Raw genomic sequence first — 57,671 nt, 5'->3', positions numbered from 1 at the left:
TGTTTAATTTCTTGAATGGTTTTTGGGGTTAATTTTATTTTTGAGAAAGCAAAGAGGACGACATGGTAACCATTCGTTTGGCACGTCACGGCGCTAAAAAGCGTCCATTTTATCAAATCGTAGTAGCGGACAGCCGCAACGCTGCAACTGGCCGTTTCATCGAGAAAGTTGGTTTCTTCAACCCAACTGCTAAAGGTCAAGAAGAAGGTCTACGTCTAGACCTAGACCGCGTTAACCACTGGGTTGGTCAAGGCGCGTCAGTATCTGACCGTGTTGCTAAGCTAGTTAAAGACGCTCAAAAAGCGGCTTAATTTTTTACTTGAAAAGTAGAAACTAGTTTATGTCGATGAAAGGTAAAGAAACAATGAGCAACGAAAAGATTGTTGTAGGCAAGTTTGGTGCTACTTACGGCATTCGTGGTTGGCTTAAAGTTTTTTCCTACACAGACAATGCTGAAAGCATTTTCGATTACAGCCCTTGGTACATTAACCAAAAGGGCAAGTGGGTTGAGTACAAAGTAGAAAGCTGGAAGCGCCATAACAAAGGTATGGTGGCTAAGCTGGAAGGCATGGATGTTCGTGAAGACGCGCATCTAATGACGAACTTTGAAATTGCTATTGACCCTGCGGTACTTCCTGAATTGTCAGAAGATGAGTTCTACTGGCGCGAATTGTTTGGGATGCAAGTTGTAACTACTAAAGGTTACGATCTAGGTGTCGTTACTGACATGCTAGAAACTGGCTCAAACGATGTTCTGGTTGTTAAAGCAAATCTTAAAGATGCTTTCGGGCAGAAGGAACGATTAATCCCGTTCCTTGAAGAGCAAGTGATCATTAATGTTGATCGCGAAGCTCAACGGATCGAAGTTGACTGGGATCCTGGATTCTAATCTCCAAAATTACAGAGCGAGATAAACATGTGGGTTGGCGTTATTAGCCTTTTTCCAGAAATGTTCCGTTCTGTTACTGATTTTGGAGTAACAGGTCAAGCGGTTAAAAAAGGTCTTTTGTCGATTGAGACTTGGAATCCTAGAGATTTCACTCACGACAAACATCGCACAGTCGATGACCGACCTTACGGTGGTGGCCCTGGTATGTTAATGATGGTTCAGCCTTTGCGCGATGCCATTTATACCGCGAAAGCAGCCTCACCGGGCAAGACGAAAGTCATCTACCTTTCTCCTCAAGGTCGCAAGCTCGACCAGAAAGGAGTGGAAGAACTGGCAACGAATGAGAACTTGCTTCTGATTTGTGGTCGTTATGAAGGGGTAGATGAGCGCATCATTCAATCTGAAGTCGACGAAGAATGGTCGATTGGTGATTTTGTGATGACGGGTGGTGAGATACCAGCCATGACGTTAATCGACGCTGTCTCTCGGTTTGTTCCGGGTGTACTAGGGGATTTCGCGTCAGCAGAAGAAGACTCTTTTGCAAATGGCTTGTTAGATTGCCCTCACTATACGCGTCCAGAAGTATTGGATGACAAAGAGGTACCAGCGGTACTGATGTCAGGCAATCACAAGGACATTCGTCAATGGCGACTCAAGCAGTCGTTGGGCCGTACTTGGCTAAGAAGACCAGAGCTCCTGGAAAACCTAGCTCTGACTGACGAACAGGAACAATTACTTGCTGAGTTTGTTAATGAGCATAAAGCCATTAAAGGACATAACGCAAAGTAACCTAATTTATTTAGTATCAGTTTATTCTAGGAATTTAAAAAATGAGTAACATCATCAAAGCTCTTGAAGAAGAGCAAATGAAATCAGACCTACCTAAATTTGCACCAGGTGACACTGTTGTAGTTCAAGTTAAGGTAAAAGAAGGTGACCGTGAGCGTCTACAGGCTTTCGAAGGCGTTGTAATCGCAATCCGTAACCGTGGTCTACACTCTGCTTTCACTGTACGTAAGATCTCTAACGGTGAAGGTGTTGAGCGTACGTTCCAAACACACTCTCCAATCGTTGATAGCATCGAAGTTAAACGCCGTGGTGCAGTACGTCGTGCCAAGTTGTACTACCTACGTGAGCGTTCTGGTAAGTCTGCTCGTATCAAAGAGAAACTTGCTAAGAAGTAATGCTATAACTAGCGTTCTCATCTTAAACGGAGTCCTTTTAGGGCTCCGTTTTTTTATTTGTGTAATTAGCTTGCTCGTTTCTTTTCACCCGACCTGCACTGTCGATGCTCATGCACTGACGTACACTCCACGCCTCTGTCTTGTTGTGAATAGATTCCTGATGTCGCTATGGCTCCTCGGAATGACAGGAAATGATGGTCAAAGATTACAGAGTACCGTGGTTAAAATTCGTCATTCTGGACAGCGACGAAGGAGCGTGATTCAGAATCTACTAGTCGAGCATAAAATTGTTTAAGTTGTTAGCTTCATCCTTGCTATGAGTAGATTCCTGATGCCGTTATGGCTCCTCGGAATGACAGGAAATGATGGTCAAAGATTATAGAGTACCGTGGTTAAAATTCGTCATTCTGGACAGCGACGAAGGAGCGTGATTCAGATTCCCCAAGAAGGAACCTAGGGTATTCCTTTACCCTAGGTCTCAATTTAATACTGGTCTTCAGACCAGCCATCACTATCGGACATATCGGGTGCGCCTGGGATGGTGTTTTCTTCATCTGCCCATTCACCAAAGTCAATCATTTGGCATTGTTTACTGCAGAAAGGGCGATGAGGACTTTGTTCTCCCCATTCTACGTCGGCGCCACATTGTGGGCATTGAACGATGGTAACTTTAGACATAGTTGAGCGTCCCATTACTAATTGGTGTTAAAGGGTAGTATACCTAAACGAATTAAAGATGGCTTATTCAACGCGCTATTGCTGCTACGAAATTTTATCAAATATAAGCGCAATAAAGCGTTGAATTTTAGATTATGGAGGCGAGGCGTAGTGTCGTCTTAGCTGCACACAGCAAGTTCAAATTCAATATCTTGTGTGCACGCTTGACCGTTTTCAAACGACATGAACTTGATCGCAAAGCGATTTTTATGACCTGAAATCATAGGATAAACGCCATATTCCATTGGGATGTGAAGTCTTAGAATGTTGGCTTCATCAGCGTCGCTTTGGAAGAAACCTGCACGACCGATTTGAGCTTTGAAATGTCCGGTCTCTCTAGTGAGCTTTAACCATAACGAAAGCGCATCAGATAAGGGCTTTAAGCTTGCTTGCCACTGTTGTGCATCACGCTTTTTACGTTCAATAGGTAGATGAAGCCAGTAGTGTAATGCTGGCAGATCAAAACAGCATGAACCACCCGGTAGATTAAAGCGTTGGCGGATAGAGCTTAAGAAGCGATCTTCTTTTAATGCTTGGCCAAAACGTTCAGCACCCATTAGTTGGCTATGAACGACATCTATCTCTTGTAGCAAGGTATTTAATGCGTCTTGATCGACACCATCAACATTTAGCCAATGGCGGTACGACAGCCGTTGCTTCTCAAGATCTTTAGCCAGTTCACTTTTCAGTTGGATTTGTTCGAAGATCTCAACCATATCGAATAACGCACGGAAAAACAGTTGATACTGATGATTTTCGCTAAACCCAGAGGCCAAGTGAGCCTGACGCAGCAGAGACTCCACTCTTAGATAAATACGAGTTTTCTCATTTAACGGATGTTCAAATTTGTGCGTGGTCATCGACATAAGCCTTTGTGAGTTTCGTTCCTATTTTCGCAGATTTTTCTTACACATGGCTAGGTACTTTTCGTGCAAATCTGTGATTTGAAGCAAAAGATCAGGGTCACTTGGATTATTCTTAACCACATCGTCTGCAAGCGCGAGCCTTTGCTCTCTTGATGCTTGAGAGGCAAGGATGGCGCGAACTTGATCTTCACTCACATTGTCTCGTTTCATCGTGCGAGATATCTGTGTATTCCGTTCTACATCGACGACAAGAACGCGATCACACAAACTATCTAGCTTGTTTTCTACGAGCAACGGCACCACAAGTAACGCATACTCTGAAGTGACTTGCTGCAAATCTTCGATCATCTTTTCACGAATTATCGGGTGCAACAGTGCGTTAAGCCATGCTTTTTCATCTGAATTCGAAAAGATTTTTTCTCTCAGCTTTGCGCGATCTAAAGTTTGGTCTTCACGAACGATATCGTGACCAAAGTGTTCAATAATCGCGTTTAGGCCGGGAGTACCTGGCTCGACAACTTCTCTTGCTACAATGTCGGCATCGACGATATCGATTTTAAATTGTTGTTTGAACAGATTCGCGACGGTTGTTTTTCCACTAGCGATACCGCCTGTTAAACCAATAACCAAAGCCATTTACACTCCTAGAACTGAAGTAAAGTACCAGTTTAAAATCTGGTCGCCCCAAATTAAGCTTATCCAACCAGCAATTGCTAAGTAAGGACCGAAAGGGAAAGCTTTTTCAATTCCCTGCTTTTGCAAGCGTAGTTGAATGATGCCAAATACGATGCCAACCACAGAAGAAAGTAGAATGATCATCGGCAGTGACTGCCAACCTAGCCAAGCTCCTAGTGCCGCCAGTAGTTTAAAATCACCATACCCCATTCCTTCTTTACCAGTAAGTAGCTTAAAGCCCCAGTAAACGGACCAGAGACATAGGTAACCAGCAATAGCACCAATGACAGAATCTTGTAGAGTAACAGGACTTATTTCGACTAATGCTAAGGCAATGCCAGCCCAAGTTAATGGTAATGTTAATTGGTCAGGTAACAACATAGTATCGAGATCGATAAATGTTGCGGCGATTAAGATAAAAGTAAAAAAGAGTAGGGCAACGGTAAAGTAACTAAAACCAAAGTAATAAGCGATAAAGCCTGAACAGAACGCGGTGAGCAGTTCAATCAGTGGATAGCGTGCACTAATGGTTGCCTGACAGTTGTGACATTTGCCTTTTAAAAGCAGCCAGCTAATCACAGGAATGTTGTCGCGAATACGTATCGGTGTTGCGCATTTCTGGCAGGAGGAGCGTGGAACGCTCAAGGTCAGCACTTCTTTAGGAGGTTCTATTTTGTATTCAGGAAATGACTCGGCACATTCGCGTCGCCATTCTAGTTCCATGATTTTAGGTAGTCGATAAATAACCACATTGAGGAAGCTACCCACGATCAGACCGAAGATGGTGGCAAATACAACGAATAGCCAAGGGTAGTACTGGAATACTTCCATATTTGTCTCTTGAGCGATGAGTGAAATCAGCAAGATGCTGTTTTAAAGGAGTTAACAGCCCATTCTAGCCCAATACACTCATTAAGTTAAATATTGGCAAGTACATTGCTGTCACTAATCCGCCAACAACGATACCTAAAAAAACGATAATTAGTGGCTCTAGAATTTTACTAAGGTTGTCGACGGTGTTATCGACTTCAAACTCGTAGATCGTTGCAACTTTATTGAGCATGTCGTCAAGTCGACCAGACTCTTCACCGATCATAACCATTTGTAACACCAATTCAGGGAACACATTACAGTTGCGCATGGCTACATACATTGGCATACCTGCGGCGGTATCACGGTAAACTTCTTCTATGGCGAGTTGATAGTGTAAGTTTCCTGAGGTTTTTGATGTGGTTTTTAAACTGGTTAGAATTGGAATACCCGCTGTAAAGCTTGTGGCGAATGTTCGACTAAATTTGGCGATAGCGGCTTTTGATAATACAGGGCCCAGAACAGGAAATTTAAGCACAGAGCGGTTGAGCATTAAGCGAAAAGAATCTGAACGCTTAGAGAGGATTCTCGCCGAGGTGAATAAACTAATGGAGCCTAGTGCGATAAACGGACTCCAGTTTTGTGTCCAGGCGGAAAGATCTAACACTTGCCTGGTAAACCAAGGTAAGTCAGCACCAAAACCAACAAACATTTTTTCGAACTCGGGAATGACTTTGGTGAGCATGATAAACGACACGCCTAACGCTACGAGCACTACCATCGCTGGGTAAATCAGTGCTTTGATCAATTTCGCACGGAGTTGTTCATTTTTTTCTCGGTAGGTGGCTAAGCGCTCGAACACTTCTGCTAAGTTACCGGATTGCTCACCTGTGGCGATAAGATCAGTATAGAGTGGGTCAAAGTGTTCACTTGCAGTGCGCATGGCTTTTGACATGGGCGTCCCCGCTTCAACGGCGCGTGTCACGCTCATCAAAATGGATTTCATCTCTGCTTTTTTGTGATTCTCTGATACCAATTTTAAAGCCTGAACCAAGGGCACACCGGTTATCAACATCGTCGAAATTTGGCGGGTAAACACCGTGATGTCTCTGCCTTTCACGCGATGGCTGAGTTTAGTGAGAAACGAAATACTGCTTTTCTTTAACTTCTTGATCTTGATGTGCTGTGCGTCTAGACGCTCGCGTACTTCAATTTCCGTCATCGCGAGGGTTTGTCCAGACGTCTTTTTGCCTGAACTGTTGATGCCTTTCCAGCGGAAGTTTTTAAGTTGTGGTGTAGTGCTTTTCATGGATGTGACTGCTGATTAAAGGATTAAAAATAAAGTACGCGCTGTAGTTCACTAAAACTTGTGATCCCTTGTTTGAGTTTTTCTATGCCCGACATTTGTAACGTGCTCATACCATTTGCGATGGCGAGTTTTTCTAGTTCATGTACCGAGGCACCTTTAATAAGCGCTTCGGAAAGAAATTCATCAAAGCGCATCACTTCATAAATCCCCGTTCGGCCGGAATAACCATGGGTACACTCATTGCATCCATCGGGATTGGCTTTAAAAATGTTGTCGCTTGCTTGAATTCCGAGATGTTGTAGCTGAACGGTAAGCTCTTGTGATTGTTTGCAGTGCGAGCACAGTTTACGGGCTAAGCGCTGGGCAATAATCAAACTAAGAGATGAGGCCAAGTTAAAGCTTTCTACGCCCATGTTTGATAAACGAATAACCGTTTCAGCCGCAGAATTGGTATGTAAGGTTGAAAGTACTAAGTGACCGGTTTGCGATGCTTTTATGGCTATTTCCGCAGTGTCTAAGTCACGAATCTCACCGACCATTACCACATCGGGGTCTTGACGCAAGAAAGAGCGCAGTGCTTCGGCAAAACCAAAACCAATCTTAGGCTGAACTTGAACTTGGTTAATGCCCGATAAGTTAATTTCTACTGGGTCTTCTGCCGTGGAAATGTTGATTTCTGGCTTATTGAGGATACTCAGCCCAGTGTACAGAGATACGGTTTTTCCGCTCCCGGTTGGGCCTGTCATCAGAATCATGCCTTGTGGGCGACGCAGCGCATCCAAGTACAATTGTTTTTGTTGTTCGCTATAACCAAGCTTGTCGATATCCAATGATGCAGAGCTGCTGTCGAGCAGTCGTAGTACAATTTTCTCTCCAAATAGAGTAGGCAGCGTGGATACACGCATATCAATTGCGGTGTCTTGATTCAACTTGAGCTTAATACGCCCATCTTGTGGTAAACGTCGCTCTGCAATATCAAGTTTAGAGAGGATTTTGATACGAGCAGATAAGCGGCGACTTAAGTGGCTTGGTGGCTGCTGTGTTTCAATTAAGATGCCATCACAGCGTAGGCGCACGCGGTACATCTTTTCATAAGGTTCAAAGTGGATATCGGATGCGCCTTTGCGCACAGCGTCCAGCAGAATTTGGTTTATGTAACGGCTGACGGGCGACTCGTCTTGGCTCAAGTCTTCAATGTTGTCGATTTCATCTGCGCCCACGTCAACCAGATTGGCTAACTCTTCTTGGTTGATCTCTTTTAACCCGGACTTCTCATGACTCAATGAACGACCATATAAGCGCCGAATCGCAGCGGTCAGTTCGCGAAAATCAGCCAGAACAAGTTCGACTTGCAAGCCTGTTGCAAAACGAAAGTCGTCTTCGGCTTGAAGATTGGTTGGATCGGCAACCGCGAGAATCAAAGTTGATGAGGTGCGATTAAGCGGCAGAGCGTTGTGCCGAGTGATCAAATCTCGCAAACCTAGTGTTTGGCATAACGAAGCGTATTCGTATTGATTGAGAGAAGCGCAAGAAAGCCCGAAAACAGAGCTTAGGTGCTCCGTTAATTCATGAGATTGAAAAAAGCCAGAATTGAGCAAAGCCTCTGGCATCGAAATGCCAGAAGCTTTGACTTGCTCTATTAACGATTCTTCTTGGGAAAAAGTCAGTAACCCTTTTTGGCGAAGAACCGTGGAGAGGTTAGTTAGCACTGCTTAACTTCTTAGGAGCATGCTTTAGGCTTTACACCTGTAGCAGTAATGCCAGAGGTACAGTTCCATTGACCTGTTCCATCACGCCCTAGAGTAACGTCTTTACTGATAACGTCTGGACTTACACCGGTGCTATTAAATGTGAATTTTATTGCACCTGACGACGTACTTGCTCCTGAAGCTGAAGCTGTATAGCTAATTACACCAAGTGGAGAAGTCGGAACTGGTAGCTGGGCTGCTGTTGGAAATGAGCCATTTTCAACAACATAAGTTTCAACATTTATTCTATGCCCAGTGATGGATGCTAGTGCAGACGCTGCCTCACTTTTAGCTACATATTTTTGGTATTGTGGAACTGCAATTGCAGCTAAAACACCAATTACCGCCACCACAATCATTAACTCAATCAGAGTAAAACCCTGTTGTTTTTTCTGTTTACTGTTTTTCATTTTTAACCCTTTCCTAAAAATTAATAATGCTCTTGCATTGGCGAAAGATTATGGAGAGTTAAGGTGGGTTGAAAATGGGGAAGGGATGGGCTCTCGAGTGAGATAAAACTCTTTGGTGAAAAGTTGCATATCGCATGCAGAGTTTTGCGAGTAGTACTATTTTTTAGTGGATAAAAAGAAAGGGCCAATTGGCCCTTTTAAATGATGAATTACTCACAACTCACTGAGTTGGTTGAAGTAATTTAGATTGTGTTGCTTTTATTATTTGAAGCGCATCGAAAGATCCATCGCTTTTAGATGCTTAGTCAACGCGCCTACCGAAATGTAATCGACACCGGTTTCTGCGTATTCTGCGATGGTCTCTAGCGTAATGTTGCCGGAGTTTTCTAAAGCGGCACGACCTGCGTTAATCGCTACGGCTTCACGCATCATTTCTTTTGTGAAGTTATCGAGCATGATGATGTCGGCACCAGCCTCTATCGCTTGTTTCAACTCTTCTAAGCTTTCCGTTTCTACTTCTACCGGTTTGCCTGGGTTAAGCTCTTTCGCTTTTTGGATGGCTTGAGTGATGCCACCACAAGCAATAATGTGGTTCTCTTTAATGAGGTAAGCATCGAACACGCCGATGCGGTGATTAAAGCCACCACCACACGTCACGGCGTATTTTAGTGCGCTACGCAGACCTGGAATGGTTTTACGTGTATCTAGTAGACGACACTCAGTATGCGCGATTTTTTCAGCGTACTCTGCGGTAACTGTTGCGCAGCCAGACAGCGTTTGGATGAAGTTCATTGCGTTACGCTCACCAGTCAACAAGTCACGAGCAGGGCCTGTCAGCGTGCAAAGGGTTTGGTTAGGCTCGACTTTATCGCCGTCCTTTACGTGCCATTCAATACTGACCTTGCCACCGAGCTGTTTAAAAACTTCATCAGCCCATGCTTGACCACAGAACACACCATACTCACGAGTAATAATCGTTGCGGTATTGACCGCATCGGCAGGGATCAAAGATGCAGTAATGTCATTATCTGCGTCGACACTGCCACCTAGATCTTCTTTTAAGGTATCAGCGACAGAGCGAGTGATCTCTAAAGGGAGTTGTTGTTTAAGGTATTCTAGGCGTTCTTGAATGTTGTGTGTGTTCTTCATCGCAAATCTTGTCTTGAAAGGGAGATGGCAACGAATGATACTCTCCGGTGTCAATAATTTCAGCAGTTAATTTGCAAAGTAGAGAGGTTGATATGCGCCCAATTATCGAGAATGGCTGGCTGACACAAGCAAAGCATGTTCCGTCACCATTTTTTGATGCCCGCTCTGATATAAACGACATCTCTCTGCTGGTGGTACACAATATCAGTTTGCCTCCTGGGCAGTTTGGTGGACCATATATAGAGGACTTCTTCACTGGCAAGCTAGACCCAAATGAACATCCATTTTTTGAAGCTATTCACAAAATGGGCGTTTCTGCACATTGCTTGATTAAAAGAAACGGCGAGGTTGTTCAATTTGTTTCTTTTCTTGATAGAGCATGGCATGCCGGTCAATCCAGTTTCGCAGGCAGGGAGCGTTGTAATGACTATTCCATTGGTATCGAGCTTGAAGGGACAGAATTTACTGCCTACACAGAAGCGCAATATCAATCACTTGCAGAGATCACTGAGGTGATTATGCAGTCTTATCCTCAAATCACCCCGCCACGAATTACCGGTCATCAATATATTGCGCCCTTGAGAAAAAGCGATCCTGGTCTAAGCTTTGATTGGGTGAAATATAGACTGCTTATACAGCGTTGATTTGTAGCGAAAGTGTAAATTCAAAAAAGCGAAATAAATAAGGCATACGATCAGGTATGCCTTTTTTTGATACCAGAAATATTAATGATTGTTAAAAGTTAACTACATTTTTACGCTCGCACATGCCGTTTTGGTGAATAAATAGACTGATAATTTTGTCATTTTCTGTATTTCTTTTCCAAAACTGCTAGCACGTCGACTTCCCATTTGTATGCTTTATGTAATTGGTCATACCAATTCTATTGCTGTTTTAACAGTCGATTGTTATCAGAGTGTTGGAAGTAAGCTCGTTCTATGATTTAGGTCAATTTTCGGCTGGACAGTGGCGTTTTAATTATGTTAATTTCTGCACCAACTTAAAATTGGTATTACCAATTACCTGCAAGAGTAGAAGAACAATAAATTATGGCTTATCAAAGGATTCGTCAGCCAAAACTCTCTGATGTTATAGAACAAGAGTTAGAAAGGTTGATAGTGGAAGGAACATTGTCTCCGGGGCAACAACTGCCTCCAGAGCGTGAACTGGCAAAACAGTTCGATGTGTCTCGTCCTTCAGTCCGAGAAGCCATTCAACGCTTGGAAGCGAAGCGTTTGTTGACTCGTCGCCAAGGTGGCGGAACATTCGTAAGTGAGAATATCTGGAAGAGCTTTTCAGATCCCTTGTTGAATTTGTTGTCTAGTCATTCTGAAACCCAGCTTGATGTGCTTGAGTCTCGTCATGCGATGGAAGGAATTTCAGCCTACTTTGCAGCTTTACGTGGTACCGAAGAAGATTTTGCGCGTATTCAAGGTTGCCTTGAGCGCATTAGCCAAGAGCAAGCAAACAACGATATCGAAGCTGAATCTGCGGAAGTAATGCAATTTTTGATCGCTTTGACAGAGGCCGCGCACAACGTGGTTTTGTTGCACATTGTTCGAAGCTTAGCACCTTTGCTTGAGCAAAATATTCTACAAAATTTTAAATTACTACGTCGCCGCCCAGAAGCGGTCGAGAAAGTCAGTAAACACCGAGCCAATATCGTGGATGCGATTGTTTCTGGTCAGCCTGAAAAGGCGCGAGAAATGTCCCACTCGCACTTGGCTTACATCGAAGAAACATTGTTGGATTTGACTCGAGAAGAGTCTCGACGAGAGCGTTCTCTACGTCGAATTCAGCAGGGTAATGACTCGTAAGAGCGTTACTTAAATAAGTAGATCCAACCAACAGAAGGATAGATCGCCATGTCTGATATGAAGCATGACGTAGATGCACTGGAAACTCAAGAATGGCTACAAGCGCTTGAGTCAGTTGTACGTGAAGAAGGTCTAGAGCGTGCTCAATTCCTATTAGAGCAAGTTCTAGATAAAGCACGTCTAGACGGTGTTGATATGCCAACAGGTATCACAACTAACTACATCAACACGATTCCTGCAGACCAAGAACCAGCATACCCAGGTGACACAACACTTGAGCGTCGTATTCGCTCAATTATTCGTTGGAACGCTATCATGATCGTTCTACGTGCATCTAAGAAAGACCTAGAGCTAGGCGGCCACATGGCGTCTTTCCAGTCTTCTGCTGCGTTCTACGAGACATGTTTCAACCACTTCTTCCGTGCACCAAACGAGAAGGATGGTGGCGACCTAGTTTACTACCAAGGTCACATTTCACCAGGTATCTACTCACGTGCATTCGTTGAAGGTCGTCTAACTGAAGAGCAGCTAGACAACTTCCGTCAAGAAGTAGACGGCAAAGGTATTCCTTCATACCCGCACCCTAAACTGATGCCTGAATTCTGGCAGTTCCCGACAGTATCGATGGGCCTAGGTCCAATCGCTTCTATCTACCAAGCTCGTTTCCTTAAGTACCTAGAAGGCCGTGGTCTTAAAGATACTTCAGAGCAGCGCGTTTACGCGTTCCTAGGTGACGGTGAGATGGATGAGCCAGAATCACGTGGTGCTATCTCTTTCGCTGCGCGTGAGAAACTAGACAACCTATGTTTCCTAATCAACTGTAACCTACAGCGTCTAGATGGCCCTGTAATGGGTAACGGTAAGATCATTCAAGAACTTGAAGGTCTGTTCAAAGGTGCTGGTTGGAACGTAGTGAAGGTAATCTGGGGTAACAACTGGGATTCACTACTAGCTAAAGATACGACTGGTAAGCTTCTACAGCTTATGAATGAAACGATCGACGGCGACTACCAAACATTCAAATCAAAAGATGGCGCGTACGTACGTGAGCACTTCTTTGGTAAGTACCCAGAGACAGCTGCACTTGTTGCTGACATGACTGACGACGAAATCTTCGCACTTAAGCGTGGTGGTCACGAGTCTTCTAAGCTATACGCGGCATACAAAAACGCGGCAGAAACTAAAGGTCGTCCAACAGTAATCCTAGCTAAGACTGTTAAAGGTTACGGCATGGGTGAAGCGGCTGAAGGTAAGAACATCGCGCACCAAGTTAAGAAGATGGACATGACTCACGTACTACACCTACGTGATCGTCTAGGTCTTCAAGACATCCTAACTGACGAAGCAGTGAAAGAACTTCCGTACCTGAAACTTGAAGAAGGTTCAAAAGAGTACGAATACCTACACGCTCGTCGTAAAGCGCTACACGGCTACACGCCACAGCGTCTACCAAAATTCACTCAAGAATTCATCGTTCCTGAGCTAGAAGAATTCAAGCCACTACTAGAAGAACAGAAGCGTGATATCTCTTCTACTATGGCATTCGTACGTGCACTAAACGTTCTACTTAAGAACAAGAACATTGGTAAGAACATCGTTCCTATCATTGCTGACGAAGCACGTACATTCGGTATGGAAGGTCTGTTCCGTCAAATCGGTATCTACAACCCGCACGGCCAAACATACACACCAGAAGACCGTGGCGTTGTTTCTTACTACAAAGAAGCGACTTCAGGTCAGGTTCTACAAGAAGGTATCAACGAGCTAGGTGCTATGTCTTCATGGGTTGCTGCTGCGACTTCATACTCGACAAACGACCTACCAATGATTCCGTTCTACATCTACTACTCAATGTTCGGCTTCCAACGTGTTGGCGACATGGCGTGGATGGCTGGTGACCAACAAGCACGTGGTTTCCTACTAGGTGCAACTGCGGGTCGTACAACGTTGAACGGTGAAGGTCTACAGCACGAAGACGGCCACTCGCACATTTTGGCGGGTACGGTTCCTAACTGTATTTCTTACGACCCAACGTTCGCGTACGAAGTAGCTGTAATCATGCAAGACGGTATCCGTCGCATGTACGGTCCAGAACAAGAAAACGTGTTCTACTACCTAACGCTAATGAATGAAAACTACGCAATGCCAGCAATGCCAGAAGGCGCTGAAGAAGGCATCCGTAAAGGTATCTACAAGCTAGAAACTTACACGGGCGACAAAGCGAAAGTTCAGCTAATGAGCTCTGGTACTATCATGAATGAAGTACGTAAAGCAGCTCAAATCCTAAGCGAAGATTACGGCGTTGCTTCTGATGTTTACTCTGTAACGTCATTCAACGAACTAACTCGCGATGGCCAAGATGCAGAGCGTTTCAACATGCTTCACCCAGAAGCGGAAGCGAAAGTACCTTACATCCAAACAGTAATGGGTACTGAACCTGCTATCGCAGCAACTGACTACATGAAGAACTACGCAGAGCAGGTTCGTGCATACATTCCTGCTGAGTCTTTCAAAGTTCTTGGTACTGATGGCTTCGGTCGTTCAGACAGCCGTGAAAACCTACGTCGTCACTTCGAAGTGAACGCAGGTTACGTAGTAGTAGCAGCGCTAACTGAACTAGCGAAACGTGGCGAAGTTGAGAAATCTGTAGTTGCAGAAGCAATTAAGAAATTCGACATCGACACAGAGAAAACAAACCCGCTATACGCTTAATTAAGAAGGTAGATAAGAAATGGCAATCGAAATTAATGTACCAGACATCGGTGCGGATGAGGTTGAAGTTACTGAGATTCTTGTAAGCGTTGGCGACAAGGTTGAAGAAGAGCAGTCTCTGATCACAGTTGAAGGCGATAAAGCTTCTATGGAAGTTCCTGCTTCTCAAGCGGGTATCGTTAAAGAAATCAAAGTTGCAGAAGGCGACAAGGTTTCTACTGGTTCTCTAATCATGATTTTCGAAGCCGAGGGTGCAGCTGACGCTGCACCTGCTCCTGCGGCAGAAGCAGCTCCAGCAGCAGCTCCAGCTCCAGCAGCAGCGGCAGAACTAAAAGAAGTTCACGTACCAGACATCGGTGGTGATGAAGTAGAAGTTACTGAAATCATGGTTGCCGTTGGCGACAGCATCGAAGAAGAGCAATCTCTTCTAACTGTTGAAGGCGACAAAGCTTCTATGGAAGTTCCAGCGCCATTCGCAGGTACTCTAAAAGAGATCAAAGTTGCAGCAGGCGATAAAGTATCGACTGGCTCACTTATCATGGTATTCGAAACAGCAGGTTCAGGCGCTCCAGCAGCACCAGCGGCAGCTGAAGCTCCTGCGGCAGCAGCTCCAGCAGCGTCTGCGGCAAAAGAAGTGAACGTTCCAGATATCGGCGGCGACGAAGTTGAAGTTACTGAGATCATGGTTGCGGTTGGCGACACAGTGGAAGAAGAGCAATCTCTAATCACTGTTGAAGGTGACAAAGCTTCTATGGAAGTTCCTGCACCATTCGCTGGCACAGTTAAAGAAATCAAGATTGCAGCTGGCGACAAAGTGTCTACTGGCTCACTAATCATGATTTTCTCTACAACGGAAGGCGAAGTGGCGGGCGCAACACCTGCTCCTGCAGCAGCTCCAGCTCAAGCGGCAGCACCTGCAGCTCCTAAAGCAGAAGCTCCAGCGGCAGCAGCTCCAGCAGCGACTGGCGATTTCAAAGAAAACGATGAGTACGCTCACGCGTCTCCAGTTGTTCGTCGTCTAGCGCGTGAATTTGGCGTTAATCTTTCGAAGGTTAAAGGTTCTGGTCGTAAGAGCCGTATCCTAAAAGAAGACGTTCAAGCTTACGTGAAAGATGCACTTAAGCGTCTTGAGTCTGGCGCAGGTGCAGCAGCATCTGGCAAAGGCGACGGCGCGGCTCTTGGTCTACTACCATGGCCAAAAGTGGACTTCAGCAAGTTTGGTGAGACAGAAGTTCAACCGCTATCTCGCATTAAGAAGATCTCTGGCGCAAACCTACACCGTAACTGGGTAATGATCCCGCACGTTACACAGTGGGATAACGCAGACATCACGGCTCTTGAAGCATTCCGTAAAGAGCAAAACGCGATTGAAGCGAAGAAAGACACTGGCATGAAGATCACACCACTTGTGTTCATCATGAAAGCGGTAGCTAAAGCGCTTGAAGCGTTCCCAGCGTTCAACTCTTCTCTATCAGAAGACGGTGAGAGCCTAATTCTGAAGAAATACGTGAATGTTGGTATCGCGGTAGATACACCAAACGGTCTAGTTGTTCCTGTATTTAAAGACGTGAACAAGAAAGGCATCTACGAGCTATCTGAAGAGCTAATGGCGGTTTCTAAGAAAGCACGTGCTGGTAAGCTAACTGCGGCTGACATGCAAGGTGGCTGTTTCACTATCTCTAGCCTAGGCGGTATCGGCGGTACAGCGTTTACTCCAATCGTAAACGCACCCGAAGTTGGTATCCTAGGTGTGTCTAAGTCAGAAATGAAACCGGTATGGAACGGTAAAGAGTTCGAACCGCGTCTACAACTTCCACTGTCTCTATCATACGACCACCGTGTGATCGATGGTGCTGAAGGTGCGCGCTTCATCACTTACCTAAACTCATGTCTATCTGACATTCGTCGTCTAGTTCTGTAATAGAAATTAGATGAATGAGAGGCGGCAACTTAGCCGCCTCTGCTAATCATAATTACCGACAATTTGGTTATCAGCCTTGCTTCGTTCAGGGTTTTCACAATCGAATTGTTGTCTAGCTCACAGGCTAAATTGATTTACTTTTCACACCATTAACATCTCTGTAAACTGTTAGCGGTCTGAAAATAACTGTTTAAAACAAATCTCTCTTAAACATAAAAAATCGATACCCACTCAGCCTGTTAGGGATAATGACTACAAGAGGTCAAAATGAGCAAAGAAATTAAAGCCCAAGTTGTTGTACTTGGTTCTGGTCCTGCTGGTTACTCCGCTGCATTCCGTTGTGCGGACTTAGGTCTTGAAACTGTACTAGTTGAACGTTACAGCACGCTTGGCGGTGTATGTCTGAACGTGGGTTGTATCCCATCTAAAGCACTGCTTCACGTTTCTAAAGTAATTGAAGAAGCGAAAGCGATGGCTGACCACGGCGTTGTGTTCGGTGAGCCTCAAACAGACATCAGCAAAATCCGCATCTGGAAAGAAAAAGTTGTTAACCAACTAACTGGCGGCCTAAGCGGTATGGCTAAGATGCGTAACGTAACAGTAGTTAACGGTTACGGTAAGTTCACTGGCCCTAACTCTATCCTTGTAGAAGGCGAAGGTGAGCCAACAGTTGTTAACTTTGACAACGCAATCGTTGCGGCTGGTTCTCGTCCAATCAAACTGCCATTTATCCCGCATGAAGACCCACGTATTTGGGACTCTACTGACGCTCTTGAACTAAAAGAAGTGCCAGAAAAACTGCTTATCATGGGCGGTGGTATCATCGGTCTAGAAATGGGTACGGTTTACCACTCTCTAGGTTCTAAAGTTGAAGTTGTTGAAATGTTTGACCAGGTAATTCCTGCAGCAGACAAAGATATCGTGAAAGTATTTACTAAGCGTATCAAAGACAAGTTCAAGCTAATGCTAGAAACGAAAGTAACAGCAGTTGAAGCAAAAGAAGACGGTATCTACGTTTCAATGGAAGGCAAGAAAGCGCCAGCTGAAGCTGAGCGTTACGATGCGGTTCTAGTTGCTATCGGTCGTGTACCAAATGGTAAGCTAATCGACGGTGAAAAAGCGGGTCTAGAAATTGACGAGCGCGGCTTCATCAACGTTGATAAGCAAATGCGTACTAACGTTCCTCACATCTTCGCGATCGGTGATATCGTTGGTCAACCAATGCTTGCTCACAAAGGTGTGCATGAAGGTCACGTAGCTGCTGAAGTTATCTCTGGTAAGAAGCACTACTTCGACCCTAAAGTTATCCCTTCAATTGCGTACACTGAGCCAGAAGTAGCTTGGGTTGGTAAGACTGAAAAAGAAGCGAAAGAAGAAGGCATCAAGTACGAAGTAGCAACATTCCCATGGGCAGCATCAGGTCGTGCAATCGCATCTGACTGTGCAGACGGTATGACTAAGCTAATCTTCGACAAAGAAACTCACCGCGTAATCGGTGGTGCTATCGTTGGTACTAACGGTGGTGAACTACTTGGTGAAATCGGCCTTGCAATTGAGATGGGCTGTGATGCAGAAGATATCGCTCTGACTATCCACGCTCACCCAACTCTACACGAGTCTGTAGGTCTAGCTGCTGAAGTATTTGAAGGTTCAATCACTGACCTGCCAAACAAAAAAGCAGTTAAGAAGAAGTAAGCTTTTTCTGACTGAATGATAGAAGCCGCTGCATTGCAGCGGTTTTTTTATGCTTGTTATATAGGAATATAAATGTGTGCTTAGCAGACAATAAAAAGCCCACCAAACGGTGGGCTGACATATATTACGAGCTAAGCTTTAGTGTTCACGGTTGTAAATGCAAAGCATATCTAAGTATGAATTCACTAGATGTTTCAGCTCCGCTTCACCTTTAGCGCGGTTCGCTTGGACAAACAGTGAGTAACAAATACCGTGGAACAGGTTTGCCAAGTGTTCTGAATCGTGCTGGTCACACACTTCGCCACGTTCAATTGCTTTAATGAACATGTTTTGTACCAGCAACTGGTTAGTACGGTTAGTTGAAACAAACAATGGCCATACTTCGTCACGTGTTGAAGCACTCCACTCGAACCATACTTTTAGCCAGTGACAATCTTGGCTGACAAGCTCGATCATCGCATTAGTAATATTGGCGATGTTTTCACGTGCATGTAAGTCTAGGTCTATGTTATCCGATAGGAAGTTTGAGAACTGACGTACGACGTGATTGAGAACTTCATCCACCAAGTCTTCGCGTGTAGGGAAGTAGTTAAAAACAGTCGCTACAGAAACTTGAGCAATTTCTGCGATATCTGCGTGACCACCACGACCGATGCCGCGGCGTGCAAATACTTCCAATGCGATTTCCATTAACTGTTGCTTACGCTTAATTGGAGAAAGCCTAGTTCTAGGTCTCTTTGCAATTGAGTCCATATCCATTTTCCTTGCCATTTGAGTTGATATTGGGGGTAACCCCCTAATTGATTATTTTAATAGTTGCTTAAAGCAGTGATGAGTGTAATGGTGCATATGCACAAGGTCAACATCTGTAGAACAATTTATATACAGTAATGTCATTATTATTGATAAATTTAGCTATGAACTTTATAAAACTAAGACCTTCTTCCAAGATTTTTTGGCAACAGGATGCGACTTTCAACCCAATGAACGTGGTGATACACTACACGCCGTAAGATTAGGTGATCGTTTGCGTGCGACTTACCTCAACCCACAAATTTAGATTGAGCACAGTATGAAACATACAATAGAAGTCATGATTTCTGAGCAAGAAGTTCAGGAGCGAGTTCGTGAATTAGGCAAACAAATTACAGAGCGTTATCAAGGTAGTGAAGATCTTGTGTTGGTAGGCTTATTGCGAGGCTCATTTGTATTTATGGCAGACTTGGCACGTGCTATCGAACTGACTCAGCAAGTTGATTTTATGACTGCGTCAAGCTACGGCAATACGATGGAAAGCTCACGTGACGTTCGTATCTTGAAAGATTTGGATGATGACATCAAAGGTAAAGACATTCTGCTTGTTGAAGACATCATTGACACTGGTAACACACTAAATAAAATCCGTGAGATTCTTTCGCTACGTGAGCCGAAGTCTATCGCGATTTGTACGCTCCTAGATAAGCCATCTCGTCGTGAAGTGAATGTTCCTGTGGATTGGATTGGTTTCGAAATTCCAGATGAATTTGTCGTTGGGGTGGGTATTGATTACGCGCAGAAATACCGCCACTTACCATACATCGGTAAAGTTGTACCTCAAGAATAATCATTGAGAGCAGCATTAAAAATATAAAAAAAACGCCCATCTAAGATGGGCGTTTTTTGTTCAACTTTTAGATATGACTTAGCGACAAAGCAGCTTGTTATCTGTATTTAGAATCGTCGAAAGAGCTTTCTGGTAAGACGCTTCTACGGTTTCCTTAGAGTTAGAACGAATGCCTAAGTACTCTAAGCGACCATCTTCAATTCCGTATACCACACCATGAATTTCAACATCTTGTCCACGCTCCCAAGCGTTTTGCAGGATGGTTGAGTTACCCAAGTTGTACACTTGCTCTGCAACATTAAGCTCGCCTAGTTTATCCGCTCGATCTTGTTGCGGCATTTGATCTAGGTAAGTGCGGTGTTTGAAATAGATATCTCTGATATGTAACAGCCAATTATTAATAAGACCTAGCTTAGGGTTATCAATGGCTGCATTTACGCCACCACATCCATAGTGTCCACAGACAATGATGTGTTTAACCTTAAGAACGTCTACGGCGTACTGGACGACGGATAGACAGTTGAGATCAGTATGGATAACTTGGTTTGCAACATTCCGATGAACAAAGAGTTCACCTGAGTATAGTCCGGTTAGTCGCTCGGCAGGGACGCGGCTATCAGAGCAGCCAATCCAAAGAAAATCAGGCTTTTGCCCCTCAGCGAGTTTTGCGAAGTATTCAGGTCGATCAGATTTGATCTCTTGAGACCATTTCGAATTGTTTTCAAATAACTGTTTTATTTCCGGCATTTTGCAAACTACTTCCCTTAAAAGACAAAATCGCTGCCGCTGTTTGTGTGCACATGCAAGCGATCAGTGTTGTAACTATACACAATGTTACAATTTCGATCTCGTTAAATATTCGTCAGATAGGACTCATCTGACTAGTTTTCATTAAGAAAAAAGTAAAATCTGGTGAAACTATTTGTGGTGTGAATTTAGCCTTAATCTATTTATGGTTTAAATTTTCGCCTAGCTCGTTAAAGTAGTGATATTTTACTTTTTAAAATTGAATGCAGGGAAAATCAGCAGTGTTCGGTAGTCGTTTTGAAGATATCAATTTCAAAGGGGATGTATTTGGCGGGGTAACCACGGCGATTATCTCTCTCCCTCTGGCGTTAGCGTTTGGTGTTGCATCCGGAGCCGGTGCTGAGGCCGGCCTTTGGGGAGCAATAATGGTCGGTTTGTTTGCCTCGTTATTTGGTGGTTCTAATACGTTAATATCAGAACCGACAGGGCCAATGACGGTAATCATGACCGCAGTATTAACCAGTATGATGGCGAAATACCCAGAAACGGGCATGGCTATGACTTTCACGGTTGTCATGATGGCTGGCGCGTTCCAAATCCTATTGGGGACGTTAAAACTGGGTAAATACGTTACCTTGATGCCTTACAGCGTTATTTCCGGGTTTATGTCTGGCATTGGTGTGATTCTTATCATTCTGCAGTTATCGCCTTTGATGGGGCATGCCGCGCCTTCAGGGGGAGTACTCGGAACGTTATCTGCTTTGCCGGAGACCATTTCTAACCTTAAGTTCAGTGAGTTGTTTTTGGGACTACTGACTTTGGGGATTCTTTTTTTCTTCCCTAAGCAATATCGTAAATACGTTCCTGCACAGCTCGTGGCATTGGTCGCGGTGACTTTATTGTCTGTGATTCTCTTTGATACAGAAGATATTCGTCGTATCGGTGAAATTCCTGCTGGGTTACCTTCTCTCGTCGCCCCTTATATTGACACAGATATGTTTGTCGAGATGGTCATTGATGCATTAGTGCTCGGCACATTAGGTTGTATTGATACTTTGTTAACGGCGGTTATCGGTGACTCATTAACTCGTAAAGAACACGACTCAGATAAAGAGCTGCGAGGTCAAGGGTTAGCTAACATGATCTCAGGCTTGTTTGGTGCGCTGCCAGGGGCGGGGGCTACCATGGGGACGGTAACGAATATCCAAGTTGGGGCTCGTTCGCCATTATCTGGTGTGATTCGTGCACTAATGTTGGCGTTGGTTGTACTGGTTGCTGGCGGATTAACAGAGCCAATCCCGATGGCTGTGTTAGCAGGCATTGCGGTGTATGTTGGCTTTAACATCCTAGACTGGAGCTTTATTCAGAGGGCACATAAGGTAAGCTTTTCCGGAATGGCGGTGATGTATGGCGTTATGTTGCTTACAGTATTCGTTGATCTTATCGTTGCGGTGGGTTTAGGCGTCTTTATCTCGAACATTATCATCATCGAGCGTTTGAGCCGAGAGCAGGCGCGACAAGTAAAAGCGATCAGCGACGCGGATGAAGATGATGTGCCGCTGACTGACAGCGAGCGTGGTTTGTTGGATCGTGCTAATGGTAAAGTGCTGTTCTTTTATCTTTCCGGTCCGATGATCTTTAGTGTTTCTAAAGCCATTTCACGTCAGCACTCTAGTATTTCTGACTATGACGTGATGATTCTCGATCTTACGGATGTACCAATGATTGATGTGACCGTCGGTTTGGCGTTAGAGAATGCGATTAAGGATGCTCTCGATGCCAATTGTGCCGTGTATTTATTATGCCCGAATGAGCGAACACGAGAACAGCTAGAGAAATTCCATGTGATTGACCTTGTGCCTGATGAAAATATGTACCAATTCCGTTACGAAGCATTGAATGCGGCGGTGGCACATGTTGAGGCAGACCAGTATCAGCGCATAACGGCGTAATCATTCTGACAGTTAAAAACGCAACAGTGTCCTGTTGCGTTTTTTTATGCTCTATTTTGTCTTACTCAGAGATAACCTTTACGAGGCAAGGGTTATATTTCCAATATTATCGAAAGGTTTATTTGTAATCATCGTTATTCAACGATAAACTGATGGACCTCCAATACGATACCCAAGGCGATTTTGTAGTAAACCGCTGATAAATATGAGTCGGTATTAGTAATCACAAACAAACGGCAATCAAGACCTTATGTACGCATTAGAAATTGAACAACTGCGCAAGACGTATGCAGGTGGCTTTGAGGCGTTAAAAGGTATAAGTCTCCAAGTGAAAAAGGGTGACTTCTACGCGCTTCTGGGTCCCAATGGTGCAGGAAAATCGACCACGATTGGCATCATTTCCTCCTTAGTGAATAAAACCTCCGGAACGACGAAAGTTTTCGGTTATGACATTGATACCGACCTCGAATTGGCCAAGCAGAATTTAGGCTTGGTGCCACAGGAGTTCAACTTCAACCAGTTTGAAACCGTTGAGCAAATTGTGATGCAGCAAGCTGGCTATTACGGTGTGTCTAAAGTATTAGCCAAAGAAAGAGCAGAAAAATACCTGAAAAAATTGGATTTATGGGAAAAACGCCAAGAGCGTGCTCGTAACCTATCCGGTGGGATGAAGCGTCGTTTAATGATCGCAAGAGCTTTGATGCACGAGCCGCAATTACTCATTTTAGATGAACCAACGGCTGGAGTGGATATTGAACTACGCCGCTCAATGTGGGGGTTTCTGAAAGAGATCAACCAAGAGCAAGGAATTACGATTATTTTAACGACACACTACCTAGAAGAAGCGGAGATGCTGTGTCGAAATATCGGCATTATTAATCGTGGTGAGCTGATTGAAAATACCACCATGAAGGCGTTACTAGGTAAGCTAAGCGTCGAGACATTTATCTTGGATATTGAGTCAGAAGTCGAGGTGCCTGAGCTTGAAGGTGTTAATCGACAAAGTATTGTTGATGGCTCTTTAGAGATAGAACTAGATAAGAGCCAAGGATTGAATTCGGTATTCAGTCAGTTAACAGAGCATGGCATTAAAGTTCTCTCAATGCGTAACAAAGCCAACCGACTTGAAGAGTTGTTTGTCAGCATTGTAAGAGAGGGGAGTAATTAAATGTACGGTTTATATTGGACGGCATTTCGCAGCTTGCTGAGCAAAGAAGTCACTCGTTTTACACGTATTTGGGTGCAAACCTTAGTGCCGCCAGCCATTACGATGACGTTGTACTTCATCATTTTCGGCAATCTTATTGGCTCTCGAATTGGTGAGATGAGCGGCTTTAGTTACATGGAGTACATTGTTCCAGGTTTGATCATGATGTCGGTGATCACTAACTCATACTCGAACGTGGCGTCGTCATTCTTTAGTGCAAAGCTACAGAAGAATATTGAAGAACTGCTGGTGGCACCGGTACCAAACTATGTGATTATTGCTGGCTATGTGATGGGCGGCGTGACTCGAGGTTTGTTGGTCGGTGCAATTGTTACTTGTGTGTCACTTTTGTTCGTTGATTTGCAAGTGGAGCACTGGGGCATTATTGTCGCGACTGTCTTCATGACGTCGGTTGTATTTGCTCTCGGTGGCTTGATCAATGCGGTTTACGCAAAAACGTTTGATGATATTTCGATCATCCCTACGTTTGTATTGACTCCTTTAACTTACTTGGGAGGAGTCTTTTATTCGATTAGTCTGCTGCCTGAATTTTGGCAAGGCGTTTCTAAGATCAACCCAATCGTCTACATGGTGAATGCGTTCCGCTACGGCTTTTTAGGTGTCTCGGATGTGGGCATTGTCACTTCATTTAGTGTACTTGTAGTGTTTATTGTTGCACTGTATGCCATTGCGCATTATCTAGTAACCAAAGGGATTGGGCTAAGAAGCTAAGCCATTCTCATAAAGCAAAGAGCGGCGATTCACGCTGCTCTTTCGCGTGCATAACAATACATACCCATACAATTTTTCGGTTTTTATCATGGTAGGTTTCAATCATTTGTAATAAATGAGTGATCCTATGAATATTGTCCCGCCGCCGCCTTTCTCCTATCAGTTACTTAAGCCCAAATATTGGTCTGTATGGCTGGCATTTGGATCTTTAGCGATTCTTGTTAATGTACTGCCATACGTAGTATTGCGAATCTTAGGTAGAAGCATCGGCTGTATTGCGATGCATGTAATGAAGCGCCGACACAAGATCGCTCTGCGTAATCTCCAGCTGTGTTTCCCTGATTTTACGGATTGGCAATGTAAGGACGTAGTACGAAAAAACTTTCAATATACTGGAATGGCGATCATCGAAACCGGTATCGCTTGGTTTTGGCCAGATTGGCGGATACGTCGGATAACCTCTATTGTTGGAAAAGATCGTTTACTCGCTGAGGAAAAGAATGGACGTGGTGTGTTGGTGGTGTGCAGTCACCATTTAAACTTGGAGATAACCGCTCGTATTTTTAGCCAGTTTGCCCAAGGTTATGGCGTTTATCGCCCAAATTCGAATCCTGCTTATGAGTTTATTCAACATCGAGGTCGAACTCGTTTTGGACATCAAATGATTGATCGAAAAGACGTGAAATCAATGCTCAAAGTTCTGAAAAATGGTCATCGACTTTGGTATTTGCCCGACCATGATTATGGCGTTAGCCATTCTGTTTTTGCGCCGTTTTTTGCTGTTGAACAAGCGGCGAGTACCGTCGGGTCTAGTGTTCTCATTGATGCAACAAAGTGCGCGGTTATATCTGGCGTTACAGTGAGTAAAAATCACCATTACACGCTGTACATTGGAAAAGACATTAGCGAGCGTTTCGAGAGACGTAATGCGGTTAAAGCGGCAAGCATCTTGAATCAAGAGCTTGAGAAAATGATAAAACGTGATATTCCAGCGTGGATGTGGCTGCACAAGCGGTTTAAAACTCGCCCTGAAGGGTTAGATTGCGTCTATACGTAGAGTATAAAAAAGGTCGACTAAGAGTCGACCTTTTTACTTTTATGACTCAGAGCTTACTCTGCGTTCTCTGAGTTTGTATTGTTAGATTCAGCTTCTTCCTTCGCTTCGACAACCATATCTACCGTTTGGTTATCGATAAGACGAGCCTTGCCTAGGAACGCAGACATCAGAATGACAGCTTGTGTCGTTTCTGGTGTGATCACTTGTAATGTACGAGCATCACGAATGAAGATCTCATCAGGGTGCAGACCTGCAGCTCGAAGTTGGTCGCTTGCATCTTCGATGATCGATGCGTAGTCATCGCGGCCACCGCGAATGGCACTGCTGATCCAACGCATTGTACGAGCAAGTACAGGCGCACGTTGACGCTCGTCCAGCGTAAGCAAGCCATTGCGTGAACTCATTGCTAAACCGTCCATTTCACGTACGGTTGGTACACCGATGATTTCAATGTCCATTGCTAGGTCATCAACCATCTTGCGGATAACAGCAAGTTGTTGGAAGTCCTTCTCGCCGAAGCACGCGACATCCGGTTGTACGATGTTAAACAGCTTATTCACAATCGTCGTCACGCCACGGAAATGACCTGGTCGAGACGCGCCTTCGAGAATTGTTGATAGGCCAGGGACATCGACGAAGGTTTGCTTGTCCAGACCTTCTGGGTAGATAACTTCTGGTGTTGGCGTAAATACCACATCGACCCCTTCAGAGGTTAACTTGCTTAAGTCTTCCTCTAGCGTGCGTGGGTAATTATTTAAATCGTCTGCACGATCAAACTGCATCGGGTTAACAAAGATGCTTACGACAACGATATCAGCGTATTCGCGTGCTTTACGCACTAAGGTTAAGTGGCCTTCGTGAAGGTTGCCCATGGTAGGGACAAACGCCACTTTACGACCTTCACGTTTAAAGGTTTTAAGGTGTTCACGAACTGCTGAGATTTCCGCAAAAGTTTGCATGCATTTATCCTCTAGGCAATGGTATGAGCGTCGTCTGGGAATACACCGTTGGCTACATCTTCAATGTATTTAGTAACGGCTTTGCGCATATCACCTGTTTCAGCAAGAAAGTTTTTGGAGAATTTCGGCATGTAGTTGGCAGAAATACCAAACATATCATGCATTACGAGAATTTGACCATCTGTTACGTTACCTGCACCAATACCGATAACAGGAACGTCAAGCACTTGCGTAATACGTTCAGCAAGCTCAGCTGGTACGCATTCTAGTAAGACGATTTGAGCGCCTGCTTCTTGCAGCGCTAATGCGTCTTTTACCATGCGGTCTGCTTTTTCTTGATCGCGACCTTGGATTTTGTAACCACCAAAAATATTAACAGCTTGAGGAGTTAAACCAAGATGAGCACAAACTGGAACTGATCGTTCAGTGAGCATTTTCACCGTGTCGACAAGCCAGTCACCACCTTCAATTTTTACCATATTGGCACCAGCACGCATCAGTTTAGCCGCATTTTCGCAAGCTTGCTCTGGCGTGGTGTAGCTCATGAATGGCATGTCTGCCATCAACAAACAATTTGGGCTACCAGCGCGTACGCAACGAGTATGGTAAGCGATATCATCGACCGTTACTGGCAGAGTATCGTTGTGACCTTGCAAAACCATACCTAGAGAATCACCAACAAGAAGTACTGGCATTTCTTGGCTTTCAAACAGTTGGGCAAAGCTCGCATCATAAGCGGTTGAAGTAGCAAATTTACGACCTTCTTGCTTCCACTTGATCAGGTCGTTGATGGTCATTTTTTTCATGGTTTTATCCTTACTAGGAGTTGGCTATGACTGCCAGATACTGAGGCCGTTTCTATCTACTTGTTCCAGTAGTTTAGAGACCTCGGTCCCATCAGGGAGTTGTAAACTTGGTGCAATTTCCGCAAGAGGGTAGAGTACGAATTCACGCTCTTTCATTCCATAATGAGGAACGATCAGCCTCTCGGAATTAATCACCTCATTGCCATAAAGCACAATGTCGAGGTCCAAGGTTCTTGGTCCCCAGCGTTCGTCTTTACGGACACGCCCTTGTTCTTGCTCTATAGCTTGTGTGCAATTGAGCAATTCAATAGGCGTCAAACTGGTGTTAATAGACACAACCGCATTGATGTAATCCGGTTGGTTTTGTGGCCCCATTGGCGTGCTGCTGTATAGCGAAGAAGCTTGAACAAACTCTGATTTAGGCAGCGTTTTTAATGCTTCAATCGCTTGCTTCGCTTGGCTGACAGGATCAGCCAAGTTACTGCCTACCGCAATGTACGCTGTAATCATGATTTGGGCTTACTCTTTTTCTTGCGATAAGTTTTACGGCGGCGCTGGCCTGTTTTCGGTGATTGACCGTCTAAGTCGGCAGCCATTGCTTGACGCATTTCTCGGCCTGCATTTTGAAAAGTTTCCCACCACTTGGCAAGCTTCTGAGTGTCACCACCTTCAATTTCACCGCGCATTTCAAGAAAATCAAAGCCAGCTCTAAATTTATTGAGCTCCATAAGACGGAATGCACGTTTACCGTTACGTCGTGGAAGACGAAGCTGTAACTGCCAAATCTCGCGAATGGTTGCGGTGTGGCGTCTTGGAATGGCAATTGTGCGAACTTGCTCGTCAAGAATGATGTTGCTCGCTTCCATAATGGCGTCGTAATGGCCTAAGTTGCGCTCTTCCATCAGTTCATCGGCTTTCGCACACAGTGGGTACCACAGCATTGCAGCAAACATAAATGCTGGATTGATGCGTTTCCCATCTTCGATGCGCATGTCGGTAGAATCTAGGACAAGATCCAACATCTGCTCAGTGTGAGAGGAGTAATCTTCTGTAAAGTGCGCTGCAATCGTCGGGAATAGTTGCTGGAATAGGTTGTACTCACGCAGTAGATGGTAGGTTTCTAAGCCATGACCGGATTGCAATAATTTGAGTGACTCTTCAAAAAGACGCGCTGACGGAATGTCACCGAGCAACGGTGCCATGTGTTCGATTGGCGCTGCGGTGTCTTCTTCAATATCAAAGTCTAGTTTTACCGCGAAACGAACCGCACGCAGCATGCGCACAGGGTCTTCACGGTAGCGTGTTTCTGGATCACCAATCAGTCGAATTAGGCGATCTTCTAAATCTTCAATACCACGTGCGTAGTCGTGAATCGAGTAATCTGCGATGTTGTAGTACATCGAGTTAATCGTGAAATCACGGCGCTCAGCATCTTCATCGATGGTGCCGTAGACGTTGTCACGCAGCAGCATACCCTCTTTTGATTGCTGAGAAATGCTCTTATTCTTTTGCTCTTGGTGGTGACCACGGAACGTCGCAACCTCAATGATGTCTCGGCCAAACATAATATGAGCCAAGCGGAAGCGGCGACCAATCAAACGGCAGTTACGAAATAGCTGTTTGATCTGTTCCGGCGTTGCGTTGGTCGCAATGTCAAAATCTTTTGGTTTTTGTCCAAGCAGTAAGTCTCGAACCCCGCCACCCACAAGAAAAGCATCGAAACCAGCACCATTTAGGCGGTACAGTACCTTCAGCGCATTATCACTGATCTGCTTACGCGAAATGTTGTGCTCTTCACGAGTTATTACATTGAGAGCGAGCTCTGGAATTGTGGCAGGTTCGCTTGGTGTATAGTCGTTTGTATTCATGTGCATCTGGCAATAACTGGGTTTAATCCAATCTTGCTTTGGTTAGTTTTATACGCCTCTAGGGCCTAATTTGCGGCTAATGATAGCCTACACAATGCCATTTGAGAATCACGGTGTGATCTCGATCTCTGCTGGAAGCTGTTCCAACCGCCAGTTTTCGCAGCCCCAACGAAGAATATCTTCTATGTTGGCCGCCCTTACGGTTTCAGGTATCTCGAAACCTAAAAATGTCATGGCGCGCAATAGAGTAGGTTTTGGTGTATCTATATCAATAGCCGTCGCGTGATTTTGTTTCGACAATTTATTGCCGTTGTTGTCCATCGCCAATGGTAAATGCAAGTAGCTAACTTCAGGCTGACCAAGTATTTGGTACAGGCTAATTTGACGCCCTGTCGGCTCGATTAAGTCTGCACCTCGCACGACTTCTGTGACGCCTTGGTCGATGTCGTCCAATACTACCGCAAGATTATAAGCAAATAATCCATCTCGACGTTTAATAATGAAATCTTCATTAACGAGTTGCTCTGGAATAGTAATGGTTCCCCGCTTTTGGTCGAGAAAATGAGCGACAGGCTTGGTCATTTTTAGGCGAATCGCGCCGTCTTTCAAGTTTTTATCGCGGCAAGTGCCAGGATAAAAACCGCCATGCTCTTTAATTTGCTTACGAGTACATTGGCAATAATAGGCTTCTCCATTTTCGAGCCATTTGTTTATTTGAGCTTGGTAAAGGTCGTGACGTTCGCTCTGGTATACCACTTTCCCATCCCAATGCAGCTGATAGGCCTTGAGTGCCTCTAGGATAAGTTGCGCTGCACCTGGCATTTCTCTTGGTGGGTCTAAGTCCTCAATACGTACTAACCAAGCTCCGTTTTGTGCTTTCGCTTGAAAATAACTGCCAAGAGCGGCAATCAGTGAACCAAAATGCAGTGGACCAGAAGGAGATGGGGCGAATCGACCTACATAGCGTGTCATGCGTGTATCTCGAATTTAGTAAACAAATAGGGTGCGAAGGTAGCCAAAACAAAAAGGGAGCCTGAGCTCCCTTCAACAATCATAATGCTGGGTGATTAACCTTGCATTTGCTTCTCTTTGATTTCTGCAAGTGTTTTACAGTCAATACAAAGGTCAGCGGTTGGACGTGCTTCAAGACGGCGAACGCCAATCTCTACGCCACAAGACTCACAGAAGCCAAAATCGTCTTCTTTGATTTTATCCAAAGTCTTTTCAATCTTCTTGATCAAACGGCGTTCGCGGTCACGGTTACGCAGTTCTAGGCTGAACTCTTCCTCTTGAGAGGCGCGGTCAACTGGATCTGGGAAGTTTGCTGCTTCGTCCTGCATGTGGTGAACAGTACGATCCACTTCAGCTCTTAGCTGGTCGCGCCAAGCTGTTAAGATTTTCGTAAAGTGTTCAACCTGCTCTGGTGACATGTACTCTTCACCAGGTTTTTCCTGATATGGCTCCACGCCGGCAATGGCTAGGATGCCTATCGTTTTCTTCTTTGATTCTGGCATACAGCATCTCCTACTTACACCTAGTCAACTGCTACGCAGTCAATTTAAGGCGGGTATCTATAGCAAAAAGAGGCGGTGCAAGCAAATACTGAATCGCAAAGTTATCGTCAATGTGAAGACGACATCATTTTTTCTCTTAATTGATAAAATCAATAGCGGAAATCAGCTTCATTCCAGTATCGCTCAGTTCAGCTTTGTAGCAGAGAACTTCCACTCCAGCGTCTTGTGCTTGTTTGAGTAATAGTGAATATTTCGCGTCTATATGGTGCGCCGCGGACACTTTTTCAATACCTGAATGTAAAACAGTGAATAAAAGTATGGCTCTACTTCCATTTTGTGCCATTTCTGTGAGCTCTCTCAGGTGTTTTTGTCCCCGAGTCGTGACCGCATCTGGGAAGTATCCTTGTCCAGTAGAGTCGGTCTCATCAAGAAGAGTGACGCTTTTCACTTCTATATAGCACTTTGGCTTGTCGTCTGCGCTGAGCAAGATATCAATTCGGCTATTTTCATTGCCGTATTTCACCTCAGTTTGAAGTGTGTCATAACCACAAAGCTCTGAAATGACATTATTTTCAATAGCCTCTACGGCTAATTGATTGGCGCGCGCGGTATTGATACAAATACGGTGGCCTTGTTCGGTTTCACTCAACTCCCAACTATTGGGGTATTTTCGTTTCGGGTTGTCGGAAGTAGAAAACCAAACCTTGTTTCCGGGCGTTGCACAACCCGTCATTGCACCTGTATTTGCGCAGTGGATTGTACGGATTTCACCAGTATCGAGCTCGATATCGGCAAGAAAGCGTTTATAACGTTTGAGTAGAGTGGCGGACTCTAAAGCGGGTGTGAAATGCATTTGCTTATTTAGACAAAAAATTTTTTATGTACAATGTTGCCACCATTACACCATAAGGTATTTTCTTTGTCACAATTGCCGATTGAAGCCGTGATGCCTGAGTTGCTGACGGCGGTCAAAAATCAACATCAAGTGATCTTAAAAGCGGCGCCTGGTGCCGGTAAGTCGACTTACTTCCCTTTGCAGTTACTCTTAAATCATTCGGTTGCTGGAAAAATCATCATGCTTGAGCCAAGACGACTCGCGGCGCGTAACATTGCCCGTTATCTTGCTGAGCAATTGGGAGAGCAAGTAGGTCAACGCGTGGGTTATCGAGTCCGTGGTGAGGCAAAGGTAAGTTCTGCAACGCAGCTGGAGATCGTGACCGAAGGGATCATGACCAGGATGATCCAAACTGACCCTGAACTGGATGGGGTTGATCTACTGATCTTTGATGAGTTTCATGAACGCAGCATTCATGCCGATACTGCTTTGGCATTCAGTTTAGAAGTTCAAGAGGCATTGCGAGACGATCTCAAGCTGGTGGTAATGTCGGCAACGCTTGACCAACAAGCATTACAATCGTTGTTGCCAGAAGCCAGTTACATTGAATCTGAAGGGCGCAGCTTTGATGTTGCAATGCGCTACCAGCCGTTAGGTGTGAACGAGCATTTACCTACGAGTATGGCAAAAACAATAGAAAGTCTTATGAACAAAGAGTCTGGATCTTTGTTAGCTTTCCTACCGGGTGTTGGTGCCATAAAACAAGTTGAAGAGCGGTTGTCTCATTTAGCGGATGATATCGACGTATGCCCACTTTATGGTCAACTGAGCTTTGCAGATCAACAAAAAGCGATTACGCCAGCAGAACAAGGTAAGCGTAAAGTCGTTCTAGCGACCAACATTGCAGAAACTTCACTAACGATTGAAGGCATTCGCCTCGTCGTTGATTCTGGGTTAGAGCGTATTGCCCGCTTTGATTTGAAAAACGGTTTAACACGCTTAGAGCAAACATGCATTGCACAGTCTTCAGCGATTCAGCGTGCAGGACGAGCGGGACGAATAGAAGAGGGCATTTGTGTTCGTCTTTATTCTGAAAGCCAGTTCAAGCAGCAACCGCCGGTTCCCCAACCCGAAATTTTGCATTCCGATTTGGCTAGTTTAGTTATGGAGCTTGCCTTTTGGGGAACGGGTGATATCCACGATCTAAAGTGGCTTGATGTTCCCGCTAATGCGTCATTGGAACAAGCGAAGCAGCTATTGGTGTCATTGGGACTACTGACGGAAAAAGGGCAATTAACGTCCGAAGGAAAACAGGCGCATGAACTAGGCGTTGAGCCTCGTGCGGCTGCGATGCTAATTAAAGCGCTATCTTACAGTGATAAGATGTTAAATGCTGCTTTGGCGGCGGTCGCACTGATTGAAGAGCCAGAGAGAAATGTTACCAATATCGCTTATAGCTTGCATCGTTGGCTTGTTGGTACTCATCCAAAAAAGTCGATATTGTTCAAGCGTGCTCAATCTCTGGCGTACAAATTGGATACGGTATTTGACCTGAAAGGCGTGGATGAAGATGCATTACCGCTGGTGTTAAGTTTGGCATTTCCAGATCGCATTGCGCAGCAGCGCACAAATCAATTTGGGCGATTTACTTTGGCTAATGGTCATGGTGCAGAATGTCATCAGGAAGACATGCTAGGTGGCTGTGAGTATTTGGTTGCCGTTGACTTAATGCGTTCTCATTCTAATTCAAGTCAAATTCATTCGGCATGTGAATTGGATGTCAATATATTGCGAACGACCTTTGATACGCTATTTTCGTCTGAAGAAGTAGTGGACTGGGATGAAAAAAGAGGCCGTCTAATAGCTGAGCGACAAACAAAACTCGGTCTGCTGGTCGTTGAACGCGAGCCGTTGCCAAGCCCGGGCAAAGAAAAAATGACACAAGCTTTACTCACGTATGTCCGCCGCCAGGGCTTACAGAGTCTAAACTGGACACCGGCAGCGGAGAGCTTGTTGGCTCGGATTCGTTGTGCGGTGGAATGGTTACCTGAGCAGTCATGGCCAGTGTTTGATGAAGCCAGTTTGCTGGATTCATTAGAGGAGTGGTTAGAACCATACATGACGTCTGTCAGCTCGGTTAAAGACCTGAGCAAGATAAACTTGGTCGAAGCGCTCAATGCTCTATTAGGTTGGCCTCTCAATCAACAACTGGATGAATGGTTACCTGAGCATTACCAACTACCCACAGGTTCAAAGAAGCGTATCCGTTACCAATATGGCCACGAGCCGATATTATCGGTGCGTATGCAAGAAGTATTTGGGGAGAGTGGTTCCCCAACGGTGGCTCTTGGCCGCAAGCGTTTGGTGCTTGAACTGCTTTCACCGGCACAACGTCCATTGCAAGTAACGTCGGACTTGGCGGCTTTCTGGAACGGAAGCTACAAAGACGTTCAAAAAGAGATGAAAGGGCGCTACCCAAAACACGTTTGGCCAGATGATCCTGCCAATCATGTAGCAACAACGAAAACAAAAAGACAATTGAATAATGACTGACAGCAAGAAGCCTAGCGCGAAAAAAGCGCCAGCGAAGAAAAGTACAACCAATAAAGGAACCGCAAAACAGACTCGACGTACGCCGAGTAAAAAACCGACTAACGAGAAACGTTCGTGGTTGAAAGTTCTGTGGTCGTTTAGCTGGAAAGCTGGCGTTGCACTTGCCGCTGTTTTGCTGTTTGTTGGGATTTACTTAGATAGTGTGGTGAAAGAACGCTTTGAAGGCCAGCTGTTTGAGCTGCCAACGGTGGTTTATGCCCGTATCTTGAATCTAAGCCCTGGTGAGAATATCACCATCCAAGAACTGCGCAACGAGCTAGATGTGTTGAATTACCGTAAAGTGAGTCAACCTCGTTACCCAGGCGAATATTCCTCTTCTTCCACTCGGATTGAATTGATTCGTCGTCCATTCGAGTTTGCCGATGGTCCCGAGCCGGATCGTCACATTATGCTGCATTTCTCTGATTCCGGCTTGCAACGTATTCAGTCTTTAGAATCTCGAGGAGACCTTGGTTACTTGCGCCTAGAACCGAAGATGTTGGGCATGCTGGAGAAAGACCGTGATGAACAGCGCCTTTTCTTACGTCGTGATCAGTTCCCTGAAATTTTGGTGGATGCACTGCTTGCGACCGAAGACCGGGATTTTTATCAACATGACGGGGTGTCACCGCTCGCGATTGCACGTGCATTGGTTGCGAACATTAAGGCGGGTCGTACTGTTCAAGGTGGTAGTACGCTGACTCAGCAATTGGCAAAAAACCTGTTTTTGACTCGTGATAAAACACTGTGGCGTAAAGTTCGAGAAGCGTATATCGCGCTAATTTTGGATTACCGTTACAGCAAAGATCGTATCTTAGAAGCCTACCTAAACGAAGTGTACCTAGGTCAAAGTGGAGGTGAAGCGATCCACGGGTTTGGCTTGGCGTCGCGTTACTATTTTGGGCAGCCAATTCAGGAGTTGCGAATCGATCAGCTGGCGATGTTAGTTGGGATGGTAAAAGGACCGTCTTACTACAACCCAATTCGTTACCCTGAGAGAACGAAAGAGCGTCGTGATCTCGTTCTGCGCCTGTTAATGCAGCAAAACATGTTGACTTCAGAGCAGTATGAACAAGCTGTAAGTCGTCCACTCGATACGCAAAGCAAGCCACGTATTGCGAGCCGTCAGCCAGCTTATTTCCAACAATTGAGTATTGAATTAAAAGAAAAAGTTGGGGAGCGATTTAAGGCAGAGACCGGACTGCGCGTATTTACGTCTCTGGACCCAGTATCGCAAAGCAAAATGGAACAAGCTATCGCGAAAAAGATCCCAGAACTAGCTAAACGGGGTGGTAAAGAGTTAGAAGCCGCTGCTGTGGCCGTTGATCGCCATAGTGGTGAAATCCGTGCGATGGTTGGTGGTAAACGTGTCGGTTATGAAGGCTTTAACCGAGCGCTCAATGCCAGTCGTCCAATTGGTTCTTTAGTGAAACCAGCGATTTACTTAACGGCTCTAGAACAACCGGATAAATACAACCTAGGCACGACGCTACACGACACGCCGTTAAGTCTGAAGAGCAGTAAAGGTAACGTGTGGACGCCGCGCAACTACGATAGAAAATATCGTGGTGATGTGCCACTTTACATTGCTTTAGCGAAATCACTTAACGTACCAACCGTGCGCTTAGGTATGGCACTTGGCATTCCTGAAGTGTCCAATACTTTAGCGCGTTTGGGCGTGAACAAAGACGAAATTCGCCCAGTGCCTTCGATGTTTTTGGGTTCGTTTTCTTTGACGCCATTCGAAGTCGCACAGATGTATCAGACTCTGACGAATTCAGGTAAGCGTGCAAAACTGACCGCTCTGCGCTCAGTCATGGATATGGAAGGTAATGTGCTGTATCAATCCTTGCCTCGTTCATCAAGAGCCGTGGATGAACAAGCTGCATGGCTAACGACCTACGCGATGAAACAAGGGGTTGCTCAAGGCACTGGCCGCTTCTTACAAAGCCAGTTTGGTTGGGCTGCATTGGCAGGAAAAACGGGTACCAGTAATGACAACCGCGATAGTTGGTTTGTCGGTGTTGATGGTCGTGAGGTGACGACAATTTGGCTAGGCCGCGACGATAATAAACCCGTGAATCTAACGGGGTCGAGTGGTGCATTACGAGTGTACGCAGAGTACTTGAAGCAGCGTATTCCTGAGCGCTTAGAGCTCCCATGGCCAAGAGAAATCACCACATTAGGGTTCAAGCCTACATCTGATGGAGGTTTAGAAATGAACTGCCGTAGTGATTACAAACTGCCGGTTTGGGATAAAACCGGTCAGATAAAGCAACAGTGTGAGAAGAAATCAAACTGGTTAAATAGCATATTTGATTGGTAGCATCGCCAAATCAACAACATTAGCTTGTTTATCTGATTAATTCTTAGTACATATTAGGGCGTGTTAGTACAGTACTGCTAGCACGCCCTACTTGATCAGATATTCAATAAAGGAAGAAGTGAATGTTCAAAAAGCTGTTATCAAGCCCATCGGTTCGCAACTTTGCGCTTTGGGTTAGTACCTTTTTGATGATCACTCCTTCTGTTTCCCTCGCAAACTCTCTAACAAAAACGGATGACTTGGAACCTCGACCAAAGGTGGCGGTTGTGCTCGCTGGTGGAGGAGCGAAAGGGGCGGCACACATTGGGGTTTTAAAAGCATTGGAAGAAATGCAGATCCCTGTCGATATTGTGACCGGTACCAGTATGGGCGCCTATGTGGGTGGGCTTTATGCCACGGGTATGAGTGCTGATGAAATCGAGAGTTTTATCTACACCGTCGATTGGGGCAGCGGTTATCGAGATCGTGTTGACCGTAGCCAACGTCGAGTTCGTGACAAAGAGTATGAAGACCGCTATCAAATTAATACCGATCTCGGCTTAAGGTTCGGTGAGGTACGAGCACCAACGGGTGTGGTGCAAGGCCAGAACATGTTGCGAGTATTGCGTGAGACTACAGGGAACTTAGGGCGATTCGATTCTTTTGATGATCTTGCCATTCCTTATCGTTCTGTTGCGACTGATATTCTTGCCCTAGAAGAAGTCGTACTGGGCAATGGTTACCTTGTGGACGCCATGATGGCTAGCATGTCTGTACCAGGAGCGCTTCCTCCCTATAAGCTCAATGGCCATATGCTTGTTGATGGCGGCGTCGTCAATAACATGCCTGTCGATGTGGCTCGCGCCATGGGGGCTGATGTCGTTATTGCCGTCGATATTAGCACCGACTACAAAACCGAAGATGAATTTACGGGGCTGTTTACTGTCGCGGACCAACTCTCTAACTATCTCGTTCGTCGTAGTACACAACAGCAAGTGGACGAGCTTGAACCTCAAGATATCTATATTCGTCCCAATGTGGGCACCATGGAAACCGTCGAGTTCGACAAAATGCCTTGGGCTTTTCAAGCTGGGTACGATATTACCAAGCAATTAAAAGACAAGCTGAAAGAGTTACGCTTGTCCAACGCGGACTATCAAAAATACATCGATCGCAAACAAGAAGTTCGTAAAACTTTGATTTATGGCGATCAGCGTGTGGTTGATGACATAGTGATTGTTAATAACACGCACTACAGCGATGTGCTGTTGACGAATCGTATTGAATTAGAAACCGGACGTCGTATTTCAACGGCCGAAATTGAGAAAGCCGTTGAAAACCTCTACGCGTTAGATCGGTTCGAGCTCATCACTTATCACTTTGAAGAGGTGGATGGTGAGACATTGTTGGTTTTTGATGTTAACGAGAAGTCGTGGGGGCCTAATTATCTCAACTTCCGATTTTTTCTGGAAGATGACTTCGATACAGATAGCCAGTACGGCATAGGAATATCGACCAACTTTACCAATTTAAACTCTCATGGCGCGGAGTTGGCGTTCAACGTAGAAATGGGCACGGATAAGCTGATTGAAGCTGAGTTGTATTCCCCTGTTTTATCTAGCCAAGAACTTTTTGTATCGGGGCGAATTTCCTATGGTAGTGAGAGCCGAAACTTACCTTTAACAGAGCCTCAAGCACCAGATTTAGAGTCAGTAAATGACTTTTTTCCGGTCACTTACGATGATTTTACAACAGAGTTAGCGATAGGTATCCAACCCACATTGTGGCAAGAACTTCGATTTGGCGCTCGCTACTCTACCGGAGATATTGAGCTTTCTACTTTGGCTTCTGCTGGTAAATTGGATTTTGAACGTCGTGGCCTGTTTGCGAACTATCGCCTAGATACACTTGATGATTTCGCATTTCCGACTCGCGGGCTTTTAGTCGATCTCGAATATTTAGTGTCTCATGATCAAAGTCCTCAGGGCGTTAGCCTTTTAGAAACTGACAAAATTATTGAAGATACCGTGTATGAAATCTCTGCACGATTTAAAGGTGCAGTGAGTCATCAGCGTCATACTTTAGTCGGACATGCTGAATATAGTTTTGTAGAGAGTAAAAACTCATCTTTACCGCTTGATCCCAGAGAGTTGGGCGGCTTCTTAAGCCTATCGGGAATCCCAAGAAATAGCCTGATCGGACAGAACTTATTTTTCAGCAGTTTGGTGTACCGATATAAGTGGTTTGATAATGATTTCGGATTGTTTGAAGCTCCAGTCTACCTGGGCGCATCGGTCGAATATGGCGGCGTTTGGTCTGATAATGATCTGAAACTAAACGAAGCGCCGCTTTACAATGCTGGCTCCATCTTCTTTGGTGTTGACTCACCAATAGGACCAATAATGTTGGCATACGGTCGTACCGAGCAAGATTTGGATGCTGTGTATTTGATCGTAGGAACATCGTTTAATTAATCGGGTATGAGAAAGCAAAAACTTGGCATATTTGGTCAAAATTAGCAGAACTTTAGTCGTAAGTTGCTATGTTGGTCAAAATGATAAGATTTTAATTTAAGGTTAAATTTGCTATTATTTTGCCCACAGTTTGGCCTCTACGGCGCTGTTTCTCAATCATAATTGAATGAAAACAAGGGCAATGGAGAGCCAAGTTTCCAAGGATGTTCACTCCTTTACTTTAACAATAGTAATAATAGAGGAGGAACCGCAATGAGAGGAAAAAGTCGTGCTTGAAGCCTACCGTAAACACGTCGAAGAGCGTGCTGCTGAAGGAGTTGTTCCTAAACCGCTAGACGCAGAACAAGTTGCTGGACTTGTAGAACTTCTGAAAAATCCCCCGCAAGGTGAAGAAAAAGTCATTCTTGACCTACTTGAAAACCGTATCCCTCCAGGTGTTGATGAAGCTGCTTATGTAAAAGCGGGTTTCCTAACAGCAGTAGCAAAAGGTGAAGTTAAATCACCATTAGTGAGTCGTGAAAAAGCGGCTGAACTGCTAGGCACTATGCAAGGTGGTTACAACATCGAACCGCTAGTTGAGCTATTGGATGATGAAGCACTGGCAGAGATCGCAGTAAAAGCGCTGTCTCATACGCTGCTGATGTTTGATGCTTTCTATGACGTAGAAGAGAAAGCGAAAGCAGGCAATGCGCATGCACAGAAAGTACTTCAATCATGGGCTGATGCTGAGTGGTTCCTTTCTAAGCCTAAGCTTGAAGAAAAAGTCACTCTAACCGTATTTAAAGTAACAGGTGAAACGAACACGGATGACCTTTCACCTGCACCTGACGCTTGGTCTCGCCCTGATATCCCAGTACACGCACTGGCGATGCTTAAAAACGAGCGTGAAGGAATAAACCCTGATCAACCGGGTACTATTGGCCCGATCAAGCAAATTGAAGAGTTAAAAGAAAAAGGTCATCAATTGGTTTACGTTGGTGATGTTGTTGGTACTGGCTCTTCACGTAAATCGGCAACCAACTCAGTGCTTTGGTTTATGGGTGATGATATCCCTTACGTTCCAAACAAACGAGCTGGTGGGTATGTGCTTGGTGGCAAAATTGCCCCTATCTTCTTTAACACAATGGAAGATGCTGGCGCACTACCAATCGAAGTTGACGTAACTAAGCTCAACATGGGCGATGTTATCGATGTTTACCCATATGAAGGTAAAGTTTGCAACCACGAAACTGGTGAGGTTCTAGCTGAGTTCTCGCTAAAAACAGAAGTACTGATTGATGAAGTTCGTGCTGGTGGTCGTATCCCATTGATCATCGGTCGTGGTTTGACAGACAAAGCGCGCCAGTCTCTAGGTCTTGAGCCTTCGGACGTATTCCGCAAACCTGGTGAAATCGCAGATTCTGGTAAAGGCTACACGCTTGCACAGAAAATGGTTGGTAAAGCATGTGGCGTAGAAGGCATCCGTCCTGGAACCTACTGTGAGCCGAAAATGACGACAGTAGGTTCGCAAGATACTACTGGCCCTATGACTCGTGATGAACTTAAAGACTTGGCGTGTCTCGGCTTCTCTGCTGATCTTGTCATGCAGTCTTTCTGTCACACATCGGCTTATCCAAAACCAGTAGACGTTAACACTCACCATACACTTCCGGACTTTATTATGAACCGCGGTGGTGTATCTCTTCGTCCTGGTGACGGTATTATCCACTCATGGCTAAACCGTATGCTACTGCCGGATACTGTTGGTACGGGTGGTGACTCACATACTCGTTTCCCTCTGGGTATTTCATTCCCAGCTGGCTCGGGCTTGGTTGCCTTTGCAGCTGCGACAGGCGTTATGCCGCTAGACATGCCAGAGTCAATCTTGGTTCGTTTTAAAGGTGAAATGCAACCGGGTATTACACTGCGTGATCTTGTTCATGCCATCCCTTACTACGCGATTCAGCAAGGTTTACTAACGGTAGAAAAAGCGGGCAAGATCAACGAATTTTCTGGCCGTATCCTTGAGATTGAAGGCTTAGAGACGCTAACGGTTGAGCAAGCATTTGAGCTTTCTGATGCATCTGCAGAGCGTTCGGCGGCAGGTTGTACTGTAAAACTGTCTCAAGAGTCGATCGAAGAGTACTTAAACTCTAACATCGTGATGCTGAAGTGGATGATCTCTGAAGGTTACGGTGATCGCCGTACTATCGAGCGCCGCATTACTGCAATGCAAGAGTGGCTAGCAAACCCTGAGCTGATGCAAGCAGATAAAGACGCTGAATACGCACATGTGATTGAAATCGATATGGCTGAAATCAATGAGCCAGTACTATGTGCACCGAATGACCCAGATGACGCTCGTTTGTTGTCTGAAGTACAAGGCACAGCGATTGATGAAGTGTTCATCGGTTCTTGTATGACGAACATCGGTCACTTCCGCGCAGCAGGTAAATTGCTTGATAAGTTCAATGGCCAGTTAGCGACGCGCCTTTGGGTAGCGCCACCAACAAAGATGGATAAAGACCAACTGATTGAAGAAGGCTACTACGGTATCTTCGGACGTGCAGGGGTGCGTATTGAAACGCCAGGGTGTTCACTTTGTATGGGTAACCAAGCGCGTGTTGCAGATAAATCAACAGTAATGTCGACTTCAACGCGTAACTTCCCGAACCGTCTGGGTACTGGTGCGAATGTTTACCTATCGTCAGCTGAGCTAGCTGCAGTAGGTGCAATCCTAGGTAAAATTCCAACCAAAGAAGAATACCTAGAATACGCGAAGCAAATCGACGCTACGGCAACGGATACGTACCGCTACTTGAACTTCCATAAAATGGATCAATACACCAAGAAAGCGGACGAAGTGATCTTCCAAGAACCGGCATAATCAGAAATGCACAATTCAAAAGCACCTCACATGAGGTGCTTTTTTTATGGGAGCAATTCGCTATACTCGCACCAAATTGATACGAAATAGGCAATCTCGGTGGAATTTGAATTCATTCGTAACACGTTGATGGGCGAGTACTACGTAAAATGTAGCATGGGACATGAGATTGTAGGGCGCTGGTTGCAAGAAGAAATTGGCAAAGATCCGATGAAGATTGCACAGGTTGAAAAGCTAATTGAGCGGTCATTTTCAGTGCCTTCTCAGGAGCATAACCTAACAGGCACGGAAATTAGCTTGATGATTCAGGGCGACGAAGTTCTTGTACAAGAAAACGCATTAGCCCATGAATATGATGTCGAGATGGAAAGTGAGTTCGACTTCTACAATGCAGAAAGTACAGCAAGTTGTGGGATAGAGGATTTCATGGCACTTATCGAACAGTGGAAAGACTTTTTGAACATTTAATGCACAATTTTGGGTAACTTCTCTGCCGTTGCTTTAAATTTGTGAAAAGGGCGCACCGATATGGTGCGCCCTTTTTGTTTATAGATATGTAAATTGAGGTTAGTTTTTATTATTCAATAACTTAAAAACTTGGCACGTAGATTGGATTATAAGAAGTGTTTCAGGAAGAAAGCTTCGGAGATAACTCAATGAAAATAATCAATGCCATTATTAAGCCGTTTAAATTAGACGATGTACGAGAAGCATTGGCTGATGTCGGTATCGAAGGGATGACAGTATCAGAAGTTAAAGGGTTCGGTCGTCAAAAAGGTCACACGGAATTGTACCGCGGTGCAGAGTATCAAGTCGATTTTCTACCAAAGGTGAAAATTGAAATCGCGACTCACGCAGACAATGTAGATCGCGTTGTTGAAGCAATTACAAAAGCTGCGCAAACCGGAAAAATCGGCGACGGTAAAATTTTTGTTTACGATCTGAACCAAGCGGTGCGTATCCGAACTGGCGAAATGGACGCAGAAGCACTTTAAGAATTCAAAGGATTGGAGATACTTATTATGGAATTAGCAACAACAGTAACCGAGTTACGTTACGCACTTGACACCTTTTTCTTCCTCATTTCCGGTGCGTTGGTAATGTGGATGGCAGCAGGCTTTGCGATGCTAGAGGCTGGCCTTGTGCGCTCTAAAAACACAACAGAAATTCTTACGAAGAACATCTGTTTGTACGCTATCGCATGTACGATGTTTCTGATTGTCGGTTATAACATCATGTATGTCGATAATGGAGAAGGAGGCTGGTTACCTTCATTTGGTACGCTAATTGGTACTCAAGGTGAAGGGGCCGACCACTCTTTAGAGTCTGACTTCTTCTTCCAAGTTGTCTTCGTTGCAACTGCTATGTCCGTCGTTTCTGGTGCGGTAGCTGAGCGCATGAAGCTTTGGTCTTTCTTGATTTTCTCTGCGATTTTAACTGCGTTTATCTATCCAATGGAAGGTTACTGGACATGGGGTGGAGGCTTCCTAGCAGAAGCTGGATTTAGTGACTTTGCGGGGTCTGGTATCGTACATATGGCAGGTGCTTCTGCTGCTCTTGCTGGTGTGTTACTGCTTGGCGCGCGTAAGGGTAAGTACGGTAAAAATGGTGAAATCTATCCGATTCCAGGTTCTAACATGCCTTTGGCAACGTTGGGTACTTTTATCCTTTGGTTTGGCTGGTTTGGATTTAACGGTGGTTCTCAGTTGATGGTTTCAGATTTTGAGAATGCTACAGCGGTAGGTCAGATCTTTCTAAACACTAACGCAGCAGCGGCTGCTGGTGCAATTGCGGCGCTATTCGTTTGTAAAACTACTTGGGGTAAAGCCGATTTAACGATGATCCTCAATGGCGCGCTAGCTGGCTTGGTTGCCATCACTGCAGACCCTCTATCGCCATCACCACTGTACGCGGTTGCGATTGGTGCGGTGTCGGGTGCACTAGTAGTATTCAGTATCATTGCTCTAGATAAACTTAAAATTGACGATCCAGTAGGTGCTATCTCAGTTCACGGTGTGTGTGGTTTCTTCGGCCTAATGGTAGTGCCACTGAGCAACGGTGATGCAACGTTTGGTGCACAGCTTTTAGGTGCCGTAGTTATCTTTGCTTGGGTATTTGGTGCTAGCCTAGTTGTGTGGGCAATCTTGAAAGCGACCGTTGGGATTCGCGTTACAGAAGATGAAGAAATGGAAGGTATGGACATGCATGATTGTGGTGTTGGTGCTTACCCAGAGTTTGTTACGGTGAAATAATCATTAGCTTGTAATAAATGGTTACACACTTAACACAATAAAACCTGCTCCGATGAGCAGGTTTTTTAATATTCGTCATTGTCTTCTTATTGAACATACATATAATAACGCAACTGATAAACGTTATCATTAGCATGGTAAAGGATTAAACAATGAAAAAACTGCTAACTCTTTCAGCACTAACTTGCGCTACTCTAGCTCCAACAGCAATGGCTGCTGAAGAAGTGAACGTCTACTCTTACCGTCAACCTTTCCTAGTTGAACCTATGTTCAATGAGTTCACTAAAGAAACTGGTATCAAAGTAAACGTAAAATTTGCTAAAAAAGGCTTAGCAGAAAAGCTAGCTCAAGAAGGTGAGTACAGCCCTGCTGACGTTATTCTTACGACAGACATCAGCCGTCTAGCTGAACTGACAAACAAAGGTTTAGTTCAGAAAGTCGATAGCAAAATCATTGAAGAAAACGTACCTGCTCAATACCAAGATAAAGAGAATGAGTGGTTTGCTCTAACTCTACGTTCTCGTAGCGTTTATTCATCACGTGATCGCGTAGGTAAACTAGGCGCAGATTTCAACTACGCAGACTTAGCTAAGCCAGAGTTCAAAGGTAAAATTTGTACTCGTAGCGGTAAGCACCCGTACAACGTTTCTCTAGTTTCAGCAATGATTGCTCACAATGGCGAAGCAGAAACCAAAGAGTGGTTAGAAGGCGTGAAAGCAAACCTTGCTCGCAAACCACAAGGCAACGATCGTGCACAAGTTAAAGCGATCAAAGAAGGCCTATGTGATGTTTCTCTAGGTAACAGCTACTACCTAGGTAAAATGGTTAACGACAAAGAGCAAAAAGCTTGGGCTGATGCAGTTTACATCAACTTCCCTAACCAAGAGACTACAGGCACTCACGTGAATATCTCTGGTATGGCGATGGCTAAGTACTCTCCAAACAAAGACAATGCTGTGAAGCTAATGGAATTCCTAACGGGTGACAAAGCGCAGCAAATGTACGCAGAAGTTAACTACGAGTACCCAGTTAAAGAAGGCGTGAAGCGTTCTGAGCTTGTGGAATCTTGGGGTGACTTTAAAGCAGACAAGCTTTCTCTAGACGATATTGCAGCCAACCACGAAGCGGCAATTAAGCTATTAGATGAAGTGAAATTTGACCTTTAATTCCTTGTGGGGGTATAACAGTACCCCCATTTGATTAAAGGATATGAGATGTATTTGCAACAGCATTTGTATTTCATACAGCCTTGCAGTAATTAGGCGATGAAAGATAAACACTCTTTATGGAAAACCAGTAGTGGGGTAATAACTCTGCTACTGGTTTTGCCGATCTTAGCGATCTTCTACACCGCAATTGGTGAAACGGATGATTTGTTTGCTCATTTAATGGCAACGGTCATGCCGACTTATATTTTTAACACGGTTGCGCTAACTGTTGGCGTAATGGTGCTGTCCTTAATTCTTGGTATTCCAAGCGCTTGGATAATGGCCATGTGTAAACTGCCGACCGAAAAATGGTTGCAGTGGGCATTGGTGCTACCTCTTGCAATGCCAGGTTATATCATTGGTTATATTTTTACTGATTGGTTTGATTTTGCAGGCCCGATTCAGATCTTTTTGCGTGATGTAACCGGATGGGGACCTGGCGAGTATTGGTTCCCTGACATTCGTACGTTGCCTGGTGCGACCTTTGTGTTGGCTTTGGTGTTGTATCCTTACGTGTATTTATTGTGCCGGGCTGCGTTTATGGAGCAAAATGTATCTTTATTGCAAAGCGCGCGTTTGCTCAAGTGCTCTCCATGGGAAAGCTTTTGGCGCATCTCGATGCCGTTAGTAAGACCCTCTATCGCAGTAGGTTTATCATTGGTCGCAATGGAGACCATCGGTGACTTTGGTACGGTAAGTTACTTCGCGGTGAATACGTTAACCACAGCGGTCTACGATACTTGGTTGGGGTACTCTAATCTTAATGCGGCAGCCAAGATTTCTGCCATGATGCTCGTCATTGTAGTACTGCTTCTTAGTGCCGAACGATACAGCCGCCGTAAACAAAAGCTTTTTCAAAGCCAATTTAACAGTCACGAAGATTTTCGTTACGAGTTGACGGGCTGGAAAAAGTGGACCGCACTGGTTTGGTGTTGGGGCTTGGTTTCAGTCGCTTTTATTTTGCCGCTACTACAGCTGATTGATTATGCGATCACTTATTTTGCGCAGAGTTGGACCTCAGAGTTTCGTGAATACGCATGGAATAGCTTAGTTGTGTCTGTTATTGCTGCGATTATTGGTGTTGCTGTCGCACTGATCGTTAACTTTACCCATCGAGTCAATGGTAAACGAGAAAGCTTGGCATTTATGCGTCTTTCTTCTATGGGCTATGCAGTACCAGGAACGGTACTAGCCATCGGTGTGATGGTCGCTGTGCTGTTTATGGATCATCGTGTCAACGACGTTGCTAAAGCCATGGAGTGGGGAAGACCGGGACTTATTTTTTCTGGCTCCATGTTCGCCCTGGTTTTTGCCATGGTTGTGCGCTTTTCAGCGGTGGCGATTGGTAGTATCGAAAGTAATTTAAATAAAATTTCTCCGTCGTTAGATATGGCATCGCGCACTATGGGTTGTAAGCCCAATGTCATGCTGTGGCGCGTGCACTTTCCGCTGGTTAAGCGCGGTGCACTGATTGCGGCTTTATTAGTGTTTATCGAGTCGATGAAAGAGCTTAATGCGGCTTTGTTACTTCGTCCGTTTAACTTTGAAACACTAGCCACATACGTTTATAACTTCGCCTCGGATGAGCATTTAGAATTGGCCGCTTTGCCAGCGGTTCTGTTGGTTCTTGTTGGGTTGATCCCGCTTGTTGTTGTTAACCGTTCACTGGAGCAAAATCACTGATGAGCTGTGCATTATCAATTAAAAACCTAACGTGCCAATATGATGATCAAACCGTACTCGAATCATTGTCTCTTGAGGTAGAACAAGGGCAGATTGTCTGTTTGCTAGGAGCTAGTGGCTGTGGGAAAACAACACTATTAAAGGCCGTTGCGGGATTATTGCCGTTAACGTCAGGCGAAATGAGTCTAAATTGCGTCACAATTGATGATGGGGAAAACTGGTTGCCGCCAGAACAGCGTAATATCGGGATGATTTTCCAAGATTACGCACTTTTTCCTCACTTGACGGTGGAGCAAAACATTGCCTTTGGCTTAAAGCAGTGCTCGACAAAAGAGAAAAATGCCAAAGTTCAAGAGATGTTAGAACTCGTGCATCTTCAAGGTTATGGCGATCGTTATCCTCATCAATTGTCTGGTGGACAGCAGCAGCGTGTTGCGATTGCTCGCTCATTAGCTTACAGCCCAGACTTATTGTTACTTGATGAACCGTTTTCTAATATTGATACGCAAGTTCGCCATGAGTTGATAAGTGAGATCCGTAAGATTTTTAAGGCCCAAGGTGTGACTGCCATTTTTGTTACGCATAGCCGTGAAGAGGCTTTTGCTTTCGCCGATAAAATGGCAGTGATGAACAATGGAGTCATCGAGCAATATGGCACAGCATCTGAGCTTTACTACCAGCCTTCAAGTAAATTTGTCGCTGATTTCTTAGGTGGTGGCAGTTACCTTGCTGCTAAACGGGTTTCGAATTCAGAATATGAAACCCACTTGGGCGTGGTTGAAGCCACGGCTCAACAAGATATTCCAGTACAGGCGGAGTGCTCTTTACTGCTAAGACCGCAGCATGTGCAAATTCAATCCGATGAAGATAGTTCGGTAACCGTATTGGAACAGCATTTTATGGGTGATCACTGCCGTTATGTGATTAACGCGAATGGTGACCGTTTGTTAGCTACAGCTTCGCAAGCATTAAATATAGGTGAGTCCGTCGCGGTGAAAATTGAAACGCAAGGCGTCCTGGCATTTGCTTAACGCTCCTGAGTATCTTTTCTATCTCGTTTACGACTTCCCAACATACAATAAAAAGCCCGGCTGTGGAGCCGGGCAAGTGCTCTTCTCCTGTTGATGAGCGCCTTTTCAGACAGCGTTGACTCTCATCATAGTGCTCGAAGCGGGCACAAGGTTCAGTTATAAAGACAAGAAGTCTTTAAACTGTTGAAGAACACGTTCCGCAGTGTCCTTATCTTGCATCTCTGCAAAAATTCGTAGCAGTGGCTCAGTGCCAGAGAAGCGAGCGATGATCCAACCGCTGTTTTTGAAGTAGACTTTCGCACCATCTTCATAGCTGACTTTTTCGATTTCAAACTCAAACTCAGGCAACTGCTTTTCAACATAAATCTTGTTGAACAGTACGTCTTTTTGCGCTGGTTTGAACTTGCAATCGCCTTCTGCCATGTAGGCATAGCCGTACTTGCCGTAGATTTCATCCAGCAACTCAGACAGCTTCTTGCCGGTTACTGAAATCATTTCTACCAATAGGCTTGATGCGAATACGCCGTCTTTACCTTTGATGTGGCCGCGAATGGTTAGGCCACCAGAGCTTTCCCCGCCAATCAGTGAGTCATCCGCTTCCATTTGGGAGCTGATGTGCTTAAAGCCTACAGGAACCTCAAAGCATTTCTCGCCATGATCTTCGGCGACTTTATCGAGAAGGTGGGTGGTTGCGATGTTACGTACCACGGAGCCTTTCCAGCCTTTGTATTCAAGTAGGTAGTAGTAAAGCAGCAGTAGCACTTCATTTGGATGAATGAAGTTACCTTTTTCGTCGATAATACCAAGACGGTCCGCATCGCCATCAGTACCGATGCCAATATCGTAACCTTGCTCTTTCACTAGGTGCATCAAACGGTAGAGTGTTGCAGCGCTTGGCGAAGGCATTAACCCACCGAAGTCTGGGTTTTTGCCATCGTTAATCACATCAACGTCACAGCGGCCGTTGATTAATACGGTTTGCAGTGCGTTTTTCGCGACACCAAACATTGGGTCGATCAAAACACGTAAATTCGCCTTCTTGATCGCTCCGATGTCGATAAAGTCGATGATTGAGTCAACGAATTCGTTCATCGGATTGATGATTTCAATCAGCTTATCTTCAACCGCTTGTTCAAAGTCGACGCTTTTTACATCTTGCGCAGTGAGCGCGTCTATTTGTGATTCGATTTTTTGGGTGATGATTTCATCTGCGTCACGACCGCCTTCAATGAAGACTTTAATGCCGTTGTAATCGGCAGGGTTGTGTGATGCGGTAATGCATGCCGAGTATGCGCAGCCCATTTCTTTCGCTTTAAACATTACGATAGGTGTTGGGACAAATTTGTCGATAAAGCTAACCATAATGCCGTTTGCTGCTAGAACTTCAGCGAACCAACGACCTGCTTTATCGGAAAGAAAACGACGGTCATAGCCAATCACAAAACCGCGATCAGCAACCGATTCGTTATTCGTGATGTTTGCAACTGCTTGGGCAACCAAGCGTACGTTATCTTTGGTGAACTCCTCACCAATAAATGCACGCCAACCGCCTGTACCAAATTTGATCATGATTCGATCCTCGATAAGAGCGGCATCCCACCGCGTCTTAAATCTTTGCTAGCGAACCGATGCACTTGTAAAACATAAATGCACCGGATAAATCAAAAGGGGAGAAGGACTCCCCCAAAAGATGATTAACCTAGAGTAACGATAACTTCGTTTACTGAACCTTCCGCTTGAACTGGTACAGATGCACCATTTACAGCTTCACCGTTCACGGTAATCGACTTAACGCCTTTGCTTACTGAGTCTGGGTTAACGACTTTGATGTTGTACGTTGCTCCTAGCCATTGGCGAGTCACTTCGAAACCAGGCCAGTTCGTTGGGATACATGGATCGATAGTTAGGCCATCGAAGCCTGTACGCACACCAAGAATAAAGTTGGTAACAGCGAAGTAAGCCCAGCCTGACGTACCTGTTAACCATGGGTGGTTTGCACGACCGTGGTCTTGGTGGTCACGACCCATGATGAACTGAACGTATGAGTATGGTTCTGCAATACGTTTTTCGATGATGTCGTTCTGGTTGTATGGGTTTAGCGCATCGTAGAACTTCATTGCACGATCACCACGACCCAGTTTCGCTTCAGCTACCCAAGCCCATGGGTTTGGATGCGAGAATATCGCACCGTTCTCTTTTACGCCTTGGTAAACACGAGTTACGAAGCCGATATCATCATTCGGTGTTGCAAAAGATGGTGAGTTTAGGTGGAGGCCGTATTCAGAGAATAGGTTCTCATCGACAGCGTCCATCGCTTTTTCGCCGCGCTCTTGAGATACCGCACCAGAAAGTACCGCAAGTGTGTTTGACTCTAGGTGTACACGACCTTCTTTTTGTTGCGCTGTACCGATCTTTTCGCCGTTTTTCGTTAGACCACGGATATACCAGCCGCCTTCTTCGTCCCAAAGGTGTGTTTCACACGCTTCACGCACGTTTGCTGCCATCTCGGTGTATTTTTCAACGTCGGCTTCCTTACCTAGGTATTTCGCTAGGTCGATGAACTCCTGCAGTGCCCAGAAATGTAGGAACGACACCATTGAAGATTCGCCGCCACCTAGGTTCAGACAGTCGTTCCAGTCTGCACGCAGACCTTTACAGATACCGGTTTGACCTACGTATTCAGCCGAGAAGTCTAGCGCGGCTTTCATGTGGTCATAAACCGTTGCATCGCCACCGTCGGCGTAAGGGATCACTTCGTCGAAGAAGCTGTGCTCACCGGTTTCCATCACGTACTTACAGATGGTTGGAACTAGCCATAGGTGATCATCAGAACAGGTGTCTTCGATGCCGTGAATTTTGTCTTCATCAGAAGGTGTTGGAACTACGGTTGGAGATTTAGATGGTTTAACATCCGCTTTTTCTGGATCAAACCAATCTGGATCGAATAGGTGTAGACCGTAGCCCGCTTTTACTTGGCCGCGCAGTAGGTCAACGATACGTTTGCGCGTCATTGCTGGGTTAGCGTGAGGAACTGAGATTGCATCTTGCGCTGTATCGCGGTAACCAAGACCAGTACGGCCTCCCACCTCGATGAATGAAGCAAAGCGAGACCACACCACACACGTTTCCGCTTGGTATAACGTCCAAGCGTTGATCATGGTATCTAGACCTTCGTTTGGTGATTTCACTTGGAACTTGCCACAACGCTCATCCCAGTGTGCTTTGATACCCGCAAATGCGTTGTCGACTTCTGCAAGGTCTTGGTACTTAGCACGCAGACGCTCTCCGTTGCCTTTACCGATACCGAGAATGTAAGCAAAGCGAACTTCTTCACCCGGCTGAATAGTAAATTGCTTATGCAAAGAGCCACAGTGGTTGTAACAAGTTTGCGCTGTATTGAAACACTTACCTTGTTCTACCGCTAACGGGTTTGCTTCGTCACGGTATAGGCCTAGGAAGCTGTCACGTTGGCCGTCGTATGAATCTGGGGCAAATGTTGAAGCTAGGTAGTAGAAGCCTTCGAAATCGTTGGTGTTGTAGTACAGGTCGTACTCTATCACGCCTTCGTTGTAAGCCGTACCTGCCGAGTACAGAGACATCTGATGGTTTTGGTTATCAGATTGAATGTGGCTGAATGAGAACTCAACAAATGAGAATGCACTGATCGTACGTGGTTTGTCAGAGGTGTTTTTAATCACTACATCCCAGATTTCAGCGTCTTCGCCTTTTGGCACGAACAGAGTTTTTGTTGCGGTAATACCGCTGTATTCACATTTGAACTTAGAGTAAGACAAGCCGTGACGAACTTCGTAGTTTGCTTCGTCTAGGCTCTTCGCAACTGGTTGCCAAGAGATTGACCAGTAATCACCTGTCTCATCATCACGCAAGTAAACGTAGTGTCCTGGGCGATCGAATGTCGCATTTGGACGGAATTTAGTAACACGGTTGTATTCTGGAGAGTTGTAGAACGAGTAGCCACCCGCGTTGTGCGAGATAACCGTACAGAACTTCTCAGTACCTAGGTAGTTGGTCCATGGTGCTGGTACGTCAGGGCGAGTGATGACGTATTCGCGATTCTCGTTATCGAAATAGCCGTATTTCATTTGTGTCTTTCCTTTTTACGAAGCTGCATCAGCAGCCAAAATTTAAAAACTCTTCAAGCGTGATGTTTCGACATCAGTTTTGTATTACTTCCACGGTTTACGGTAATTCACTCCCTGCAAATCAAGCAGAGGTAGATGGCCTTTCAAGCGTGATAAATAGTCGGTCCAATCTCGGTGTTGTTTGTCTGTCCAACATGCTTCTGCCATTGCAGTTAAACGAGGGAAGATCATGTAGTCCATGCGAGGTTGGTTATTGATAATTTCGCACCATAATGCTGTTTGAATGCCCCAAATGCGCTTACGTATTGGGTCGTCAGCAGGCACTTCAGCGAGCGGCTCGTAGTTGTAAGCTTTTTCTAGTGGCAGTGGGTTTGCCCAGTCCACGCCCGGTTCTTCAGGTGCGTAGTCTTGGGTCATATCTAGGTAAGTGGTTTGTGCTGGTTGCAGCACCACATCAAAGCCTTGGCGAGCACAGTTCAAGGCCGCTTCTTCGCTTAGCCATGAGTAGATCACCGTATCTTTACTGACTTTGTCGCCGTGTTGAGCTTCTTCCCAGCCCAGCATGCGTTTGCCCAATTTACGAAGTTTGTCTTCGGCATAACGCAAGAAGTGTCCTTGCAAATCTTTGTAGTCGCTGTAACCCAGTTGTTCCATTAGTGCTTGGCATGCTGGGCTTTTTGACCATACGCCGTTAGGTATTTCGTCGGCACCAATATGAACGTAAGGCGCAGGAAAAAGCGCAGAGACTTCTTCTAGCACTTTGTCGATAAATTCATAGCTCCCCGGCAGAGCTGGGTTAATGACGTTGTCGTTGTAATGCTGAATACTGCGGTATTCGGTGGTATCTTCCGCTTCTACCAATAGGTGTGGTAACGACTTGATGGCGGCTCGGCAATGACCAGGTACATCAATTTCAGGAATGATGGTGATGCCGCGTTGCGATGCAAATTCGATAACGTCTTTGATGTCTTCTTGTGTGTAGAAGCCGCCGTAACGTTCATCAAAGTGCGTGTACTGTGGTTCATTGATCTCATCCAATCCGCGCCAAGCACCAATATCGGTCAGTTGAGGCAGTGATTTGATTTCAATTCGCCACCCCTCATCGTCGGTAAGATGCCAATGGAACGTATTGAACTTGTAATGAGCCAGTTGGTTGATCAAGCGTTTGACTTGCTTAACGGAGTGAAAATGACGAGCACAATCCAGCATCATACCGCGGTAACGAAAACGTGGCCTGTCCTTGATTGAACAGCAAACTACTTCCATTGAGTTAGGTTGATCGCCAACTTTGATTAGTTGTAATAACGTTGCACAAGCATGGGTAAAACCAGACGAAGATCCTGCTTCAATTTTGATTGACTCTTCGGCTACTTTCAGTTTGTAAGCGCCTTCATCCAAGGTTGGGTTGCCTTTGAAGATGATCTGACTGCCATTGTCTGATGCGAACTCAAATTGGTGAATGCGCTTAAGCTCATCAAGTAGCCATTCTTTAGCTGAATTGGCCAGGCTTGAATAAACCGCGACGCCAGCATGATGATCAAAGCTAAAATAGTGATCGCTGACCTCAATATGGTTTGGTTTTGGCAGCAAGGGCTGTGCATGGGTTAAACTTGCAGGAATCTCACTGCGTTCACGGTATGGTGAAGCTAATACGATAGGCGTGACATCCACTTGTGCGCGCTGTGGGTTTCCATCAACGACAAAGTTGATCATCGCTTCGTTAAAGCCATCCGAGTAATAACGGAATGGGTTCGAACCAATACTGAATTCACAGTAATAGTGATGGTTGGCAGCCAGTACCACCCCTTCTGGCTTAAGTGTGCAAAAACTACCAATTTGAGTCAGTTGACCATTTGAAACGCTGTCTGGAAGAATGTAACGATCGAAAGCGAAAGTTAAGCTCCAGCTGTTTAGGTCTTGGTCGCTCAAGTTATGAAAGGTGAGGCCAAAGCGGCAGTTTTGTTTCTGCTCAGAAAGGACCACGAGATCAACACGATATTCCATATCTACTCCTACGCCGCACTGAGCGAGTAAAGGTTATGTTCTGGTTTGCCAGCAAACATAATTGCGCCTTCAATCGCGTCAAACTGTGGCTCAACAATCCATTGCTGAACTGGTGGTGAGAGCCAACGTAAAATGCGTTCAGCAATGCTACCCATTAAACAAATACGTGTTGCGCCGCGCTTGTTTAATGCCACGAGAAACATTTCTATATCCGCTGCGGTTTGCTTCAGTATTTCAATGGCCAGTGCATCGCCTTGTTCCGCATGTTGGAAAATAGCCGGAGAAAACTGCCCATAATCACGAGGAAGCGCCTGTTTTGACCACGCCACCACGTTGTCGACCTCATTTTCGAAATGCGTCATAAAGTGTTGTGCTAGGGGCGTTTTTTCTCTGATGCCATCTTCAGCTAACAAAACTTGCTGAACTAGGCGTAGCCCCATCACTGCGCCGCCACCTTGATCCGAAATAGGGAACTCACGACCACCGACAACGTGTTGCTCCAATCCTTTAAGGTAGATGCCACAAGAACCGGTTCCCGCAATCATGATTGCGCCATCTTCGCCATTGTGCGCACCAACGCACGCACCGTAAGCATCGGTATTCAGAGTTATACTGGCAAATGGATGAGGAAGAGACATGAAGGCTTGCCAAGATGCTTTGTGCTCTGCGCCAGCAAGGGCTAAGCCGACGTGCATCGACGCGAAATCTTGTTGTGTTAGACCGCCTTGCTCGGTAGCCGAAGTGATGGATTCAAGAATCGAAGCCATTGCTATTTCAGCACCTAGCATGATGTTGGCACTGCCGCTTTTGGCCTCGCCAAGAAAATTACCTTGTGAATCTTTAATCCTGGCTCGACATGACGTGCCGCCACCATCGATACCGACAAAATACATTCCCATGATTATTCTTCCTTCATATTTTTAGAGGTCGCCAACTGAGAAACATGCTGAGCTTGACTCATTATCGCGAGTAAGTACCAAGCGCCATGCGGGATCCATTGTTCGCCCCAGCGCCAGTTTTGTAACACGTCTTCTTTTTGTGCTGGTGGGTTAAATGCAATGTCTTCCTCGTCTTCAAAGCCGCCAGTGATTCCGTTACACACGCCACCTTTTGCGTTGAAGAAACCATATTGAGGGAGGTAATCAGGGTTGTTACGACCATGGCCATCTAGCATGCACATGTCGTATGGGTTTAAGCCTACAACCCAGTTCAATGCATCTTGAGCAAACACAGAAAGTTGTTGCTGTACTTCTTGCGACGCTATATGCGGTTGAGCAAGGTACGCCATGGTCGCGAGTGAGCCCAGTCGAGCATTCTCGCCTTGCCACCAATAGCCGGATTCATTGTTGTGTGCGACAAAAAATGCCTCGCGTTTTGACTCATTTACGCCTTTAACATATTGGCGAGGGTAACCGAATGGGTTGATCACTTTATTCGATATTGTGATCTCAAACTCACACGCTAGGTTGACGATACGTTTTACCGATTCCGCTCGTGCTGAGTCGTCTTCAATTGATAGATATTCGCATAGGGCAATAACTGGTAGACCAGCTTCGGCTGCGTGAAAATATGGACGGCTGCCGTCTTGGTTTGCTGACCAAAAGTGTTGAATCTGCTCGTCGCTCATTTGGCGTGCAACTAAACGTTGCGCCCACAAACGGCTCTCTTCCAAGTAGCGAGTTTCTTTGGTTGCTTTAAACAGTTCTACACAAGCCAGTAGCGCACAGTATTCGTCGATAATGTTTTCTTCCCCATCATTGAGGTACTGCGTATTGTGCTCTTTTAAGTGCCAGTAACCATTTTCGGCAGCGTTGCGGTATTTTTGTTGATCGTATTCACCGTGAACACTTAAACGCGACGCTGCCGCTAGCGCTGCAATGGCGACACCGCCACCTTGTCGAAAGCCTGCTTGATAGTCGTCAAATTTGTGACCAAGTTGAGTTTCGTACGCGCAAATCTCGCGTTGCGCAGTATCTTTGCTCCACTTGTCAAAGACCGTCATGTAGAAAAAGCCTTTTTCGTTTTGCATACGCACAAGAAAGTCTGCACCGAACAGGGCTTCTTCAATCAGACGTGTACGTGTGAAAGCTGCAATGTCTTCGCTTCCTTCAAGCAATGAAACCCCTTTTAGGATGTTCCAAACCACCATTGGGGTTTGTTGAGGATTCAAATAATTCGCGTATGAAAGGTGACTTAAATACTTGCTAACGTCTCCTGATGCGTCGTACCAGCCGCCGTGTACATCAACCTTTTTATTGGAGTTTAGTACTGGAAGTTGTCGATCTTGTTTATCGAAGATCCCGCCGCAACGTTGCGATTTGAAGTAGTGGATCACATCTGACAAAGTTTGATCCAACAGAATGTGTTCGCCAACGATGAAAGAGGAAGAGCGCGTATCTTCTACTTGCAAGAAATAGTCACCTGACGTTGTGAAAGAGGAAAAGTCGATGAGGTAGAAATAGCCCTGATGCCAGTTCGCCACTTTACCTTGTTCTTCAACCGCAAAAGTTGCCACGGTTTGCTCGCTAGTGGCACAAATCAATTGAGCAGTGTAAGAAGACAAGTGTGGTTGTTCGGTCTGGATAATGGCTTTCTTTGGGCCCAGACGTTCATAACCAATGTGGTTAGTCAGTAGCAGCATTCAATGTCTCCGGGAAACGATAAAAACAGGAATGGGTCAGGCTGAACCTGACCCTCGTTATGATTAATCTTCAAATAAGTAACAGCGGACAAAGTGGTTGTCGGACAGTTGAGTGACGCCCGGTAGTCGTTCGCGACATTTGTCGGTAGCGTGTACACAACGTCCAGCAAATGGACAGCCGACAGATTCTGGTGTCCAAAGTGGGATTTCCCCTTTGTTGCCTTTCAGTTTCTCGTGAATAGACTTCGATGGATCTGGAACCGCAGATACCAACAGTTGCGTATATGGGTGTTGAGGATCGTGAATGATTTCTTCAGTATCGCCCCATTCAACCATGTGACCTACGTACATGACCGCGAGATCTTCAGCAATGTAACGCGCTGTTGCGATGTCGTGAGTGATGTAAAGCAGAGACATTTGTTTCTCGAACTTCATCTCTTCCATCAAGTTCAGAACACCGGCACGGATTGATACATCGAGCATCGATGTTGGCTCATCCGCCAATACCACTTCTGCACCAACTGCGATGTTACGAGCTAGGTTTACACGTTGACGCTGACCGCCAGATAGCTGGTGCGGGAACTTTTGCGCCGTTTCTTTTGGTGGAATAAGACCAACTTGTTCAAGTAGGTCGTACACACGCTCTTCCAGTTCTTTCTTGTTGCACGGTGCTACTTTCTTATGAATCAGCAGCGGGCGCGCAATATGGTGGAAGATATTGTGCGTTGGGTTTAGCGAGCCAAACGGGTCTTGCCACACCATTTGTACACCTTCACGGTAGGTCATTAAATCGTGACGAGAGGTGATGTCTTGGATATCACGACCTTTGTATTCAATGATGCCATCGGTTGGTGCGTACATTTTTGCAATCATTTTTGCAGTAGTAGACTTACCTGAACCAGATTCACCTACCACTGACAAGCCGCGGCTCTTGTACATTTTGAAAGAGACGTCGTTGATTGCACGCATCTTAGATTGTTTGATTGAGTTACTGTTTAAAGGGAAGTCCTTAACGACATTTTTACCCTCAATCAGCAGTTCGCCGAATTGTTTGCTCATAATTCTCTCCAGTGTAATTTTTGTTCTTAGCTAGCGTTTTTTTGTTGTTAAACCTTAGCTTGAGCAATGGTGTCGCCGTACAAATGGCAATTTGAGAGGCGACCTGGTTCAATTTGACGTAATTGGGTTGGTACACGTGTACATGCTTCATGTACGCGATCGCAACGAGCTTGGAAGCGGCAGCCCTGTGGTACTTCTAGCAAGTTCAAAGGGTTACCTGGAATACCAGTCAATTTGGTCTTTGGTCCAGTTAGTGGAGGGAAAGAGCTAC

48 protein-coding genes (1 of these 48 only partly in view) are annotated in these 57,671 nt (G+C 45.3%); 24 read left to right on the top strand and 24 right to left on the bottom strand.

From position 1 onward, the window contains the following. The first annotated feature begins 62 nt into the window (after positions 1 to 62). From rpsP to rplS, 4 genes are read left to right on the top strand one after another with little or no spacing between them, the layout of a single operon-like run. On the top strand, positions 63 to 311 hold the full coding sequence (rpsP, locus tag R7E47_RS19110) for a 30S ribosomal protein S16 (protein WP_005379962.1): 249 nt from the start codon (positions 63 to 65) through the stop codon (positions 309 to 311). Between the two features lie 29 nt (positions 312 to 340). Further along, positions 341 to 889 carry a ribosome maturation factor RimM gene (gene rimM, locus R7E47_RS19105; RefSeq protein ID WP_005379964.1) on the top strand — a complete coding sequence of 183 codons (549 nt, stop codon included), beginning with the start codon at positions 341 to 343 and terminating at the stop codon, positions 887 to 889. Positions 890 to 916: 27 nt separating this feature from the next. Continuing rightward, positions 917 to 1,678: a tRNA (guanosine(37)-N1)-methyltransferase TrmD gene (trmD, locus tag R7E47_RS19100; protein ID WP_318084969.1), complete on the top strand. Its 762-nt coding sequence runs from the start codon at positions 917 to 919 to the stop codon at positions 1,676 to 1,678. Positions 1,679 to 1,719: 41 nt separating this feature from the next. Continuing rightward, positions 1,720 to 2,073 carry a 50S ribosomal protein L19 gene (gene rplS, locus R7E47_RS19095; RefSeq protein WP_005379971.1) on the top strand — a complete coding sequence of 118 codons (354 nt, stop codon included), beginning with the start codon at positions 1,720 to 1,722 and terminating at the stop codon, positions 2,071 to 2,073. A 483-nt stretch (positions 2,074 to 2,556) separates the two neighbouring features. Here the strand turns inward: rplS and yacG are convergent, their stop codons facing one another. The 8 genes from yacG to nadC form a co-directional block, all read right to left on the bottom strand. After that, complete coding sequence (gene yacG / locus R7E47_RS19090; protein WP_017635922.1) at positions 2,557 to 2,751, bottom strand: DNA gyrase inhibitor YacG; 195 nt, start codon at positions 2,749 to 2,751, stop codon at positions 2,557 to 2,559. A gap of 158 nt (positions 2,752 to 2,909) precedes the next feature. Next, positions 2,910 to 3,650: a cell division protein ZapD gene (gene zapD, locus R7E47_RS19085; protein WP_005373086.1), complete on the bottom strand. Its 741-nt coding sequence runs from the start codon at positions 3,648 to 3,650 to the stop codon at positions 2,910 to 2,912. Between the two features lie 27 nt (positions 3,651 to 3,677). After that, positions 3,678 to 4,292, bottom strand: a complete 615-nt coding sequence (gene coaE / locus R7E47_RS19080; protein WP_318084966.1) for a dephospho-CoA kinase — start codon at positions 4,290 to 4,292, stop codon at positions 3,678 to 3,680. Then, on the bottom strand, positions 4,293 to 5,162 hold the full coding sequence (locus R7E47_RS19075) for a prepilin peptidase (protein WP_017635919.1): 870 nt from the start codon (positions 5,160 to 5,162) through the stop codon (positions 4,293 to 4,295). 64 nt (positions 5,163 to 5,226) lie between these two features. Further along, entirely contained in the window at positions 5,227 to 6,450 is a 1,224-nt protein-coding gene (locus R7E47_RS19070; protein WP_318084964.1) for a type II secretion system F family protein, read from the bottom strand. 23 nt (positions 6,451 to 6,473) lie between these two features. Next, complete coding sequence (pilB, locus tag R7E47_RS19065) at positions 6,474 to 8,159, bottom strand: type IV-A pilus assembly ATPase PilB (RefSeq protein WP_318084963.1); 1,686 nt, start codon at positions 8,157 to 8,159, stop codon at positions 6,474 to 6,476. An 11-nt stretch (positions 8,160 to 8,170) separates the two neighbouring features. Further along, positions 8,171 to 8,608 carry a pilin gene (locus R7E47_RS19060; RefSeq protein ID WP_203346929.1) on the bottom strand — a complete coding sequence of 146 codons (438 nt, stop codon included), beginning with the start codon at positions 8,606 to 8,608 and terminating at the stop codon, positions 8,171 to 8,173. A 261-nt stretch (positions 8,609 to 8,869) separates the two neighbouring features. Beyond that, positions 8,870 to 9,757: a carboxylating nicotinate-nucleotide diphosphorylase gene (gene nadC, locus R7E47_RS19055; protein ID WP_054576329.1), complete on the bottom strand. Its 888-nt coding sequence runs from the start codon at positions 9,755 to 9,757 to the stop codon at positions 8,870 to 8,872. A gap of 92 nt (positions 9,758 to 9,849) precedes the next feature. Here nadC and ampD point away from each other — a divergent pair, with 92 nt between their 5' ends. The 5 genes from ampD (at position 9,850) to lpdA (ending at position 17,902) form a co-directional block, all read left to right on the top strand. Next, positions 9,850 to 10,401, top strand: a complete 552-nt coding sequence (gene ampD / locus R7E47_RS19050; protein ID WP_017635914.1) for a 1,6-anhydro-N-acetylmuramyl-L-alanine amidase AmpD — start codon at positions 9,850 to 9,852, stop codon at positions 10,399 to 10,401. 405 nt (positions 10,402 to 10,806) lie between these two features. Continuing rightward, positions 10,807 to 11,574 (top strand): pyruvate dehydrogenase complex transcriptional repressor PdhR, encoded by a 768-nt coding sequence (pdhR, locus tag R7E47_RS19045; RefSeq protein ID WP_005379989.1) that lies wholly within the window; start codon positions 10,807 to 10,809, stop codon positions 11,572 to 11,574. Between the two features lie 48 nt (positions 11,575 to 11,622). Continuing rightward, complete coding sequence (gene aceE, locus R7E47_RS19040; protein WP_005386612.1) at positions 11,623 to 14,286, top strand: pyruvate dehydrogenase (acetyl-transferring), homodimeric type; 2,664 nt, start codon at positions 11,623 to 11,625, stop codon at positions 14,284 to 14,286. 19 nt (positions 14,287 to 14,305) lie between these two features. Then, entirely contained in the window at positions 14,306 to 16,207 is a 1,902-nt protein-coding gene (gene aceF, locus R7E47_RS19035; RefSeq protein WP_318084958.1) for a pyruvate dehydrogenase complex dihydrolipoyllysine-residue acetyltransferase, read from the top strand. A gap of 267 nt (positions 16,208 to 16,474) precedes the next feature. Beyond that, entirely contained in the window at positions 16,475 to 17,902 is a 1,428-nt protein-coding gene (gene lpdA / locus R7E47_RS19030) for a dihydrolipoyl dehydrogenase (protein ID WP_005379993.1), read from the top strand. A gap of 138 nt (positions 17,903 to 18,040) precedes the next feature. Here lpdA and opaR read toward each other — a convergent pair whose 3' ends face one another. Then, positions 18,041 to 18,655, bottom strand: coding sequence for a transcriptional regulator OpaR (gene opaR / locus R7E47_RS19025; protein WP_005379994.1), 615 nt, complete (start codon positions 18,653 to 18,655; stop codon positions 18,041 to 18,043). A 319-nt stretch (positions 18,656 to 18,974) separates the two neighbouring features. Between opaR and hpt the strand changes: the two genes are divergently transcribed. Next, on the top strand, positions 18,975 to 19,505 hold the full coding sequence (hpt, locus tag R7E47_RS19020) for a hypoxanthine phosphoribosyltransferase (RefSeq protein ID WP_318084953.1): 531 nt from the start codon (positions 18,975 to 18,977) through the stop codon (positions 19,503 to 19,505). A gap of 78 nt (positions 19,506 to 19,583) precedes the next feature. Here the strand turns inward: hpt and can are convergent, their stop codons facing one another. After that, entirely contained in the window at positions 19,584 to 20,252 is a 669-nt protein-coding gene (gene can, locus R7E47_RS19015) for a carbonate dehydratase (protein WP_005379996.1), read from the bottom strand. A gap of 281 nt (positions 20,253 to 20,533) precedes the next feature. Here can and R7E47_RS19010 point away from each other — a divergent pair, with 281 nt between their 5' ends. The 4 genes from R7E47_RS19010 (at position 20,534) to R7E47_RS18995 (ending at position 25,200) form a co-directional block, all read left to right on the top strand. Next, a complete protein-coding gene (locus R7E47_RS19010) occupies positions 20,534 to 22,204 on the top strand; it encodes a SulP family inorganic anion transporter (protein ID WP_005379997.1) in 1,671 nt (556 codons plus the stop codon). Between the two features lie 250 nt (positions 22,205 to 22,454). Then, entirely contained in the window at positions 22,455 to 23,372 is a 918-nt protein-coding gene (locus R7E47_RS19005; protein ID WP_005380000.1) for an ABC transporter ATP-binding protein, read from the top strand. Further along, complete coding sequence (locus R7E47_RS19000) at positions 23,373 to 24,143, top strand: ABC transporter permease (RefSeq protein WP_318084951.1); 771 nt, start codon at positions 23,373 to 23,375, stop codon at positions 24,141 to 24,143. Positions 24,144 to 24,270: 127 nt separating this feature from the next. Next, complete coding sequence (locus R7E47_RS18995; protein ID WP_053304122.1) at positions 24,271 to 25,200, top strand: Kdo(2)-lipid IV(A) acyltransferase; 930 nt, start codon at positions 24,271 to 24,273, stop codon at positions 25,198 to 25,200. A gap of 53 nt (positions 25,201 to 25,253) precedes the next feature. On the opposite strand, the gene panC is transcribed toward R7E47_RS18995, so the two are convergent. The 7 genes from panC to sfsA all read right to left on the bottom strand — a co-directional run bounded on the left by panC (position 25,254) and on the right by sfsA (position 31,200). Continuing rightward, the gene (gene panC / locus R7E47_RS18990; protein ID WP_161440654.1) at positions 25,254 to 26,159 is read right to left on the bottom strand and encodes a pantoate--beta-alanine ligase; all 906 of its coding nucleotides are present in this window, start codon (positions 26,157 to 26,159) and stop codon (positions 25,254 to 25,256) included. An 11-nt stretch (positions 26,160 to 26,170) separates the two neighbouring features. Further along, entirely contained in the window at positions 26,171 to 26,965 is a 795-nt protein-coding gene (gene panB / locus R7E47_RS18985; protein ID WP_005386592.1) for a 3-methyl-2-oxobutanoate hydroxymethyltransferase, read from the bottom strand. A 24-nt stretch (positions 26,966 to 26,989) separates the two neighbouring features. Beyond that, a complete protein-coding gene (folK, locus tag R7E47_RS18980; RefSeq protein WP_005380007.1) occupies positions 26,990 to 27,475 on the bottom strand; it encodes a 2-amino-4-hydroxy-6-hydroxymethyldihydropteridine diphosphokinase in 486 nt (161 codons plus the stop codon). Beyond that, complete coding sequence (gene pcnB / locus R7E47_RS18975; RefSeq protein WP_005386589.1) at positions 27,472 to 28,839, bottom strand: polynucleotide adenylyltransferase PcnB; 1,368 nt, start codon at positions 28,837 to 28,839, stop codon at positions 27,472 to 27,474. Before pcnB ends, folK begins: the two co-directional genes overlap by 4 nt. Before the next feature lie 102 nt (positions 28,840 to 28,941). After that, positions 28,942 to 29,805, bottom strand: a complete 864-nt coding sequence (gene gluQRS / locus R7E47_RS18970) for a tRNA glutamyl-Q(34) synthetase GluQRS (RefSeq protein WP_158156846.1) — start codon at positions 29,803 to 29,805, stop codon at positions 28,942 to 28,944. 95 nt (positions 29,806 to 29,900) lie between these two features. After that, positions 29,901 to 30,347: an RNA polymerase-binding protein DksA gene (dksA, locus tag R7E47_RS18965; protein ID WP_005386584.1), complete on the bottom strand. Its 447-nt coding sequence runs from the start codon at positions 30,345 to 30,347 to the stop codon at positions 29,901 to 29,903. 136 nt (positions 30,348 to 30,483) lie between these two features. Next, the gene (gene sfsA / locus R7E47_RS18960; RefSeq protein WP_017635909.1) at positions 30,484 to 31,200 is read right to left on the bottom strand and encodes a DNA/RNA nuclease SfsA; all 717 of its coding nucleotides are present in this window, start codon (positions 31,198 to 31,200) and stop codon (positions 30,484 to 30,486) included. 66 nt (positions 31,201 to 31,266) lie between these two features. On the opposite strand from sfsA, the gene hrpB reads away from it, so the two are divergent. From hrpB to R7E47_RS18910, 10 genes are all read left to right on the top strand, one after another. Then, the gene (gene hrpB, locus R7E47_RS18955) at positions 31,267 to 33,735 is read left to right on the top strand and encodes an ATP-dependent helicase HrpB (RefSeq protein WP_318084948.1); all 2,469 of its coding nucleotides are present in this window, start codon (positions 31,267 to 31,269) and stop codon (positions 33,733 to 33,735) included. Beyond that, the gene (mrcB, locus tag R7E47_RS18950; RefSeq protein ID WP_170897444.1) at positions 33,728 to 36,100 is read left to right on the top strand and encodes a penicillin-binding protein 1B; all 2,373 of its coding nucleotides are present in this window, start codon (positions 33,728 to 33,730) and stop codon (positions 36,098 to 36,100) included. The genes hrpB and mrcB overlap by 8 nt, the downstream gene beginning before the upstream one ends. A gap of 122 nt (positions 36,101 to 36,222) precedes the next feature. Next, positions 36,223 to 38,553, top strand: a complete 2,331-nt coding sequence (locus R7E47_RS18945; protein WP_047102650.1) for a patatin-like phospholipase family protein — start codon at positions 36,223 to 36,225, stop codon at positions 38,551 to 38,553. Positions 38,554 to 38,821: 268 nt separating this feature from the next. Beyond that, positions 38,822 to 41,419 (top strand): bifunctional aconitate hydratase 2/2-methylisocitrate dehydratase, encoded by a 2,598-nt coding sequence (gene acnB, locus R7E47_RS18940; protein ID WP_170897445.1) that lies wholly within the window; start codon positions 38,822 to 38,824, stop codon positions 41,417 to 41,419. Positions 41,420 to 41,518: 99 nt separating this feature from the next. Next, positions 41,519 to 41,887, top strand: coding sequence for a YacL family protein (locus tag R7E47_RS18935; RefSeq protein ID WP_206954587.1), 369 nt, complete (start codon positions 41,519 to 41,521; stop codon positions 41,885 to 41,887). Positions 41,888 to 42,075: 188 nt separating this feature from the next. Then, on the top strand, positions 42,076 to 42,414 hold the full coding sequence (locus R7E47_RS18930; protein ID WP_005386570.1) for a P-II family nitrogen regulator: 339 nt from the start codon (positions 42,076 to 42,078) through the stop codon (positions 42,412 to 42,414). Between the two features lie 27 nt (positions 42,415 to 42,441). Beyond that, complete coding sequence (locus R7E47_RS18925) at positions 42,442 to 43,671, top strand: ammonium transporter (protein ID WP_047102648.1); 1,230 nt, start codon at positions 42,442 to 42,444, stop codon at positions 43,669 to 43,671. Between the two features lie 152 nt (positions 43,672 to 43,823). Further along, positions 43,824 to 44,837: a Fe(3+) ABC transporter substrate-binding protein gene (locus R7E47_RS18920; protein ID WP_005386566.1), complete on the top strand. Its 1,014-nt coding sequence runs from the start codon at positions 43,824 to 43,826 to the stop codon at positions 44,835 to 44,837. A 99-nt stretch (positions 44,838 to 44,936) separates the two neighbouring features. Further along, complete coding sequence (locus R7E47_RS18915; protein ID WP_053304117.1) at positions 44,937 to 46,562, top strand: ABC transporter permease; 1,626 nt, start codon at positions 44,937 to 44,939, stop codon at positions 46,560 to 46,562. Continuing rightward, a complete protein-coding gene (locus R7E47_RS18910) occupies positions 46,562 to 47,593 on the top strand; it encodes an ABC transporter ATP-binding protein (protein ID WP_005380055.1) in 1,032 nt (343 codons plus the stop codon). Before R7E47_RS18915 ends, R7E47_RS18910 begins: the two co-directional genes overlap by 1 nt. A gap of 156 nt (positions 47,594 to 47,749) precedes the next feature. On the opposite strand, the gene R7E47_RS18905 is transcribed toward R7E47_RS18910, so the two are convergent. From R7E47_RS18905 to R7E47_RS18875, 7 genes are all read right to left on the bottom strand, one after another. Then, positions 47,750 to 49,162 (bottom strand): phosphoglucomutase/phosphomannomutase family protein, encoded by a 1,413-nt coding sequence (locus tag R7E47_RS18905; protein ID WP_158156842.1) that lies wholly within the window; start codon positions 49,160 to 49,162, stop codon positions 47,750 to 47,752. Positions 49,163 to 49,287: 125 nt separating this feature from the next. Further along, the gene (locus R7E47_RS18900; protein WP_005380050.1) at positions 49,288 to 51,696 is read right to left on the bottom strand and encodes a GH36-type glycosyl hydrolase domain-containing protein; all 2,409 of its coding nucleotides are present in this window, start codon (positions 51,694 to 51,696) and stop codon (positions 49,288 to 49,290) included. An 84-nt stretch (positions 51,697 to 51,780) separates the two neighbouring features. Next, positions 51,781 to 53,700: a beta-N-acetylhexosaminidase gene (locus R7E47_RS18895; protein WP_318084942.1), complete on the bottom strand. Its 1,920-nt coding sequence runs from the start codon at positions 53,698 to 53,700 to the stop codon at positions 51,781 to 51,783. An 8-nt stretch (positions 53,701 to 53,708) separates the two neighbouring features. Then, the gene (locus R7E47_RS18890; RefSeq protein ID WP_017635903.1) at positions 53,709 to 54,599 is read right to left on the bottom strand and encodes an N-acetylglucosamine kinase; all 891 of its coding nucleotides are present in this window, start codon (positions 54,597 to 54,599) and stop codon (positions 53,709 to 53,711) included. A 2-nt stretch (positions 54,600 to 54,601) separates the two neighbouring features. After that, entirely contained in the window at positions 54,602 to 56,341 is a 1,740-nt protein-coding gene (locus tag R7E47_RS18885) for a glycoside hydrolase family 9 protein (protein ID WP_017635902.1), read from the bottom strand. 63 nt (positions 56,342 to 56,404) lie between these two features. Beyond that, a complete protein-coding gene (locus R7E47_RS18880; protein ID WP_053304111.1) occupies positions 56,405 to 57,400 on the bottom strand; it encodes an ABC transporter ATP-binding protein in 996 nt (331 codons plus the stop codon). A gap of 47 nt (positions 57,401 to 57,447) precedes the next feature. Further along, positions 57,448 to 57,671, bottom strand: the 3' end of a protein-coding gene (locus tag R7E47_RS18875; protein WP_005386550.1) for an ABC transporter ATP-binding protein. It continues 760 nt past the right edge of the window; 224 of the gene's 984 nt are visible here — the last part of the coding sequence; its start codon lies off the right edge, out of view; it ends in the stop codon at positions 57,448 to 57,450.

It is taken from the genome of Vibrio sp. Vb1026 (genome assembly GCF_033338745.1).
Classification (GTDB): Bacteria; Pseudomonadota; Gammaproteobacteria; order Enterobacterales; family Vibrionaceae; genus Vibrio; species Vibrio alginolyticus.
Note: the sequence above shows the minus strand (reverse complement) of the source record. Positions and strands in the feature narration are given on the sequence as shown.

Excerpts from the sequence above, each read along its gene's own strand:
- rpsP (WP_005379962.1), top strand. The coding sequence starts at position 63 with ATGGTAACCATTCGTTTGGCACGTCACGGCGCTAAAAAGCGTCCATTT.
- rimM (WP_005379964.1), top strand. The coding sequence starts at position 341 with ATGTCGATGAAAGGTAAAGAAACAATGAGCAACGAAAAGATTGTTGTA.
- trmD (WP_318084969.1), top strand. The coding sequence starts at position 917 with ATGTGGGTTGGCGTTATTAGCCTTTTTCCAGAAATGTTCCGTTCTGTT.
- rplS (WP_005379971.1), top strand. The coding sequence starts at position 1,720 with ATGAGTAACATCATCAAAGCTCTTGAAGAAGAGCAAATGAAATCAGAC.
- yacG (WP_017635922.1), bottom strand. The coding sequence starts at position 2,751 with ATGTCTAAAGTTACCATCGTTCAATGCCCACAATGTGGCGCCGACGTA.
- zapD (WP_005373086.1), bottom strand. The coding sequence starts at position 3,650 with ATGACCACGCACAAATTTGAACATCCGTTAAATGAGAAAACTCGTATT.
- coaE (WP_318084966.1), bottom strand. The coding sequence starts at position 4,292 with ATGGCTTTGGTTATTGGTTTAACAGGCGGTATCGCTAGTGGAAAAACA.
- R7E47_RS19075 (WP_017635919.1), bottom strand. The coding sequence starts at position 5,162 with ATGGAAGTATTCCAGTACTACCCTTGGCTATTCGTTGTATTTGCCACC.
- R7E47_RS19070 (WP_318084964.1), bottom strand. The coding sequence starts at position 6,450 with ATGAAAAGCACTACACCACAACTTAAAAACTTCCGCTGGAAAGGCATC.
- R7E47_RS19060 (WP_203346929.1), bottom strand. The coding sequence starts at position 8,608 with ATGAAAAACAGTAAACAGAAAAAACAACAGGGTTTTACTCTGATTGAG.
- nadC (WP_054576329.1), bottom strand. The coding sequence starts at position 9,757 with ATGAAGAACACACACAACATTCAAGAACGCCTAGAATACCTTAAACAA.
- ampD (WP_017635914.1), top strand. The coding sequence starts at position 9,850 with ATGCGCCCAATTATCGAGAATGGCTGGCTGACACAAGCAAAGCATGTT.
- pdhR (WP_005379989.1), top strand. The coding sequence starts at position 10,807 with ATGGCTTATCAAAGGATTCGTCAGCCAAAACTCTCTGATGTTATAGAA.
- aceE (WP_005386612.1), top strand. The coding sequence starts at position 11,623 with ATGTCTGATATGAAGCATGACGTAGATGCACTGGAAACTCAAGAATGG.
- aceF (WP_318084958.1), top strand. The coding sequence starts at position 14,306 with ATGGCAATCGAAATTAATGTACCAGACATCGGTGCGGATGAGGTTGAA.
- lpdA (WP_005379993.1), top strand. The coding sequence starts at position 16,475 with ATGAGCAAAGAAATTAAAGCCCAAGTTGTTGTACTTGGTTCTGGTCCT.
- opaR (WP_005379994.1), bottom strand. The coding sequence starts at position 18,655 with ATGGACTCAATTGCAAAGAGACCTAGAACTAGGCTTTCTCCAATTAAG.
- hpt (WP_318084953.1), top strand. The coding sequence starts at position 18,975 with ATGAAACATACAATAGAAGTCATGATTTCTGAGCAAGAAGTTCAGGAG.
- can (WP_005379996.1), bottom strand. The coding sequence starts at position 20,252 with ATGCCGGAAATAAAACAGTTATTTGAAAACAATTCGAAATGGTCTCAA.
- R7E47_RS19005 (WP_005380000.1), top strand. The coding sequence starts at position 22,455 with ATGTACGCATTAGAAATTGAACAACTGCGCAAGACGTATGCAGGTGGC.
- R7E47_RS19000 (WP_318084951.1), top strand. The coding sequence starts at position 23,373 with ATGTACGGTTTATATTGGACGGCATTTCGCAGCTTGCTGAGCAAAGAA.
- R7E47_RS18995 (WP_053304122.1), top strand. The coding sequence starts at position 24,271 with ATGAATATTGTCCCGCCGCCGCCTTTCTCCTATCAGTTACTTAAGCCC.
- panC (WP_161440654.1), bottom strand. The coding sequence starts at position 26,159 with ATGCAAACTTTTGCGGAAATCTCAGCAGTTCGTGAACACCTTAAAACC.
- panB (WP_005386592.1), bottom strand. The coding sequence starts at position 26,965 with ATGAAAAAAATGACCATCAACGACCTGATCAAGTGGAAGCAAGAAGGT.
- folK (WP_005380007.1), bottom strand. The coding sequence starts at position 27,475 with ATGATTACAGCGTACATTGCGGTAGGCAGTAACTTGGCTGATCCTGTC.
- pcnB (WP_005386589.1), bottom strand. The coding sequence starts at position 28,839 with ATGCACATGAATACAAACGACTATACACCAAGCGAACCTGCCACAATT.
- gluQRS (WP_158156846.1), bottom strand. The coding sequence starts at position 29,805 with ATGACACGCTATGTAGGTCGATTCGCCCCATCTCCTTCTGGTCCACTG.
- dksA (WP_005386584.1), bottom strand. The coding sequence starts at position 30,347 with ATGCCAGAATCAAAGAAGAAAACGATAGGCATCCTAGCCATTGCCGGC.
- sfsA (WP_017635909.1), bottom strand. The coding sequence starts at position 31,200 with ATGCATTTCACACCCGCTTTAGAGTCCGCCACTCTACTCAAACGTTAT.
- mrcB (WP_170897444.1), top strand. The coding sequence starts at position 33,728 with ATGACTGACAGCAAGAAGCCTAGCGCGAAAAAAGCGCCAGCGAAGAAA.
- R7E47_RS18945 (WP_047102650.1), top strand. The coding sequence starts at position 36,223 with ATGTTCAAAAAGCTGTTATCAAGCCCATCGGTTCGCAACTTTGCGCTT.
- R7E47_RS18930 (WP_005386570.1), top strand. The coding sequence starts at position 42,076 with ATGAAAATAATCAATGCCATTATTAAGCCGTTTAAATTAGACGATGTA.
- R7E47_RS18925 (WP_047102648.1), top strand. The coding sequence starts at position 42,442 with ATGGAATTAGCAACAACAGTAACCGAGTTACGTTACGCACTTGACACC.
- R7E47_RS18920 (WP_005386566.1), top strand. The coding sequence starts at position 43,824 with ATGAAAAAACTGCTAACTCTTTCAGCACTAACTTGCGCTACTCTAGCT.
- R7E47_RS18915 (WP_053304117.1), top strand. The coding sequence starts at position 44,937 with ATGAAAGATAAACACTCTTTATGGAAAACCAGTAGTGGGGTAATAACT.
- R7E47_RS18910 (WP_005380055.1), top strand. The coding sequence starts at position 46,562 with ATGAGCTGTGCATTATCAATTAAAAACCTAACGTGCCAATATGATGAT.
- R7E47_RS18905 (WP_158156842.1), bottom strand. The coding sequence starts at position 49,162 with ATGATCAAATTTGGTACAGGCGGTTGGCGTGCATTTATTGGTGAGGAG.
- R7E47_RS18900 (WP_005380050.1), bottom strand. The coding sequence starts at position 51,696 with ATGAAATACGGCTATTTCGATAACGAGAATCGCGAATACGTCATCACT.
- R7E47_RS18895 (WP_318084942.1), bottom strand. The coding sequence starts at position 53,700 with ATGGAATATCGTGTTGATCTCGTGGTCCTTTCTGAGCAGAAACAAAAC.
- R7E47_RS18890 (WP_017635903.1), bottom strand. The coding sequence starts at position 54,599 with ATGGGAATGTATTTTGTCGGTATCGATGGTGGCGGCACGTCATGTCGA.
- R7E47_RS18885 (WP_017635902.1), bottom strand. The coding sequence starts at position 56,341 with ATGCTGCTACTGACTAACCACATTGGTTATGAACGTCTGGGCCCAAAG.
- R7E47_RS18880 (WP_053304111.1), bottom strand. The coding sequence starts at position 57,400 with ATGAGCAAACAATTCGGCGAACTGCTGATTGAGGGTAAAAATGTCGTT.